The sequence below is a fragment of the Sphingomonas sp. TX0543 genome (assembly GCF_048565505.1).
Lineage (GTDB): Bacteria > Pseudomonadota > Alphaproteobacteria > Sphingomonadales > Sphingomonadaceae > Sphingomonas.
The window spans coordinates 3,248,176-3,305,846 of sequence record NZ_JBLZUS010000002.1; the positions used below are offsets into that span (position 1 = coordinate 3,248,176).

Here is a 57,671-nt window from a genome sequence, read left to right on the forward strand (position 1 = left end):
TGGCAGTCGCATCGCGTCGGTCGTTCACCTCGCCGCCTATTACGACGTCACCGGCGAACCGAACCCTCGTTACAACGAGATCACGGTCGAGGGCACCCTCCGGCTGATCGGCGCACTACAGGAATTCGAGGTCGGGCAATTCATCTTTGCCAGCACGATGCTCGTCCACCGAGCGACCGACAGTCCTGACGAGCGCATCACTGAAGAGTCGCCGATCGACCCGAGCTGGCCCTACCCCGAATCCAAGGTGCGTACCGAAGCGATACTTCGCGAGCGTCATGGGAACATCCCGGTCGTCTTTCTGAGGATTGCCGGTGTCTATGAGGACGAAGGCCATCAACCCTTCATTGCGCAGCAGATCGCCCGGATCTATGAGCACCGGCTGACCGCGCACCTTTATCCGGGCATGCTCTGCGCTGGTCAGTCCTTCGTCCATCTCGACGATCTGACCGACGCGATAGCGCGGCTGGTCGACCGGAGGGGTGGGCTGCCGCCCGCGTTGCCGCTCCTCATCGGCGAGCCGGAAGCGCTTGGCTATGCAGAAGTCCAGGACATCATCGGCCGTGCGCTGCACGGGGAGCGCTGGGAGACGCTTCGGATTCCACAGCCGGTCGCCAAGGCAGGCGCCTGGGTGCAGGACAAGCTTCTGGGCGAAGACAGCGAGATCAAGCCGTGGATGGTCGAGGCGAGCAACGACCATTATGTCCTCGATATCAGCCGCGCGCGACAGCTTCTCGATTGGCAGCCAGCGCATCAACTCGGCACGGCGCTCCCGAAGATGGTGGCGGCGCTTAAGCGGGATCCCGCGGCCTGGTATGCCGCCAACAAGCTCAATCCTTCGCTGGTCGCGTGGTATGGCCAGCGGCCGGGGCCTCTGGGGGGGCATGACCATCGAGCGAAACGTGGAGGCGATGCCGCCAGCGAAGATCGGAACCCGGACAAAGCGGGTAGCCCTGATCGTCACGACCACAACATGGCTGCGGCACTCGGCGATCTTTCGATGGACGGCGACCACATGGCGGCGATGGACGCGGATGGTCGCAAGACGCGCTGGGCCCATTACGCCAATATCGGGCTGGGCGCGTGGCTGGCGGCGAGTCCGCTCGTCTATGACGCCGCAACGAGCAACACGGTCGCGGCCTCGGTGCGCGCGGTGACGCTCGACCGTGGCCTGGCGCCAATCGAATGGCGAGCCGATCTGCTCATGGCGAGCGACATCGCAAGCGGGACGCTGTTGGTCCTGTTCGGCCTGCTTTCGCTGTCCAAGCGGACCGCCTGGTTCGGGCAATGGGCGGCGTGCTTTGTCGGAATATGGCTGCTTTTCGCGCCGTTGCTTTTCTGGAGCCCGAGCGCGGCGCAATATCAAAACGACCTGCTCGTCGGCACACTCGCTATCGCTTTCTCCGTCCTCGTGCCGATGATGCCGGGGATGAGCATGGCGGGGATGATGGACCCCAAATCGATCCCGCCGGGATGGACTTACGGTCCGTCCACGGGTGCGCAGCGGCTTCCGATCGCGATCCTGGGACTGATCGGACTGCTGATTTCGCGCATGCTGACCGCCTATCAGCTCGGCCATGTTGATGGCGTCTGGGAGCCCTTCTTTTCAGGTTCACTCACCGATCCCCGCAACGGCACCGAGGAAATCATTACCTCGGATGTCTCCAAGGCCTGGCCGATCCCCGATGCCGGACTTGGCGCGGTCAGCTACACGTTTGAAATTCTGATGGCGGTCATGGGAACGCGCGACCGCTGGCGCACGATGCCGTGGATGGTCGCGTTCTTCGGCATCCTCGTGATCCCGTTAGGGGTCGTTTCGATCTACTTTATTATCATTCAACCGATCGTGATCGGAACATGGAGCACGCCAGCGCTGATCGCCGGTCTCGCTATGCTGGTGATGATCCCCTTTGCGCTGGATGAGGTGATCGCCATGGGGCAGTTCCTGCAATGGGCGCGCTGCCAGGGCAAACCGCTCATCGCCACCTTCTTTCATGGCGATGCCGTCGAAAAGGGCGAGGTGGACTCCTCCGACGCACTCGCCAGTCCTGCCGCTTTCTGGAACGATGCGACCCGCGGCATCACGCTGCCGTGGCAATTGGCGGCGAGCATGGCTCTGGGCGCGTCGCTGATGCTGACGCGCCTCACCTTCGGCACGATCGGGGCGATGGCCAACAGCGATCACGTCGCTGGCGCGTTGGTCATTACGATATCGATCATTGCGACCGCGGAGGTGGCGCGCGCACTCCGCTTTCTCAACATTGTCGTCGGCGTCTGGATCGTTTCCGCGCCGCTGTTTCTGACCGGGGCAAGCTTTGCGGCGACGCTGAGCGGCATAGCGATCGGGTTCGTGATCATCGCGCTGAACCTTCAGCGCGGCAAACGCAGCAGCGAGCATTACGCCGGCTGGGACAGGTACATTGTTTGACCCGGTTCGCATCACGGTCCGGATGATTGTCGCCGCCCATGTGAGGCGGTTTTGATGAGGAACCGGCCCTCGCTGCCCGAATGGGTGTGGGCCGCGGTGAACGTCGTGTTTGTGATCATCGCCGGCCTCTTGTTCTTCTCGATCGACGACCCCGTACTGGGTACGCTCGCGTTAGCTGCTACGCTGATCGCCGGCGAATTGACCGCCCGTCTTGCATCACATTGGGTCAGGCAGCGCACTGAGGATGATCGCTGACGTGCATGGGGACAGCCGGCGTGGGTTAACGGCGAGAATAGCGGAGCCTATTCGGCCGGCGAGAAATTTGACGGGCGCACGCCCTTGCGCCGATTGCTGGCGAAACCGGCGATGATCGCGATCAGCATCAGCAGCTGCGCCGCCACCGACTGCCTGGTCGGAAAGAGGCCCAGCATGGAGAACCGAGGCACATTCGCAAGCGGCGAGATGTCGAAGATGCCTGCCTCCTGGAGTGCTGCAACGCCCTTGCCCGCGAGAATGACCGTCAGTGCTGCCATCAGCCATGCACTGTAGCGAAAGAACTGTGCGATCGGCAGCGTTCTGCTGTAGCGAAGCATGGCCCAGGCGATCACCGCGAGCAGCAGCACGGCCGACCCTGCGCCAGCGAGCAGCACGGGCCCGTTGCCCTGCGTCCAGAGTGCGGCGTAGAACAATATCGTCTCGAAAACCTCGCGATAGACAACCACGAAGGCTAGTCCGAACAGGAACCAACCGGATCCACCTGTGAGCGCCCGCGCCATCTTCTCCCGGATATAGCGTTGCCACTGATCGGCTTGCGCCTTGCCGTGCATCCATATCCCGACGGACAGCAGAACGATCGCCGCGAGCAGTGATCCGAACCCTTCCGTCAGCTCGCGGCTCGCGCTGTCAGTGGGCGTGTAATTCTCCGCGGATGTGGGCTTTGAAAATTCCCTGATTGTTGGGCCTGGTTGCCCAATGAGCCGGGGTTAACCCCGGCTCATTGGGCAACGCCAAAATCGGCGCGATGACCTCCTGCGGGAGGCGGCGCTGATGATCCGACTTGGAGAAGCCATGATGATACTGGAGTTGCACCGGCAGGGGCTGTCGGTGACGGCGATCGCCCGCCGGACGGGCCGTGATCCCAAGACCGTTCGCAAATACATCGAGCGCGGCGTCGAGGTGCCGGTTTACGGCCCCCGCAAGGCCGGGCGGCCGAGCAAGATCGCGCCCTACATGGAGTTCCTGCGCGAGCGCGTGACGGCGTTCCCCGAGCTGACGGCCTCGCGCCTCACGCGCGAGATCAGGGAGATGGGCTATGCCGGCGCGTACACCGCGGTGAAGCGCTACCTGGCAGCAATCCGGCCCGACCATGATCCCAAGCCTTACGAGGTTCGCTTCGAGACCAAGGCCGGCGTGCAGGCCCAGGTCGACTTCGCCCGGTTCGTCGTCGAGTTCACCGACGAGCCGGGCGTGGTGCGCATCGTCTGGCTGTTCAGCCTGGTGCTGGGCTACTCGCGCCTCGTGTTCGCCCGCTATGTGCTGCATCAGGACCTGCAGACGCTGCTGCGCTGTCACATGCAGGCGTTCGAGGCGATCGATGGCGTGCCGATCGAGATCCTCTATGACCGGATGAAGACCGCGGTCACCGGCGAGGACGACCAGGGCCACATCGTCTACAACACCTCGCTGCTGGCGCTGGCGAAGCACTACCGGTTCCAGCCCCGGGCGTGCCGGCCCTATCGCGCCAAGACGAAGGGGAAAGTTGAGCGGCCGTTCCGCTACATCCGCGAGGACTTCTTCCTGGGCCGATCCTTCCGCAACATGGAGGACCTCAACGCCCAGCTCGTCGAGTGGCTCGACACGGTGGCCAATGTCCGGGTGCACGGCACGACGCAGCGCGTGGTGGCCGAGGCCTTCGCCGAGGAGCAGGGAGAACTGCAGCGGCTGCCCGAACACCGCTTCAACGCCGTGCTGAAGCTCGAGCGGCGGGTTACCCATGACGGCTTTGTGGCGGTCGGCGGCAACTTCTACAGCGTGCCTGACCGCACGCGCCGCATCGTCGAGGTCGAGCAGCTACCGGACGTAGTCCGGGTAATCGATCGCGGCGTTGTGGTTGCTGAGCACCCTGTGCTCGAAGGACGCCTCCAGTATCGCATCGACCGGCGTCATCGCACCGGAAGGCCTCAATCACGGCCACAGGAACGGCGCACGACGATGATCGGCCGGCTCGGTGACCATGTGCCGCTGCGCTCGCTGGCGGTTTATGAAGCCATTGGCGCGAGCCTGGCGATGGAAGGACGGCCATGAACGGCGCGGCACCATCCTCGCGCGTCGACTCGATCCGCCGCAGCCTGGTCAGCCTCAAGATGCCGCGGGCGCTTGAGATCCTCGACGCGACCTTGCGACGCATCGAGCAGGGCCAGATCGACGGCATCGAGGCGCTCGACGATCTGCTCGGCGAGGAGCTGTCTCTGCGCGAGAACCGCCGAATCAAGGCGGCCCTGCGCATGGCGCGGCTGCCCGTCGTCAAGACGCTCGCCGGCTACGACTTCTCGTTCCAGCCCTCGCTCGACCGCAACCGCATCCTGGCGCTCGCCGGCCTCGACTTCATCGAGCGCGCCGAGGTCGTCCATCTGCTGGGCCCGCCCGGCACCGGGAAAAGCCACATCGCGACCGCGCTGGCGGTCGAGGCCGTGCGCGCCGGCAAGGCGGTCTACTTCATCCCGCTGGCTGATCTGATCGCCCAGCTCGCCAAGGCCGAGCGCGAGGGCACGCTTCGCGAGAAGATCCGCTTCCTCACCAGAGCGTCGCTGCTCGTCGTCGACGAGATCGGTTACCTGCCGGTCACACCCGGCGGCGCGAACCTGTTCTTCCAGCTGGTCAACGCCCGCTACGAAAAGGGCGCCATGATCCTCACCTCTAACCGCGGCTTCGCCGAATGGGGCGAGGTCTTCGGCGATGCCGTCGTGGCGACGGCGCTGCTCGACAGGCTGCTGCACCACGCCGTCGTCATCCAGATCGAGGGCTCCAGCTACAGGATGCGCGAGCACGCCGCGCTGGTGCCCGAAAACGTCCGCGCCGGCGTCACGTTCAATCCACCGCCAAAGCGTCGCGGCCGCCCGCCAACGAAAGGAAAACCCGATCCCGAATACGGCTGATCACCGCATAGCTCAAACCGCCAGCATAGGGAATTTTAAGCGCCCACATCTGCGGAAAGTTCGGGGCCCTTTGACAAGCGCCGCTGATCCCGATAGCATAGGTGGCGACCGCCCAGGTAATCCCGCCCGCGAGGAGTGCGCCGATCCACCCGCCATGAACATAGCGTAGCGCATCACCACGCTCGGCCTTGCGAAGGAAGGCGATCATGGCGACGACGATGAGCAGCGCTTCCAGCCCTTCGCGTAGCAGGATCGTAAAAGCACCCACGAAAGTGGAGGCCCTTGTTGCCGTATCGGGCGCGAGCGCGGCTTCCGCTTCGTCGAAAAGCCCGTCGAGCACCGTTACCTTTTCGGCGAGATCATCGGGCGCGGCGCCGCGATCAATCGCAGCGCGATACTCGCCCATCTTGCTTTCGATACGACCCATGACCGTCGCGTCGCGGGCGGTGAGTGTCGGTTCGATCGGCTCGAACCCGTCAAGATAGGCGGACAGTGCCAGCTTTTTCGCCGTACGCCAGTCGCCACGCCGGGCAGCGGCGACGCTTTCGCCTAGCTTGGTCCGCGCTACCGCCAGCGAGCCAGGAGCCTGTTGCATGACCTGGTCGGGCTGACGGCGCAGAAACGCGAGCACCGCATCTGCCTTGGCCTCGCCAATAGCCGCTCCAAGGGCGGCTGGGGTGATCGTGGCTAAAGTTTTAAGATCCGGAATGCGCTGGCGAAGCGCCGCGTCCGCCCTCCACAGCCGTTCCCCTTTACGCGCCTGTGCGTCGCTGAACGCAAAGCTTCCGGCGCGGAACGCGACCGCCCAACGCTCATCAGTTGGCAGATCGGCGAAGCTCTGCATCGCGGTTCCATCGATCCCCTGTGTGACCGCTTGGTAGAGCGCGAACACGCTGCGCTGGCGCGCGCGTGCCGCATCAGTAAACGCGATTGGAGGGGTTGAGAGCTTGGCCGCGTCAGGGCCATGCCCGTTGCCTGTCATCCCGTGGCAGGCCGAGCAGGTTTGTTTGAACAAGGCTGCTCCCCCGGCGATGTTCGGGATCTTGTCGGGCGCAAGCGGCACCGGATAGGCGACAAGCAGATCGGCCGCAAGACGGTGAGCGAGCGTTGTAACGCCTCCCGGCGCGCTCTTTCGGGCAATCATAGCTTGGAGGTTGGCGGCCCCTTCGATGAGCGCCTTGCGCTCTGCCATAGCCGGCAGATTGCGGAGACGACCCGAAACCGAGGCTGCGAACTCGGTCATCTCGGCATATTCGGACGCATTCTTAATGCGGCCGTGCTCGACCGCGCCGCTGTAGTCGACCGCCACATAGTCAAGCAGCCGCCATGCGGTTTGCACCTCATCGTGGTCGGCTGTATGGGCCGCGTGAAGAGCTTCAGGTATCGCGACGAGGAAGAGCAATGCGATTAGTGTCTGACGCAGGGACCGCAGTAAGAAACCGGACGTCCCGATCGCGCCGGAAGGCGCGAAATAGGCAGCCGCACTGTGTGCGCCGATAGTCAGTTCGGTCATCTCGCCTCGTACATTTGCCGCATTAACAAAAAATATTGATTGCGATCAACTCGCATTAGCGCGAATCGGCACGATTACCAGCAAGTGTTGTCGCGGAGCGCAGACCAACGCGCAGGCGGAGCGGCGATTTCGTATGCCACCGCCGAAGAAACGCCTCCTGTCTCTGGCCTCCCCGCGCCGTGGACAGCCACAGCAACCGCAACACTATCTCGTACGGCGCACTCAAAATAGGAAAGACAAAGCTGCGGCAATCAGCCCCGACGCCAACAAAAATGAACATACCAATCTATGTTCGCGACGTTTATTGGCGACATTCTGGATTCGTATGACGGTATCACCCGCGGAGCGCTCTTCGTTGTACCGTGATTTTCCGAAAATTCGGTCGGCGTCTTTTGAACTCAGCCCGAAAAACGCCATTGCGTCTGTCAGATGTGGATCCCGCAATCCATTCAAACGAAGAATAGGATCAAGATAAGCTATTTCTATGGCAGTTCCGCTCGTCAATAGCGTCTTTTGCTCCGCGAGCGTGAGGCACCACGTCGGCGGCAGCAAACGTAGCATCTCGGTCGGACGGCGATTGAGCAATTCGATCCAGCGAGCGAGTCGCTGCTGCTTGCTTAGTGTTCGCGACAGCGCTGACCAATTCCGTTTGACGCGGCGAATCGGAAATAACTGAGTCAACTGCATTACGCAGCCGCCCTGCGAACGCTTTGCCATTAGAACCCGCCACCAAAGATCGCCTTCAACATTTCGCGGTCCTGCCTTATAGCGCGATCTTCGAAACGGCAGGCGTCTTCAGGTTCAAATGCGCGCGCATAGCCGGTCCCAGGTCAGCGACGGATTGTCCCCGTACACCCCGACTGCAGGCTGACTGGATGATTAAAACGGTGTCATCAGCAGCAGCAGCCTTTTTCGGTTGGTCAAGCTATTGGATTGGAGGCTTCAGAGGCGGAATCCAGTTCCGCAGCCGAAGATCGCGGATGTTCTATCGCCGTCGGAAGGGAAACACTCATCTTTCGCCTCTCACTTCGCGGGAATGTCGAGCCTTCCACGTCGTCAAAATATTGAAGGCCTCGATGAAGATGGTGCGGGCGATTAGCGATTGGCTTCGCCGCGGGCCGGCTCTCTCGAGCGATTGGGTTGCAGCCGCGCAAGTTTGCCACGCGAGGTCTTGACGCAGGTGAACGATCCCCGCCAAGCTGCACCAATCATTGAAACTGCTCTTTTGAAGGTAAGATCATGCGCGCTACGTTCTTTCGTGCCCAGACACGCCCAGACACATCAGCGTGGTGTCGGCGTGCATTGCGGAGCGGTCTACCGCGCTTCCTCGCTATCGCGACATTACTGACCACTCCTGCCTTCGCCCAATCAGGTTCACCGGAGACCGTAGCGGTTCGGGCGGTTCTCGAACAATATAAGGAGGCGATCGAGCGCCTTGATGCTACCGGCACAGAGCAATTGTTCTCTTCCGACTCCGAGATTTTCGAAAGCGGAGGCAGCGAAGGGACTTATCCGCAGTATCTCGCGCATCACCTCGGACCAGAGCTTAAGCAATTCTCTTCGTTCCGTTTCAGCAACTACCGCGCGTCGGTCAGAATGGAGGATGGCCTTGCGTTAGCGGACGAGGCTTACGACTACACGATCACAACCAGGAATGGCGAGAAGGTTCAGCGGCGCGGCGTTGCCACCAGCGTGCTCAAGAAAGTTTCTGGAAGTTGGAGGATTATGGTCCTACATACGTCGAGCCGCAAGCCTCCGGTTGACAAGTAAACGGGAAACTCCGGGGTTCGATTGGCTGCTACGCTGACGAGACCACCTTGAGGCAGGCGCGGCTTGCGTGGGGATTTTGATGATACTTTGCTTGCGGCCGGGCCGACACAAAATTGTCGGCCCGCGCCCGCTAACACCGCATTGTCTGTTCTGCGTTTGCATATAGTATTGACGCGTATATCGCGAGCTTTCTCGCGCAGACGCGAGCGGGGCCTGGATCCATCAAAGAGTAATCGCGCAGGCCATAGGTTCCCAGGTGAGGATGGCCTGCCCGCCGCGTGAACCCAGATGGAGGGCTGCGGAGCGGCCAAATCTGGCTCCAAGCCTGGCTTGGGCGTACCATTGACCACGATAGCAGTCTTCCAGGCGGTTTGGCCGCCTCAAAACTGAAAATTGTTGTTGCTTTCGCCAACGGCGCGCCGCGACAATGCGAGGTTTCACGGGGAAATCTTCTCGGATCCTGCCTCGGCGTCGGCAGCGTTGCAGCGGCTGACGAAGCGAGAGAGCGGCGCGACGGCTCGTGGCGCCGATCGCGACAATGCCGCAACACAGCCGAAGTCAGCTTGTCCAAGGCTGTGCCTTACGGCAGCTTCGGCCGCCAATCATTCTCCTTCAGGATCGGTGCGCGATGCGGCTTGTCGAAAATGGCTCGTACAGGCATGCACAAGCCATCGTATTTGACGTAATGTGAGGGTTGTCCGCACGCCGCTACGCATGACCGCGCAGTAAACTCGGCAGCGAATTCCGCCTGATCAGATACAAACGCTCGACGATTCCAAGAGGCCATTCTAACCTGCACGTCTCCAGGGGGAATTCCGGACCTATGACGACTACCAGCTGCCAGCCCATTCAAAGTGAGACGCACGACGGCCTTGTTCGCCGGTTGGTCATGCGCTGGCGCGACGACCCTGGCGCGACCTACCGGAACTGGTTTCTGTGGGACGAACGGCTCAAGAACTTCCGCTCGATCCGGCGCGGCATCGCCCAGGTTGTCGACGAGATCGAGGTGGGTACGTTCGGCGTCGCCTATCGTGGATCTTCACTTGAAACCGTCGTCCACTCCGTCGCGGAACAGCGCCAAATCTTTAGAGGCGCCGACCATGCATTTCTCTGGAAACCGAAACTGCGCATCCCCGACATCTACGAAAGCGCCGACAACCAACGCGCGTTCGGTCGTCTGCTCGACTCTTGTTCCTGCTGCGACACGGCTGAGGAGATCATCGGCCATATTCACGCGATCGACCGCTTGAAGATCAAGGGGCTCGGGCCGGCTGTCGCCAACCTGCTCTATTTTCTTCACCCAACGCTGATGCCGCCCTTCAACACCGCTATCGTCAGGGGCTATAACGCGCTGACCGGCGCAAACGTGAAGCTCGGGAGCTGGGAGCATTTTCTGGCAATGCGGACCGGCATTCTCGATTTGAACGAACGCCACCGCGACCTCCTGTCGAACGACCTTGGCGCGATCGGCGGCTTGCTGTTCGACATCGGCTCCGATCGCTACCCTGCTCCTCCCCTCGATGGAACTGGAGCAGCGCTGACGACCTGGAGTCAGCAACTTGAGGCAGCGCGCGAGGAAGCGCGCACGCTCAGCAAGGCCGCGCAGCGTGAAGGTGAGAACGAGCGCACGCATACCGAGATACAGGCGTGGCTTCGCGATCTAGGGCTGGCGATCGGCTATGACGTGTGGATCGCCGCAAACGATCGCAGCCGGTCCTTCAACGGATCGCCCCTTGGAGCCGGTTGCCTTGAGCGCCTGCCCGACACGATCGCGACGTCGAAGGGCGCGGACTCCATCCGCCTGATCGATGTTCTGTGGCTTGAGAAGGCCGGCGATCACGTGGCCGCCGCGTTCGAGGTGGAGCATTCGACCTCGATCTATTCGGGCATCGTCAGAATGCTCGACTTGGCGCTGAGCGGCAGCGATCTTCACGCGACCGCCGGGCTGTTCCTTGTCGCGCCAGACGCGCGCGAGGCGGACGTTCGCGCGCAATTGCAGCGACCGGCATTCAGCCGCGTCGCCGACCTCGACATATCCTACTTGCCCTATGGCGAGCTGGAGAAGAATAGGGATGCCATCGCGCGGTTCGGATCGGGGTTGAAGGCCATCAAGGCCGTGTCCAGCAAGCTCGCCTGAGACGCCGGCGAATAAGGGTTTGCGTTCGGAGCCGCGTATCCTCTAGCAGAGGAGCAAAGCTGCCGTGACGATGTCTTCCCAAGTTCCCTGGCTCGATTCCGTGCTGGTCGCGTGGTTCGTGCTGACCGCACTTTCCGTCGCCTACGTCGCGTGGGATGCCTTCACTCGCAACCCCGAGCTGAAAGTGATGAAATGGGGGTGGCTGCTGGTCACGCTCTACGGCGGTCCGATCATGGCCGCGGCCTATGTCCTGTCCTGCCAGGAACCCGCGAACGAGCGGCATGAGGATTTTGTTCGGCCGCTATGGAAGCAGGCATTCGGCTCGGCCATCCATTGCATGGCGGGCGACGCGACTGGCGTCATCGCCGCGGCCGCGATCACCACGGCGCTTGGCTTGCCGATGTGGCAGGACGTGGTCGCGGAATATGCATTCGGCTTCGCGTTCGGGCTGCTGATTTTCCAGGCGCTGTTCATGCGCGACATGGCGGGCGGTTCCTATAGGGGGGCGCTGCGCATGTCGTTCATCCCCGAATGGCTTTCGATGAATGCCGTCATGGCCGGCATGATCCCGACGATGGTGGTGTTGATGAGCCGCGACATGGCCGCGATGCACGCCAGCTCGCTGCGCTTTTGGGGCGTCATGTCGCTGGCGACACTCGTTGGTTTCGCCGTCGCCTATCCGATCAACCTTTGGCTTGTCGGCGTGCGCTTGAAGCACGGCATGGGCACGGTGCGGGTGCTCGGGCATGGCGGCCACGAGGTCGCGGCGGACCGGCGATCGGTGACGGAGATGCCCGGCATGGAGCATGACGCGATGCAGGGGATGAGCGGCATGGCGTCCGGCTCGCGCGCGACTCCGCCGCAGATCGCCGCGATGGCGATGCTAACCCTTGTCATGCTTGGTGCAGGCGTCGTCGTTGCAACGCTGTTCGGGCGCTGGGCAATGTAGCGTTGCCCTGCGGAACGATATCGGCAAGGGGTGAGCGCGCACAGCGCGTAGTTATGATCGATGGAGTCCGAACGGAGATAAACCGATGCATCAGATCGACCCCAACATGAGGGCGTGCATGGACGCCTGTCACGAATGCAACGTGACCTGCCTCCATATGGCGATGAACCATTGCCTTGAGACGGGCGGTCAGCACACCCAGCCGGCGCACGTGAAGATCATGTTCGACTGCGCGCAGATTTGCGCTGCCGCGATCGACTTCATGGCGTGCAACTCCGCTCACCGTCAGCATATCTGCCGCGATTGCGCTGAGATTTGTCGGGCGTGCGCCGCGAGTTGCGAGGGGTTGGACGGAATGGAAGACTGCGCCGCCGCGTGTCGCAAATGCGCCGACGCTTGCGATCGGATGGCAGCCTGAACGGCACTGGCGCAGGCACTCGAACCGGCTACGCACGAGAACACCGCGCGCTCCGATCAACCCACCCTTGACGGCCAACGGGATTCAGCCTCGCGGAACGAACAAGCAGCAGCACAACGTCAAGGATAGAGATGGAGTTAGGCGCCAGACTGCGATCGTCCTCTTCAACATATATATTACAAAGTTCCAACATAAACAGTTATGATCATATCAAGTTAAACCTTGGCTTACTGGAATGTTCATGAGAAATTCATGGGCCTCGCATTACTTCTAGCATTGTTCTCCGTGTGAGCAGACGCGCGAAGGAGAGTAGTAATGTTACGCAAGATGTTTGCCGCCGCGGTGGCCGCCACTTCTGTTACGGCGATGATGCCGAGCGCGGCAACCGCCCAAGAGTGGGGCCATAGCGGCAGCCATGCGCCGCGCGCCTACGAGGGAGGACATAATGAGCATTGGGCGGAACGAAGCAGGCACGACAGCCATGGGTATGGTAGTCGACCTGGCCACAGCCAGCGCTGGGGACATGCGAGCGGAAATGCCCACTACGCGGGCGACGATTATTACCATTCTCGACCGACCGTCCGCTGGGGTGGCCATAATCGAGGCCATGGCAACACCTATTACGGCCATTGAATCGCGCCCTGCCCTGTCGCGAGTTAACATGAACCGAAGAACCGGGCACACCGCCCGGTTCTTTTGCATTCAGGCGCGCGCAGACGTGAGACGCCGGCCGGAAACAACTCATGAGGGGACTTTAGTACAGGATCTGCGGCAGCATGCCGTACCGAGTGTCGATGAATTCCGGCGGCGGCAACTTGGCTGTCATCGATTTCATCAGGGCGACAAGGACTTGACAGATGATTAAACAATACTCGTCTCCACCGCCGGAATTCCCCGGAATGGAGATTTGCCATGCGTCGCCTTTTCCTCCTGCTGCCCGCAGCCGCACTCATTGCCCTGCCCCAGATCGCCGCCGCCTCACCCCACCACAAGGGCGCCAAGGCGGCCCATTCGCATTCACAGGCCGCCAAACATGTTCACAAAGCACCTATGAAGATGAAGGCCGCGCACGCGAAAGCCAAGTAATCGCATTCAGCAAAGGCATAGAACACGAGTCACTCCTCCGGGAGGGACTCGTGTTGAATATCGGCATCTACTGACGATTGCCGTTCGGCGACATTTTAGAGTTGGTATTGCGTTCGCGGCAACGGCACGGCGATCTAACCTCATTCCCAAGCAATAGACTCTTGAGGCTATAGAATTTTCTGCACAGGTCGGGCGTGGACGCTCAGCCGCCAACCTACCTTGCGCTTTACCAGACGATCGGTCCGATTTTTCACGTTGCGGGCCAGCCTCACATCGGGGGCAACGCCATCGCCGTCGAAGCCGGCGCCGCCAGCATCCAAAGCGCCATCGCCATCATCATCACGTTCTCGGTGAGCGAAATGAAGCCGAGCGGCACGTTGATGTCCCCGCCCACGCAAACGCACTTCAGCTCTCGTTTGTCGATATAGACGGCCTTGAACACCGAAACGGCGCCGATCATCCCGATGATGAGCGCCACCGGCACCGACAGCCAAGTCAGCGCGCCCGCCGCCATTAGCCCCCCTGCCCCAGCTTCCGCGAATGGGTAAATGTAGGAATAGGGCACCCAGCGCTTCGCCGTAACCGAAGGGGTGAGGCCGCCTGCCGGGAGGTGAGATGAGCGGGTAAGAGACGTCCATAAGGACGTCGATATGGACGTCCTGAGCGAGAGCGAGGGGTGGCGGTGGAGGTATTGGGCCGGGAACGGCGACGTCATTGGGCGGACGCGGAGAAGCTGGAGATCCTCGCCGCGGTGGGGCTGAACGGCGAGACGTTGGCGCGCGTTGCGCGGTGCTACGATGTGTCACGAAGCCAGATTTATAATTGGCGCGGTCAGTTCAAAAAGCGAGGATTGCTGCCGGCGCCGGTTGGGCCGACCTTTGTGCCGGTCGACATCGGCGCTCCCATGCTGAACGCTGAGCCCGCGTAAGCATTCGCCGGAGACCGCAGGGTAGTTTGGATCAGGCGGCGATTGCGATCTGAGTGTTGCGCCAATTCCACGGCAGCAGTTCGTCGAGGCGGTTGGCGGGATGGTCGGCGATGCGGGCAAGGACGTCGGCGAGCCAGGCGTGTGGATCGACGTTGTTGAGGCGAGCGGTCTGGATGAGAGAATAAGCGACCGCCGCCCGCTGACCGCCGCGGTCGGAGCCACAGAACAACCACGACTTGCGCCCGAGAGGTACACAGCGCAGCGACCGCTCGGCGGCGTTGTTCGACAAGCAGATCCTGCCATCGGTGAGGAAGCGGGTGAACGCGTCCCAACGGCGCAGCATATAGTTGATGGCCTTGGCGAGATCGTGGTTGCGTGAGATCCGGGCGAGTTGTGCATTCAACCAATCGTGGAGCTCGCTCATCAGTGGCGCGCTGAGTTCATGCCGGACCGCGCTGCGCTCGGCCGGGCTCTTTCCGTTGATATCGCGTTCGATCGCGAACAGGGTGTCGAGCTTCTGCACGGCCTCGAGCGCGATCGGGTAGACGATCGGTGCCTTCTTGCCACGGCTCTTCTTGCGTGCCGCGCCCTCGACGTCAGCGAGCTCGAAAAACTTTCTGCGCGCATGAGCGAAGCATCCCGCCTCCAGGATCGGCCCCGGCTGCCGGTTGGGCACATAGAGCTCATTGTAGCCGGTATAGGCGTCGGCCTGCAGAATCCCTGACCAGCCCGCGAGGTGGTGCCGTGGATGGTCACCGCACCGATCGCGGGAATAGTAGAAGACGACCGACGGCGGGTCGTTGCCCCCGAAGGGGCGATCGTCACGCACGTAATCCCATAATCGACCGGTGACAGTCTTGCCCTTGGCCATGACCGGCACGGTGGTATCGTCGCCATGCAGGCGCTCGGCAGCGAATGTGTGCCCCTCGATCAGGTGGAAGACCGGCATGAGCGCGTGGCAGGCCGCACCGATCTGGTCGGCGAGGGTCGACACGCTGAGCGGCACACCTTCGCTGGCGAAGCGCTCGGCCTGGCGGTGGAGCGGCTGATGCTGGCCGTATTTGTCGAACAGCAGCATGGCGAGGAAGCCGGGGCCGGCCCATCCGCGCGGCGTGACGTGGAACGGCGCAGGCGGTTGGGTGATCTTCTCGCAATCGCGGCAGGCGAACTTCTCGCGCACTGTCTGGATGACCTTCCACGCGCGCGGGATCACCTCGAGCGTCTCGGTCACGTCCTCGCCGAGCTTGGACAGGTGCTCGCCGCCACAAGCCGGGCACGAGCACGGCGCGGGCACGATGACGCGTTCGCGTGGCAGATGTTCGGGGAACGGCTTTCTGACCGGCTTCCTGCGCTGGAATGCGGAAACGGTCGCCGTCTTCGCCGCGGTGGCTTCGGCGGCGAGTTCGTCCTCGGCCGCGTCGGCTTCCAGATCCTCAAGCTTGAGCTCCATTTGTTCGAGCAGGCGGCGGGTGCGTTCGGCGCTGGGACCATATTGCTCGCGCTTCAGCTTCGCGATCTGGAGCTTGAGGTGCGCGATCATCGCCTCGGTGGTGCTCGCGAGGGCACGGGCGTTGGCCAGTTCGGCCTCGACATCTGCGGCGCGTTGCTCGGCCTCGTCAGCTCTCAGAAGCGCCGTCGCGAGGAGCGCCTTGAGCGCATCGGCGTCGTCCGGAAAGGGCGAAACGGCAGCTTCCACAAGCGAAGTGAATCATCGCCAGCCGCCGGGCCTGTCGGAAATTTTGTGCGCGGAGCCATAAGATGGAAGAGAAAGGACCATCGGCATGGCGATCGAGAAGGACGTATTGGATCAGTTGCTGGCAGGGCGGGATCCGAATGAGCTGTTTGCCAAGGACGGCTTGATAGACGAACTGAAGAAGGCGCTGTCGGAGCGGATGCTGTCAGCGGAGTTGGATGATCATCTGGAAAGCGAGGAAGCCGCGGGCGCTGCCAATCGGCGTAACGGTTCGTCGAAGAAGACGGTGTTGACGGGTGCGTCGAAGATGACGCTGGACATACCGCGTGACCGGGCCGGGACGTTCGACCCGAAGCTGATCGCCAAATACCAGCGGCGCTTTCCCGATTTCGACGCGAAGATCATCTCGATGTACGCGCGGGGCATGACGGTGCGCGAGATCCGCGGGCACCTCGAGGAGCTGTACGGCATCGACGTCTCGCCGGACCTGGTTTCGACGATCACGGACGCGGTGCTGGAAACGGTCGCGGAATGGCAGGGCCGCCCGCTCGATATTTGCTATCCGCTTGTTTTCTTTGACGCGATCCGGGTGAAGATCCGCGACGAAGGGTTCGTCCGCAACAAGGCGGTCTACATCGCGCTGGGCATCTTGCCGGACGGCACGAAGGAGATCCTCGGCATCTGGATCGAGCAGACCGAGGGTGCCAAATTCTGGCTGCGCGTGATGAACGAGCTCAAGAACCGTGGCGTGGCCGATATCCTGATCGCGGTCGTCGATGGCCTGAAGGGCTTCCCGGAGGCGATCAACGCCGTATTCCCGGAAACCGTCGTTCAAACGTGCGTGGTGCACCTGATCCGCAACTCGATGAGCTTTGCTTCCTGGAAAGATCGCAAGGCCATCGCCAGTGCTCTGCGCAGCGTCTATCGCGCGGAAAATGCCGATGCCGGCCGCGCCGCGCTGGACGCCTTCGAGGAAGGCCATTGGGGCCGAAAATATCCTGCAATCGCACAAAGCTGGCGCCGCCATTGGGAGCAGGTCATCCCGTTTTTTGCATTCAGCGCGCCGATCCGCCGGATCATTTACACCACGAACGCGATCGAGGCGCTCAACTCAAAGCTACGCCGCGCTGTTCGTACCCGCGGCCACTTCCCGGGTGACGAGGCCGCGATGAAGCTGTTATACCTTGTTCTCAATCAGGCGGCCGACGAGTGGAAACGGGCCCCGCGCGAGTGGTTCGAGGCTAAAACCCAATTCGCCGTTATCTTCGGTGAACGGTTCATCGCCTGATGAACGAAACCGGCTCCGCGCACAAAATTTCCGACAGGCCCCAGCCGCCCGGTGCAACCTGAAAATGCGGTGGCCTGCGAAGGAAACCGACGCTCAGCCAGCGCTCTGCGGACGCCAGGAATACTGCGGGTTGCGCCAGTCGATCCCGTCGAGCAGGCAGGAAAGTTGCGAACTCGTCAGCGACACGACGCCGTCCTTCGCCGAGGGCCAGATGAATTTACCTCGCTCGAGCCGCCGCGTGTAGAGCGACATAGCAATCCCGTCGTGCCAGATAATCTTGATCAGCGTGCCGCTGCGGCCCCGAAAGACCCACAGATCGCCGGCGAACGGGTCCCTGGTGAAGTGCTGCTGGACCATCGCCGCCAGACTCTGCATCCCACGTCGCATATCGGTGTGGCCCATCGCGATCCACACTCGCGCGCCCGATGGAATCACCGCACCGCCCTCAGTGCGGCCGCCGCCAGCGCGGGTGGCGCCGACGCCGAAATCCGCATGCGGCGCCCATCGGCCATCTCCAGCACGATCGCCGCTTCCGGCTCGGGCGGCGGCGACGGAGCCAGGGTCGGATCGGGCGCATCGTCGACCACCGCCGGAACGAAGGCAGCCCGTGCGCGGCGCAAAGCAGCCCTCCGCCACTCATAGATCAGACTGCGAGAAATGTCGTAACGCCGGGCAACGTGCTGGACCTTCGCGCCCGGCGCGAACGCCTCCCGCAAAATCTCCAGCCGCTCCTCATCCGACCAATCCCGGCGGCGGTTCGCCCCCGTCAACACCGTTACCTGTGTCATCGCCGTCCTAACGTGCGTCCTTATGTGCGAACTTAAGGACGTCCTGAGGACACCGCCGCCCATCAACAAGCGGCTCCCGCCGGATGGCTACGAGCCCGCGCGCGGGGAGCGGATAGTTTCACCCTCCGTCGTCGAGCTGTGTCTGGCGCAAGGGCGGCGTCTTCGCTTCGATAGCGGCATCGAAGGCGCGACCCTGACCCGGCTTATCCGGTCGGTGGAAGCTGCATGATCGGAGGGAACCGGCGTAAGGGTACCCCCGGCTCCAGGCACGCCTCAACCAACGGGCCTTCCCCGCCACATAGTAATAGCGCCGGCCGTTACTCGTCACCCGCACGACCTGGAGACCACACCGGCCCATCGGCAGCATCTGCATGTGTCCACCTCATCCTTGGTGGACACTTCCTTCACACCGCATCACTCAACCGAACAGGTGCGCTGAATTTCGCGCTTACGATATGCCGACACGCAGCAGGAGACCGAACGACTTTGCATTAGCGATGAAGACGATCATCGCCAGCGCCAGATAGGCCCAGGCAAGCCCGGTCAACGTGGCGATCGCGGCGGTCTCGCCGCCGAGGAAGCGTAGCGCCAGTCCAACCTGCACCAGGAACAGGATGGCGAGGGCGAGCGCTCCCCAGAGGCTGAGCCGAAGCCTCAAGAGCAACGCGATCCCGAAAATCGATTGGGCAGCGGTAAGGAAAAATTCCTCATGTTGCCGCGCATCGAGCGGCAGTGCGGAAAAACTGCCCGCGCCGAGGCTCATCGCCAGCGGCAGCATGCCGACGAGCAACGTCCACTGATTGATCTTGTCAGAGATCATCGTCGCGAGCCCGTTGGCGGCGCGGCCCGACAGGACGAACAGGATCGCAATCGTGGCCGCGGGCGCTTCGCTCGCGAGCGGCGCGAGCCACTGGATGAGCAGGAATTCGTCGAATCCCAGCACGCGGCCCGAGCCCACCATCGCTTCGGCAAAGGGCTCCGCCGACACCAGGATCACCGCGGCTGCAACGATCGTGAGGGCACCCATGACGAGCCATTGCCGACCAGAGGACAGTGTCGCCAGCGCCGCCGCCGGGCCGGGTTCGTCGTCTTCGCCCTCTTCCGCCTTCGGAAGGCGGCTGACGCGCCAGACATAAACGCCGAAGACGGCGACAAGCACCACCGTATCGAGTAGGCCGATCTCATTGCGCAGCAGGATTGTAAACGACCAGATGGAGCCGATAAGCAGGAACGTGACTTCCGCGGCGTTGACCGGGGCAAGGTCGATTTGGCGCTCCCGCGTACGAAACCAGTGAATGAGCACGAGCGTAGGCCACGCCAAGCCCACGAGAAGACGGTTCGCACCCGTCATGTTGGCGGCCGCATAATGGACATAGTTCGAGTCCGGGTTCTGACCCGCGACATAGGCATAATAGAAATCGACTGCGTATTCGGGCAGCACCGTGATTAAAGCGATAGCCGCAACAATGAGGCCCTGGCTGATCCGCTTCTCGGCCGCCTCGGCACCCCAGGAGAGCATGAACCCGGCCGCTAAAATCGCGCCACCGAACAGCAGCGCATCAAGCAACGGGTCCGGTCGCCATCCCCCCAGCCGCAGCGCTAATGCCGGCACCGTAATCGCGACCGCTATGCCAAGATAGACAGCGAACCTTCCGAGCGAGGCTCGGGTGTGGACGGGACTTGTCATGCTAGCCTCGTCAGCCGGTGGGCAGCTGTGGGTGTTCTTCGGATGACGATGCCTCAAACAATATCTCGACGGCCTCGAGTGTTATCAACCCGATCCCCGGGATGTCCGCGAGCGAGGCTGCGAAGGCACGCAGGTGCGCCTCCTCATCGATGATCTCGATGATGAGCGGTTGGTCCTCGTCGAGCAAATGATGCCGGTGCTGGTGCGCGCTATGGCCGAATCCGAAAAGTGCCCGCACCACCGTCACGCCGGCCAGCTTTGCCTTGCGCGCGCGTTCCGCCACCACCTCGGACACTTTTTCGTCGCCGAAATGCGCTGCCTCGTCGGTATAGATCCGGAGCAACTTTATGCTTGCCATGGCTTCTCTCCAATGAAAGAACTCAAGAGTTGGATACGAGCGGAATGCCGCATTTTCTCGTGGGTTCTGATTTGCTCTGTGTCCGTCGGCGCCGGTCCGGACGAGTTTAGGGTTTCGAGGACAGACGCCCTGTCCTCGTTCTTCACGGCAGTGAGCCATTCTCCAATCCGTGACCTCACCCGATGGGCTTGATCACATTCCGGTGTTCGGCTCTCGACTTCCCATTTTCCTTGAGAGTGCGGCCCCGCGATGCGGAACCCACTAAGGCATGATCAGGACAGCCGGGAAAGATTAGACCGTCGCTCCAGCGCGTCGCGGCACTCATAGTCGCGCTGGTCGCGCAGCACCTGGTAGGCGATCGTCAATAGCTTGCGCGCGATCACGACCTTGGCGCGATTGGTACCTTTGGTCACTTTCAAGTGCTCATAATCGAACTTGAGAGCGGGCTCAGCGCGCATGGCGGGAACTGCCGCTTCCACAAAGGCCCAGCGCAGCCACTTGTTGCCGGTCTTGATGAGCCGCCCGTTCCAGCATTTACCGCCGCTGGCATAGGTCGACGGTACGAGACCGGCATAGGCGGCGAGCTTCTTCGCCGAGCGGAAGCGTGTGACATCGTCGATCTCGGCGGCAATCAGGCGCGCGAAGAACTCACCCACGCCAGGGATCGTCTTCAGGCGTTTGACGTCCGCATTGTCAGCGCTGAAGCGTCGGATCGTCTTTTCCGACGCGTGGATCCGCTGGTTGATGTCATCGATGAAGGCGATGGCACGGTCGATATGCTCGCGATCGATCGTCGACACCGAAAGCAGCTCGAGCTGGCCACGCCCGATCTTGCCGAACAGGTCGGTCATCTCCCGCAGTGCTCGGGTCTGCTCCGGATAGCGGTCGAAGATCGTCACCACCCGGTTCTTCACCATCGTGCGCAGCCGCACGAAGAAGATCCGCTCTCGCAGCGCCTGACGTAGCGCTCGGGCGGCCTCGCGCGGCACGTAGGATTCCGGGATCAGGTCCGCCCGCAGCAGATGCGCCAGGATCGTCGCGTCGATCTTGTCGGTCTTGATCTTGGCGTCGGCGATCGCCTTCACCTTCAACGGGGGCGCGAGCACGACATCGTCGCACAGCTCGTCGAGCCAGTCGTACATCACCGTCCAGTTGCGGCTCGCTTCCATCACCGCATGGCTGTTCTCCAGATAGGGCGTCAAAAACCCGGCAAGCGAGCCCGGGTCGTTCTTCACCTTGCCCGAGCGCAGGACCTGCCCGCCCCTGTCCTGGACCAACAGGTACGTGTAGGCTTTGTGGTAATCCACGCCGATGTGATAATCGTAAGACATGGGTGCATCTCCATTCTCGTTGGGGATCAGCAATCCGCTCAACGATCGTGATGCCACGAGGGGGTGCACCCTGGCCTCCACGGCGATCATCTCACCGCTCCATTCCTTCACCGAAGCAACACGCTTTCATACCGGCTCCTTCAGGCTCGGGACACGGGATTACCCGCCGACTCTGGCGCTTGACCGTCTTCGCGTCGGCCCCAGCGTTCCCCGTACCCAAGTACAACTTTGGAGATCGCCGGGAGGACGAGCAGCGTCAGTATGGTTGCCGCAACCAGTCCGCCGATCACGACAGTAGCAAGCGGCTTCTGCACCTCGGCGCCGGTGCCGTGTGCAAGCGCCATTGGCACGAAGCCGATGGCCGGCACGAAGCCGGTCATCACCACCGCTCGCATCTTCTCGGTCATGCCCTCCTTGATTGCATCGACCAGTAGCATCCCGGCTTCAATGCGCTCGCGGATCGCGGTCATCACCACCAAACCGTTAAGTACGGCGACACCGGCGAGGCAGATGAACCCGACGGCGGCCGAGACCGAGAAAGCAATTCCGGTCATGGCGAGCGTGAACACACCCCCTGCGAGCCCGAGCGGCACGGCTAGAAACACGGCCGCAGCACGTCCGAGCCCTCCAAGCGCCAAATAGAGCAGACCGAAGATGGCAAGGAAACACAACGGCACCACGATCGCGAGCCTGCGGGTCGCATCCTGGAGACTCTGGAATTGGCCACCCCATTCGAGATAGTAACCCGCTGGTAGCTTGACTTGGGCGATTTTTGATTGTGCTTCGGCGACGAATGACCCGGCATCTCGGCCCAAAAGGTTAATCTGAATAGCGAGGCGACGCTTGCCGTTCTCACGCCTGATCTCATTCAGCCCTTGGGTAACGCCAATTTGCGCAACCTGCGCGAGCGGCACCTGTTGGCGAGACTGGCCGACTTTGTCCGGAAGCAGCACCGGCAGCGCTTGGATTTCATCCAGACTTATCCGCGTGGCTTCAGGGACGCGAACCGTGATGTCGAACCGCCGATCTCCCTCGTAGAGCAGTCCGGACTCGCGACCCCCGAGTGCTGCGGAGACTGTATCGGCTACCTCCCGAACGGTGAGACCGTAGCGCGCTATGGCGGCTCGGTCGAGCTTGACGTCAAGCGTGGGCGCACCGCCAACCTGGTCAGCCTTGACGCTGCCCGCGCCTGGGATCGACTGCAGAATACGGACCATCTCGTTAGCCGTTTGGGTCATCTTGTCGAGGTCGTCACCGTAGAGCTTGATCGCCACGTCCCCGCGCACACCCGCGATGAGCTCATTGAAGCGCAGTTGGATCGGTTGGCTCATCTCATAGAGCTGACCTAGTTGACCGCCAGAAGCCTTCTCGATGCGCTCAATGACTTCCGCCTTGGTGTGGACGCCCGCGGGCCACTGATCCTGTGGCTTGAGAATGACATAACCGTCCGACATGTTCTGCGGCATCGGATCGGTCGCAACCTCCGCCGTGCCTGTCTTAGAGAACATCAGCTCCACTTCGGGCAGTTTCGTCACAGCCGCTTCCACCTGGCGTTGCATCGCGAGCGATTGTTCCAGGTTGACGGAAGGCACGCGCGTAGATGCGAGTGCGATGTTTTTCTCGTCGAGCTGGGGAATGAATTCGGAGCCAAGCAACCCGAAAGCCGGCACTGCGGCTAGGAAGAAGGCGAAGCCGCCCACGATGAACGGCCACGGTCGCGCCACCGCCTTGTCGAGCAGGGGTAGGTAGCGCGCCTTGGCCTTGGCGATCAACCACACCTCCTTCTCAGCGACGCGGCCCCGGATCAACAGCGCCACCATCGCCGGCACGAACGTCAGCGCCAGAATGAACGCCGCGACGAGCGCGAGCATGATCGTGATCGCCATCGGCGAAAACGTTTTGCCCTCGACACCGGTGAACATCAGCAGCGGCGCGAAGGCGAGCAGGATGATCGCCTGTCCGAACACGGTGGGCTTGATCATCTCCTGGGAGGCCCGCATGGTTTCCTCAAGCCGCTCGCGAAGGGTGAGAAGTCGCCCCTCATGCTCCTGTCGGTGCGCGAGCCGCGCCAGACAGTTTTCGATGATGATGACCGCCCCGTCGACGATCAGCCCGAAGTCGAGCGCCCCGAGGCTCATCAGATTGCCCGGAACCCGGAACGCGTTCATTCCTATAGCCATCATCAAGAACGAGAAGGGGATCACGAGCACCGAAATAACTGCCGCGCGCCAGTTGCCGAGCAAGAGGAAGAGGGATGCTGCGACGAGGATGGCGCCCTCGGTCAGATTGCGCTCGACCGTAGCGACCGTCGAGCTGACAAGTTTAGCGCGATTAAGCACGATCTCGACTTCGACACCCGGCGGCAATGTATTAGAGATTTGATCCAGCTTTGTGCCCACATCTTGCGCGACGATCCGACTATTTTGTCCGATCAGCATGAGAACGGTACCGATCACCGCTTCCTTGCCATTCACACTGCCCGCGCCCGTGCGGAGATCGCCGCCGCTCTCGACGTTGGCGATTTGTCCCACCGTTATCGGCACACCGCCCCGCGTAGCGGCGACCGCGTTCTTGATTTCGTCGACCGAGCGCACCCGCGCGTCGAGCCGAACCAGGTAGCCTTCGCCACCGCGGTTGTAGTAGTTGGCCCCAACCGCGAGATTGGCGTTTTCCAATGCCTCACCAAGCTCGCTGTAGGAGATGCCGTAGGTCGCCAGCTTTGTCGGATCAGGCTCCACGACAAAGGTTTTGGCATAGCCGCCAATCGAGTCGACGCCGGCGACGCCGGAAACCGCCCGCAACTGCGGGCGGACGATCCAGTCTTGTACAGTGCGGAGGAATCCGGCCTGCTCCACCTCGTTCGTCAACCGATCGCCCTCGGGCGTCAGATAGCTGCCGTCCGACTGCCATCCGGGTTGACCATTCTCGACCTTGCCACCCTTCCCACCGGGGTTGCGGTATCGCACGGTGTACATCACGACCTCACCCAGGCCAGTTGTAACCGGACCGATCTGTGGCTGGATTCCGTCAGGCAAAGTGTCGCGCGCCTGGGTCAGCCGCTCGCCGACCTGCTGACGCGCGAAATAAAGATCGGTGCCCTCGGAGAAAATCGCGGAAACCTGGCTGAACCCGTTACGCGAGATCGACCTGGTCGTCTCCAATCCAGGAATGCCGGCGAGCGCGGTCTCAATCGGATAGGTGACGAGCTTTTCCATTTCGACCGGGGAGAGGCGCCTGTCGACAGTGTTGATCTGGACTTGTTTGTTGGTGATGTCGGGAACCGCGTCGATCGGCAGCTTGGTGAGCTGCCACAGGCCGACGCCCGCGATCGCGAGGAAGATGAACAGCACCGCCCATCGTGCGCGGACGGACAGCGCCATGAGACTTGCGATCATGGCTTATTCCTCCTCGCCCGCGCCCTTGCCGAGTTCGGCCTTGAGCAGGAAAGCGTTGCGGGTGGCGATGATGTCGCCGGACTTGAGCCCGGAAACGATTTCAACTCTGCCAGCGCTGCGCTGGCCTAGCGTCACGAAGCGCGCCCGGAACCCTTGGGGCGTGCGGACGAACACGGCATCGCGGCCGTCAACGCTCTGCACGGCATTTTCGGGGACCACAATCGCATTGGTCGCTGTGCCCTGGCTCGGCATCAGGCGCACCCGCACGCCAAGACCAGGTTGAAGGACACCGCCCGGCACTTCGATGAGCGCCGTGGCCGAGCGGGTCTCGCCGCTCAGCGTTGGGGTGACGGCCCGAACACGGCCTTCGACCGTGCATCCATCGTTCAATTCGACGATCGCCCGATCTCCCGCCGCAAGACGCGCTATGTCGCTTGGGTTGATCGCGGCTTCGACCTGGATCTTGCTCGGATCGGCGACACGAAAGAGCTCGGCCTCCGGCTGGACAAAGGCACCCAGACTCACCGACGCGGAGGTGACGCGCCCGGCGATCGGGCTTGCCACGATGACACCGCGGCCGTCGCCGGTGACGTTAGCCGCACCCGCCGCGACCTGTGCGCGGCGCGCTTCGGCCGCTGTCGCGGCGGCTTCCGCTTGCGCCTGTTCGAGATCGACGCGCGCCGACACCTTCTGGTCGTAAAGATATCGCTCGCGCGCGAGCGATTTGCGCGCCAGCTCGGCGCGCGCAGCGGCGGCGGTCCGGTCGGCTGCGATCTGCGCGGCATCCCGGCTCTCGACTACCGCGAGCGCTTCACCGGCCCGGACGGGATCACCGAGCCGCTTGAAAACGCGCGTAACCGCGCCGCCCGCACGGGCCGTCACCAACGCTTGACCCGTCGGGGAGGGGGTGACGACCGCCTGCGAAACGATCTCCGACCCGAGGCCTCCTGCACGCACCGCCTCCACCGCGATGCCGGCTTCACGGATTGCCTGCGCAGTCATGACGAGGCTATCCGGCGGCCTCTCACTTTGGTCTTTCTTTTTTTCTGCCGATTGGTTGCCGGGGGCTGAATCGGCTGTGCAGCGCGCGACGCTGAAGCCGCCAATGGCAGCGAGTAACACGGCACCCGCCACGCCGCCCAGAAGGCGCTTGTCTTGGATCATAGGATATCTCCGGAATTCGGCTGGCCTGGGCCCGACGGCCCGGCAATCGACGGCGCATACGCCGCCGCCACGATGGCAGGGCGCGTGATAGACCGCACCGATGGGAAGCATTGTTGCAACGCTCAGCGGTCCCCCAATTCGGGTGCGGAGGCAGTCAATCGCTCAAGGCGTGCCTCGGCATCATGATAGGCCGCTAGGGCATCGGTGAACGCAGCCCGGGTCTCGGCGAGGGTTCTTTCTGCCTCCAGCAAATCGAGCTGGCTGAACTTGCCCTGAGAATAGCCAATCCGAGCGATGCGGGCGGCCTCGGAGGCCGCGGCAAGACCCGGTCCTCCTGCCGACCGAGCCGTTGCGGCAGCATTGGCCAACTCAGCCTGGGCGCTCGCAATAGCCTGCTCCGCCTCGATCACGGCAACCCGGCGGTTGGCATCGGCCCGCGTCTGCTCGGCGCGAGCCTGACTTACGGCGGCCGCGCCGTTGTTGAAAAGCGGGAACGGGACAGCGATTCCGATCACCGCCGCGTTGTCGTTGGTTTCCGATAAGCGCCGCGCGCCGACGCTGATCGTGATGTCCGGGATACGCTGGGATCTGGCGAGCCGCACCTGGGCATTCGCAGTGTTGAGATCGGCCTGCGCGGCAGCCAGCGCCAATGTACCGCTCGGATCGACCGGCATCGTCGGGCCGTAACCGCCGATGCGACCGAACCAGCCAAGATCAAGTGAGCCATCGATAGGCTGACCGATAAGCCGTTCGAGGTTCCCCCGGGCTACGGCTGCCTCGCGCATCGCGCGTTCGAGACCCACCTCGGCATTCACCCGCAAGACCTCGGCTCGCTGCTGATCAATAGGCGCACCGGCGCCTGCTATCACCCGCGTCCGCGCTGCCTTGAAAGCATTTCCTGCGATCTCTGCCTGCTGGCGAGCGACGTCCACGCGTCGTTCGGCGGCGGTCGCCGAGATATAGGTTTGCGTGATCCGCAGGTTGAGATCTGCGAGCGCGATGGCCGCATCGATTTGCGCGCGCGCGCTCCGGGAATCGGCGACGGCAATTCGTGCGGAACGCTTGCCGCCAAGCTCTATCGGGAGTGCAAGCGTCGCTGTCGTTTCCGCGCTTTGCGTGCCGCGATAGATGCCAGAGCCGGCAACATTCTCGGTCTGAACCTGAATTTCAGGATTGGGCCTGAGGCCCGCGATCGTACGTCCAGCAGCCGCCGAGCGAATCCCCGCCGCCGCCGACTCGATACTAGGGGAACTGCCCCCGGCAATGGTTCGGGCACGATCGAGTGTGAAGATCGATTGACTGGTGGAGGGGGGTGAGGCCGCCGACTGCGCCTGGGCAATTGATGCGCAGGACGTGACGGTCAATATGGCCGCAATAACTCGATGCATGAAAAGTAGCTCCTGACTATCCAGACGAAGCTTTGCGGCCAGCTGCCGCGAAGAGTCGGATGGTCAGGCCTCGGGTGGCCTGAGCGCAGGGCCACTGCACGCTTTTGCGTGCATGGAGGTTCGCATCCCAACTCGGGCAACAGCATTGCTCGTAGACGATATGTCCGAGGGCTGTGGGACGATCGCTGCTATATAATGCGCGTGGCACGCGCAGTTACGATAGGGACAACCTTTGCCACTATCCGTTGGCACGGCGTGAGCGTCGGTGCTCCGGAGGGCGGCCTGTCCGTCGATACTGCCGTCAACGGCAAAGGAGACTGAGGGCTCCCGCGCGAACGCTGCCGGCGCTGCACCCAAGGAGAGGACCAGCACCACAAAACCAAGCAGGACGAGCATACGCGGAAAGCCAAGAACGAGCATCAGCGGCCCCCCAGCCAGGCCGCGGTGGAGGTGGTGCTGAACGTCTTAATCCTCCGGAAACCCTTGGTACGAACCCGAGCCAGTCCCGCGCGCACGGTCGAGAAATGCCTCCCCGCGATCCCCCACGAGGCCATGCTGCTTCCGCGCGGTGCCGCAGCGCCTCCGACAAAAATAGTCATGCCGAGCCCACGACTGTCTCGGCCGCGAGCTCAATCCAGAGCAAGCGCAGCCAGCATTGACCGTTGAACGTGTCCGGCTTTGCTGATGCGCAGCTGCTGCAGGTCATTACGTTATCCCCGAACGAATCGACGCCTGCCTTATGCAGTCTATAGCTACTAGAGGGTCAAGCAGGAATTGCCTCAGCCAGTGCAACCGGGGCGCGATCTCGAACTACCGGATCACCGACACGCTGGTACTGCCGGGCGAAGCCGGGGTTGACCCTATAGCAACTAGAGGGTGCGGAATACTTCCGCGACTCGCTACGGAGGTAATGATGAGCGATTGCGGATGTGAGGCCAGCACATTACGGGCAGACAGCGATCCCGCTTATTGGCACACGACGCGCGTTGGCGAAACATGCGAAGCAGGTGTCGGCAGGAACGGTGCCTACACGCCTCCGCTCGAGAAGGGCGACACCGCTGATTACAATCAGGCGATCCGACGTTGGACCCTCGATCTGCACTCGTGCCGCGCCATGATCGAGCTTTTGGCACCGCGTCCCGGCGAAGCAATTATTGATGTTGGATGCGGCACCGGCAGCTTCGCCATCATGCTCAAGGCAGCCGAGCCAGGCGTGGATTTCATCGGCACCGATCCGGACGAGGAAGCGCTGGCGATTGCCCGCGCAAAAGCTGACGCCGCCGGCGCGGACATCCGCTGGGAACGCGGCGTCGCGCGGAACTTCGACACTTCCCGCCGACGTTGTTGTCACGAGCCTGATGTTCCACCAGGTGCCCATGGCCGAGAAACAGGCGGGCCGGGCCGCGATGTATGCCGCGCTGCGTCCCGGCGGGAGGCTTGTAATCGCTGATTACGGTCGGCAGCGAGGCCTGATGCGGCTGCTGTTCCGGCTTACCATCCAGCGGCTCGACGGCGTCGCCGACACCCAACCCAATGCGGACGGGGCTCTTCCTCGACTCGTAAGGGCGGCCGGATTCGGCAACGTGCGGGAAGCAAAACGAATTTACACCGCAACCGGAACGATCGTCCTGATCACGGCGGAGCGGCCCGGCTTATATGGAAGTAACGATGAACCTGGAAACAGAGCAACGGCAAATCAGGAAACAGTCCATACAGGCCATTCTCCTGTGCGCGGCGGTTTCAGTTGGATGCGCCGTCTTCCTGCCCAAGTTCGTCACCTTCCCAACGGAGGTCGGCGCACGGCTGGCGTTCGCGATCCAGACGAGCGCCGTCCATTTTGCCGTTGTCGTGGTTGCAGTCCGGCTGGTGTCGAGCGCGCGCTATCGGTCGGCCGCCGACATCGGAGGAGCTGCCAAGGGACCGCCGAGCCCTGAACTCGCGGTCAAGGTTGCCTTCCTGCAGAATACGCTGGAGCAGGCATTCCTGGGTGTCGGCGCGCATCTGCTACTGGCCTCGGTCGCGGGCGGCCGCTGGCTGGCACTGCTGATCGCGTCCGACGTGCTGTTCGCGATTGGTCGGCTCAGCTTCTACCGTTGCTATAGCGACGGTGCCGGTGCCCGGGCGTTCGGAATGGCGACGACAGCGCTCGCGGCGCTCACCTGCTATCTGGCCGCCAGCGCGCTGCTCATCGGCCGGCTATTCGGCGGGTGATGCCAGCAGGCGGTGCGGTCGCATAACCTGAAGCCAGCCTTTGGGATGATGGCGGTGATCTCGGCGACCTGAGCGTCCGTGGGCGCGGAAAGCCTGGCCTAAAAGTAATCGACAAGACGGAGTTCGCGCATGCGTCCGGCCTGGTCTTGCAATATCACGAGAGTTCCGGGGGGCATGAAGCGCCACCGCCAATGTTGGCCTCGGATATAGGATGCATCGATACGATGGCCATTGATGGCCAGAATGCGATCCCTTGCCCGCCAGCCATCGCTTGCGGCAGGGCTGTTGGCCGCGACATGGACGATGGAAAGTTCATTGCCACCCGGTGCCAGCCCGAAGCCGCTGTGGTCCTCGAGCATCGGCAACCCGCGCCGCGCCGGTCGCAACCATATCTTCCCCCCAGAAACATCGAGCACGACATCGAATTGAGAGATCAGAGGAAACCCGATACTTCCAAGGGCACTTTTGGAGGCCCAGCTTGATGGAGCGAGGGTTGGCACCGAACGGACGGGGAATCCGCCCAGTTTGACTTCGTTCGCAATGAAGGCAGCGGCCAGCCTAGTACCATCCACCCCTCCGATCGCCGCCGTCGATTGTCTGACCCCGTCCAGAAGTCGGTGTTCCTCAACATATGCGCGATCCAGCATCAGCGCGGTCGAGCTGCCCAAGTCGAAGAGCATGGGCGTATCGGGAAGCCCGGCTACGGAAGCGACCACGAGCAACTCGCGATTCGAACCATGCGCAACAGAAATGCTCTGCCAACCCCGACCACCGGAAAAGGTGCCGCTATCACCAATTGAAATTCGGCTGCTCGCGAATTCCAGGGCAATGCAGCGCTCGACAAGCATATCCTCCCCGAGCACCACATCGACCGGCCGGCCGATTGCGGATGAGACAGCTTCCAGGTCGGCTATGACGACAAAGGGAAGACGGCGCGGCTGTCCAGCAAGCGTGAGCTCGACGTTGCGCGCGAGCTGTACGCTTGCCCGACCACCAATACCGCGAATCATCACCTGTTCGGTCGAAGCGAGGTTAAGTCTCGCGGCCAACGAGGTGCTGACAATCGAAGCTGCGCTACCGCTGTCGAGAATGGCATCGACGGAGATGCCCGCCACGTAGCTCGGGAGGACAATTGTGTCGCCTGTGATCAGGTTGAAGGATTGCCAACGAGGCGGCTTGGCAAACCCGTTCCAATCAGAAACCAGGGCCGCTGCTGTCGCGAAGACAGGCTTGAGCGGCAACACAGCCATGGCACAGGTGCAACCAAGAACCGCGCCGGTGATCTCGCGCCGGGTAACCAACTCGCTTGCGACCATCTCGTCAGCCTTTCAATCCAGGCCGGGTCCTGCCGTCACAGGGGGGAGCAGAGACACCCTTCAGATTACGGAGGATCAAGCCTCGGACCCTACGACGCGCGCCAACGTCATGCTAGATATCGATGCACCTAGACTATGAGATGCGGCAAAGTGATCGTCTCACATCGGCCTGCGCGACGAGCGACCGAGATCAGACGGAGCATGAAGATCTACTCGCCTGCGAAGAAGCATACTCCCATACGACACGAGCTGGCCGCGCGTGTTCGTCGGACCTCGGTTGGTCTCGGTGGTGGCTATGGTCTGGTCGCACCGCCATCAGCTCGTGGTCACGGCCGCGCGACGATGATTGACCATGAAACCCGCTACCAGCGCGGCGAGCGTCAGAAGTTGGGCTCCGATCGATTGCACGGTCGGAAAAATACCCAGCATAGAGACGCGGATTCCACCCGCGAGCGGCGCGATGTCGATGATGCCCGCTTCTTGCAACGCGGCGACGCCCTTGCCGGCGAGCACGATGGTGAGGATTGCCATCAGCCACGCGCTATAGGCGAAGAACTTCGCGATCGGCAGATCACGGCTGTAGCGCAACATAGCCCAGGCGACGAGCCCAAGCAGCATTACTGCCGAGCCGGCACCCGCCAGCATCATGCCGCCATTTCCCTGGGTCCAGAGCGCGGCGTAGAACAGCATCGTCTCGAACACCTCGCGATAGACGACGATGAAGGCCAGGCCGAACAGGAACCAGGCCGATTGCCGCGACAGCGCGTGCGACATCTTTTCGCGGATGTAGCGTTGCCATTGATCCGCTTGCGCCTTTCCGTGCATCCAGATCCCTACGGAGAGTAGGACGACAGCCGCGAACAGCGATCCGAACCCTTCAGTAAGCTCCCGGCTCGCGCCGCTGATCCCGATGGCATAGGTCGCGATCGCCCAGGTGACGCCGCCGGCCGCCAGCGCCCCGATCCAGCCGCCATGGACATAGGGCAGCACTTCAGGTCGCTCCGCCTTGCGCAGGAAGGCGATCATCGCGACGACGATTAGCAGGGCTTCGAGCCCCTCGCGCAGCAGGATGGTGAAGGCCCCCAAGAAGGTCGATGCGCTACTGGCCGCGTCCGGGGACAAGGCGGCGTCGGCGTCGTCAAACAAGCCGCCCAGCACCTGGACGCGCGTGGCAATTTCGTCGGCGGGGCGGCCTTGCTGGAGCGAGGCCCGGAACTCACCCATGGCGCTTTCGATGTGACCCATGAGCGTTGCGTCACGCGCAGTCAGCATCGGCTCGAGCGGCTCAAATCCGTCGAGATAGGCCGACAGCGCCAGCTCCTGGGCAGCGTGGCGATCGCCCGCCCGATAGGCGGCGAGGCTCTGTGCAAGCTTCGCGCGCGCCACATCGAGTGAGCCGGGAGCCTGCTGGACGACCGCTTCCGGGTGGCGGCGCAGGTAAGCAATAACTGCATCGGCCTGCCCGCTCCCAATGCTCTTGGCGAGCGTTTCCGGAGTCAGCCCCGCCAACGCCGTCAGGTCGGGAATCCGTTGTCGGAGGCCGGGATCGGCTTTCCACAGTCGTTCGCCTTCCGTCGCGGCGGCATCGGAAAAGGCGAAGCGACCGGCATAGAAGGCCAGCGCCCAGCGATCGTCGCCTGGCAGGCTCGCAAAACTTTGCATCGCTGTGCCGTCGATGCCTTGGTCGATGACTTGATAGAGCGCGAAGGGACTGCGCTGCCGCGCGCGTGCTAATTCGCTGAAAGCGATCGGCGGGGTCGTTAGCTTCGCGGCATCGGGCCCGCGACCATCCCCGGTCATACCGTGGCAACTCGCACAATTCTGCGCGAACAAGGTGGCGCCGCGGGCAAGCTCGGGCACCTTGCTCGGCGCGAGCGGCACCGGATAGGCCTTGAGCAGATCCGCAGCGAGGCCATGCGCGACGCGGGCAACCTCTTCGGGTGCGCCCTTCGCGGCGATAACGGCCTGGAGCCGGGTAGCCCCTTCAATGAGCTTGGCTCGCTCAGGTGTTTGCGGCAACGTCGCGAGACGCGCCGAAACCGACGCCGCGAATTCGGTCATTTCGTTATATTCGGACGCGCTCCTGATTTTGCCACCAGAGACCGCCCCCCCATAATCGACTGCCATATAGTCGAGGAGCCGCCATGCAGTCTGGACATTCGCCGTATCAGCATGGGCGATCGCGCTCGTGCCCAGCGCAAAGGTCGCCGCACCAAGGACGGCCAAGATGCGGAGTGTCACGCGGTGGAACGAGAACGCTCCAACGCGAATCGACAAGGTGCGGGGGTTGTTCGCGGACGTAAACATCCGCTTCCTTTAGACCCTCTAGCCGCTAGAGGGTCAAGCTGTTTTGCGAGTTATTTGCATTAGCGTGACTGATCGTGGAGCCGGCTCGAGGCCGTCAACCTATCTAGCCGCCCGCCACGGAAACCGGCGCCAATGTTTCGATGATGCGGCATTCGGAAATGGTGCCGTGCCCGCACTGGACGATCACGCTGCTCAATTCGGACCTGAGTGTATTCAGATCCCGAAGCTTTCGGTCAATCTCGGCAAGATGTTCGCGCGCGATCGTGTCCACGGCTTTGCACGAGATGTCTTTCTGGTCGGCGAGCTTGAGAAGCTCCTGCACCTGGTCGATCGAGAAACCGAGCGCGCGAGCCCGGCGGATGAAACTGAGCCGCGCGAGATGCTGTGGAGCGTAAGCCCGATAATTGCCCTTCGTCCGAGCCGGCGGCGCAAGCAATCCGACGCTTTCATAATAGCGAATTGTCTCGACCTTCGTTCCGGTCGCTTTCGCGAGCTTTCCGATGCTGAGCGGCTCGACGGACATATTGGTTGACCCTCTAGTGACTTCAGACTTTATAGAGGATGTCATGTCGAAAAGTCGAGGTGACGTTATGATCGAGCCGACCGAGGCGAGCGCTATCGCTACGAAGCGCCAATTGCGATTCAAGATCCGCGGACTCGATTGCCAGAATGAGGTGCGCCTGCTCAAGGAGGCCCTCCTCCCCCTTGGCTTCGACGAGCGGCATTTGTCGTTCCAGCCGAAGCGCGGACTCCTCGACATCGAAGTCGAGGCGGTCCTCGAGGTGGAGGCAGTGATCGCGGCGGTGTCGACCACCGGGATGACAGCCGAATGGCAAGCGCCTGGCGCCACCAAAAAGGATGAAACGACTGCTGATGAGTGCAGCGGCTGTTCCGGCGACCGGCCACCCGTCGAACAGGCGCGTCCGGATCCTCCGGATAGCGTCATCTTCAAGATCCACGGCATGGACTGTGGTGACGAAGTCGCGGTTCTCAAGCGCGAAGTCGGGCCGGTCGTCGGGTTGGAGAACCTCTCGTTCGATCTCATCAATGGCCGCATGTCGGTCGCAGGTGCGTCCGATGCCGTGCATCACGCCGGAATATTGAAGGCGGTCGAACGCACCGGCATGCGCGCCGAACCTTGGAAAGAAGGTGGAAACACCGCCGGTGCGCAAGGCGAGCAACGTCGGCGCCGCGTTCAGGCGGTGCTGACGATCGCCAGTGGCGTGTTGGTCGTGGTGGGTTTCACGATCCATGCCGGTGCGAGCGGCCTCGCTGCGGTGCTGCACGAGAGCCTCGCGCGCGAGGCCCACCCTCCCCTCCTGGCCATGCTCGCCTACTCGCTGGCGATCCTCTCGGCGGTCCGATACGTCGCTCCCAAGGCCGCCCTCGCCGCGCGACGGCTCAGGCCCGACATGAACCTGCTCATGATCGTCGCGGTGGCAGGCGCCCTCGGCATTGGGCAATGGTTCGAAGCCGCGACGGTCGCCTTTTTCTTCGCTCTCGCGCTTGCTCTCGAGGCATGGAGCCTCGGACGTGCTCGCCGTGCCGTCGCGGCACTCATGGACATCGCGCCCAACTCCGCCCGAATACGGGATGCCGCAGGCGTCGAGCAGGATGTGCCGGTCGCGGACGTCGCTGTCGGAACGCAGGTGATAGTTCCGCCTGGCGGCAAGATTCCGCTCGATGGGCGCGTGGTTGCGGGGACGAGCGCGGTCGATCAGGCGCCGATTACCGGCGAGAGCGTCCCCGTCACCGTCGCACAAGGCGCAACGGTCTTTGCGGGAACCATCAACGGCATGGGAGCGATCGAGATCGTAACGACCCGGCCGGCCTCCGACACGACGCTCGCCCGTATCGTGCGCATGGTTGGCGAAGCGCAGAGTAAACGGGCGCCGACCGAGCAGTGGGTGGAACATTTCGCGCGGATCTATACGCCCGTCGTGATGGCGCTGGCGCTGGCGGTATTCCTCGTGCCGCCGCTTCTACTCGGGGGCAGTTGGGCCGCCTGGTTTTATCAGGCGCTGGTGTTGCTTGTCATCGCCTGCCCTTGCGCCCTGGTCATCTCGACCCCGGTCAGCATCGTCGCGGGGCTGACCGGCGCAGCCCGACAGGGCGTGCTGGTCAAGGGTGGCGTCCATCTCGAGACGCCGGCCCGCATCACCGCGATCGCCATCGACAAGACGGGCACGCTCACGCTTGGGCGTCCCAAGGTGGTCGAGCTGGTCCCGTTTGACGGCCGAGACGAGCTTGAATTACTGGCGATCGCGGCTGCGATCGAAGCGCGAAGCGAGCACCCGATTGCGCGTGCGATCCTCGATGCCGCGGCGGAACGCGGCGTTGACGTGGTCCCCGCAAAGTCCGTGACAGCATTGCCCGGCAAAGGCGTGGTTGGTGCGATCGACGGTCGCGAGGCCTGGGTCGGATCGCCGGGCTATCTTGTAGAGCGACTTGAGGACGCTGGCGATTATGCGCTCACCGCCCATTTGCATCGGATAGCCGCAGCTGGTCTGACCGGGATCATCGTCGGTAAAGCGGAGGCAGTCATCGGACTTATTGCGGTCGGTGACGCGGTGCGTCCCGAGGCCAGACAGATCGTCGCGCAACTGCATGAACTTGGCATCGCCCGGGTCGTGATGTTGACTGGCGATGGCCACGCGCCTGCCCAATCCATCGCGCGCAATACCGGTATCGATGAGGTCCACGCCGAGTTGCTTCCCGAACAGAAGGTCGAAGCGATAGAAAGCCTGGTAGCGCAACACGGCCATGTCGGGATGGTCGGGGACGGCGTCAATGACGCGCCGGCCATGGCGCGCGCCGGTCTTGGCATCGCGATGGGCGCGATTGGCAGCGATGCGGCGATCGAGACAGCGGACATCGCACTGATGCAGGACGACCTCTCCCGTCTGCCGTGGCTCATTCGGCATTCGAGGGCGACGCTCGCCATCGTCCGGCAGAACATTGGCTTCTCGCTGGCGGTGAAGCTCGTGTTCGCAGGCCTGACGCTGATTGGCATGGCGTCCCTCTGGGGCGCGATCGCGGCGGATGTCGGAGCGTCGCTCCTGGTCGTTCTCAATGGCATGCGTCTTGTCGGTCGAGATCAGCGAGTGCGATAATCCGATTATCCAGGACAGCAAAGCGACGATCTACGGGCATCCAACACCCAGGAGGAATGCACTGATATGACCGGACAATGTGCCGCAGGGGTCGACACGGGTTTCGTGACACTGGGCTATGCCAAGGTCGCACTATTGGGAGTGGTGCAAGGTATCACCGAACTTCTGCCGATTTCCTCGACGGCCCATATGCGCATCGTGCCCGCCCTGTTGGGATGGCGAGATCCCGGCTCCGCTTTTTCGGCCGCGATGCAGCTCGCCGCGCTCGCTGCCGTCATCAGCTATTTCTGGCAGGACGTTCGCCGCCTGGTGGTCGGTTCTATATCGGCAATCAGCCGTCGGCAGTTCGCCGATCCCAATTTCCGTCTGGCGATCTGGATCGCTCTTGCGACAGTCCCGATCGTGCTGGCGGGTGCCCTCCTGTCCAACAGCCTCAACACATGCAACTCGCCCCTTCGCAGTCTTACGGTGATTGGCTGGGCCTGTCTCTGCATGGCACTCCTGATGGCGATGACCGAGATCACGGCCCGTCATCGCCGGACCGTCGAGAGTTCCTCGCTTGTCGATGCGCTTCTGATCGGGCTCGCTCAGGTTGGTGCCTTGATTCCTGGCGTCTCGCGATCGGGTTCGACCCTAACTGCGGCTTTGGCCCTTGGCTTCAAGCGCGAGGAGGCGGCACGCTTCTCCTTCCTGCTGGGTATCCCGGCGATCGCTGTCGCCGGATCGAAGGAGTTAACGGAGCTGAACAAAGCTCATCTCGACACACAGGGCTGGTCCGTTTTGGCCCTCGGACTGGTTGTCGCGTCCGTTTCTGCATTCGCAGCCATTTGGGCGCTGATGCGGGTCCTTGAGCGATTCTCCGCTTGGCCATTCGTCATCTATCGCGGAGCGCTTGGCGTTCTTCTGCTCATTGCGACCACTAATGCCTGGTTGGTCTAACAGGGCGCGAAAAAAGCCTTCCCCGATGAGGTTTAGGGTGATTCAGTATCGTCGGGGTGATGAGAGGGCGATGCGATGCGCGGCGGCGACAGGTAAACGGCGGGTTTGTTTTCCTATATGAGTTGCGAGGCTCGGGTTCCGGCTGATCATCCTTTGCGGCCGATCCGCGCGATCGTGGACGAGGCAATGAAAATTTTGCCGCCCGATTTTGAGGCGATGTGTTCGCCGATCGGGGGCTAAAATCCCGCGCCGGTTGAGAGTGTTTCTCCACGCGCGGTTAACAGCAGCTATCGGTAGGCGATACAGACCAATTTGGGGAGCCGGTTGCTCATTACGTATTCCCTTTGTTCCGATAGGCGAGCAACCGGAGCGCGTTGCAGACGACCAGCAAGGTCAACCCTTCGTGCATCATGACCGCAGGGCCGATACCGAGCCCGAGGATCGTCGCGGGCACGAGGAATGCGACAACGCCGAGGCTCACGAACACGTTCTGGCGGATGACCCAGCGCGTGCTGCGACTAAGTCCGACCGCGAATGGCAAATGTGCCAAATCGTCTGCCATCAGAGCCACGTCGGCCGTCTCCAAGGCCACGTCCGACCCGGCGGCGCCCATGGCGATCCCTACCGTCGCCGTCGCCATGGCTGGGGCGTCGTTAACGCCGTCACCAACCATGGCGACCTTGGTTTCGGCGCGGAGCTTCTTGACCGCCTCAACCTTGTCTTCCGGCATAAGGTCACCCCATGCCTCATCGATGCCGACTTCCATGGCGATCGCATCGGCTGCTCGCTGATGATCGCCCGAAATCATAACCATCCGTTTGATGCCGATCGCGCGCAGATTTCTGAGCGTAGCCTTCGCCGCCTCCCGCGGCGTATCGAGCAGGCCGATCGCGCCAAGGTCTTTATCGTAGCGGCGCGCGATTATGCTAGTCTGCCCGCTAGCGCGCAGCTTCTCGATAGCGGCCGTCATCTCGGCCGACAGCGGGGCAATGCCGGCAGTGCCGAACATCTCGGCTTTGCCGATGAGCACTTCATCTTCAACGACAACCGCCGAAACGCCGCGACCCGTCAGACTCTTGAGATTGTCGGCCTGAGGGGGCGCCAAGCGATTTGAGCTAATCCAGCAGAGCAACGTGTGTGAAAGGCAAGAGCGTTGAGACCACTAATCGGGACCTGAATCGGCCTCGCTGTCCGAGACAGCGGCGTCAGTCATAGTAATTAGGGGTACTACTGCCTTTGCGGCCAAATCATCGAGACCCTCAGTAATCCATCTTGAATAATGGCGTTCGATCATTGCGACAGAGGTATCGTGCAATGCCGCCACGAGCCGAATGGGAAGACCCACTCTGATACCCCTGACGATCGAGCTGTGTCGAAGCGCATAGGGCACGAGATTCGGCAGATTTTCCTGATCCGCCACTTTCTTCCAGAATCGCGTCAGTTCCGACGCCGTTTGCCATGCTCCACGATCCGCGCGCACCCAGGTTGCCGGTGCCGTCTGCTTATGTCGCCAGCGCTCCAAAAGCGTGGCGGAAGCGGGGCGCGAAACGAGGATAGGCTCCAGGGCAGCAAGGACATCGGCCCCCACTTGGACGCGGATACGGGAAACCGTTTTTCCCTTTCCTTTCCGCGATGGCGGGACCATCAACCTCGATTGGTCGCATTGTACGTCCCGGACTTGCATCCGACGGAGTTGCGAAAAGCGCGCGCCCGTCGCCGCCAGCAATATGATCACCCGAGCCGCATCCCCATCCGGGTCGAGCGACATCGACGTCGCAATCAGCCTAGCGACTTGCTGGTCCGTCAAAATCTGATTTTCGCGCACGCCAGAATCGGCCTCACCTTCCGGAACGGACTGCGCGACAAGCCCGTGCCTGATGATGATCGCAAAATCCGGCGGCAGAACCTTTCGATGCCGGCGATACGTGTCGTTGAGTGCAGCCTTGAAATCATTCACCAGCCGTTTGCGTGTGCTGGCCTTCATATCGGCCAGCCCATCGGTCCATGCGCGGAGGTTGTCCTCCGAAAGAGAATCGAGTGGCAAATGGCCTAATTCACTGCCCTCCAGCACGTGCAGCTTCAATCGATGGGCATCCGATTTTACAGCGCGCCCAATCCTCGCCTTGTCGCGCGCGTCGCGCATGGTGACGTAGGCATCCACTGCCTCCTTCACAGTCAACTCGTTTAGAGCGGTCGCCGCTTCCTCCAGCTTGATGGTTTGCGGGCCGATGCGGGTTTTTGAACCCGCGCGCAATTGTGACGCAAACCAATGTTCAGCCTTCTGCTTTGCCTGGCTCCAATTGAGGATTCGATCGCCGTCGGCCTCCTCGGAATCGTCACACAACGCGAGGCGATAGGTCAAATAGACAAGCTCGTCGCCGGACGGAACACGCATCCGCGCGACCCATCTGCTGCGCTTCAGACCCTTAAAGTATCCCAGGTGACGCCCCTCTTCGAGCGCGCGCCAATACGGCTCCGCCCTCGCCCTGAGCCTTTGTCGAGCCGCTCGAACTTGGAGATTCGCTTCCTGGACCTGCCTACTCATCGAGCACCTACGTAATGCTAGCATCCGGATACCGCTTGACGCGGGAAGTTACGGCCGCGCGCGCCGGAACCTGGTCGTTGTAGCAGGAAAAAAAATCGTGTAAAATCGTGTAATATACCCCCTCGGACGAAATCGGACGGTCATGGATATTTTCCATTTATTATAATTAGTTAAAATAGACATGAACGTGTCCGAGCGCATCCAGAATGCTTTAAAATCAGTACTCTCACGGCGAAAACACGGGTTCGAGTCCCGTAGGGGTCACCATTTCCGGCCAAGCACCGGAAATCGCGTGATTTACGTTGTTTGCACCATCCATGAGTACAAAGGATGGGTACAAAACACGTGAAGAAATGCGTTATGGCAACCCCATTTAAAGATCCCCGCACCGGGGTGTTGTACTTCCGCCGCGGGGTGCCCGAGCCCCTGCGGCCGGCCTTCGACGGCAAGGCTTTGGTGAAGGTGTCGCTGCGCACCAAGGATCCGGCGATCGCTAAAATCGGCTTCGCGCGCGAGAATGCCGCGTTCGAGGAGCGGCTTGCCGAAGCACGCCGGTTGATGGCAGAAGGAATGTTGGTGCCGACGCCAGGCGCCCTGGTCCGACGCTGGTTCGAGACACCGGCCACGAAGCCTGGTCTATCCGGTGGCGAACGCCTGATCGCGACGTTGATGGAGTTGGATGCCACGGTCGGCGGCAGCGTCAGCGCCGGGGTCGGCGACATCTTCCCGCCCGCGACGTATGGGCCCGCGGCCAACACCGACTGGTCGGCGGTTCACGCCAGCCGCGATCGCTACGACGCGATGCTCGACGAGAGCTACGAAGGAAATCCAGAAAAGGTCGGCAATAACTGGATCAGAGCACGGTGGCACGAGGACGAACCTCTTTGGCGCCCTGCCCTCGCAGGACCGATTACGCGGTTGCGCGCCGCCGATCCCGGCGCCGACCGCTTCTCTGACGACGAACTGGGCAAGGCGTTTCTTGCGCAGCTCGACGACAAGCGGACTGGCGACGAGGAGCTCAACCGGGCTCGCCTCGCGGATCGCCGCCCACGCGTGCCGCAGCCGCGGCTGCGCCCGACGATGCGACTCAAGACACTGTTTAACGAATGGAAGGCCGGTAATCAGCCGCGCCTGCAGAGCGCGCAGGAATATGAGGCATCGGTCGATGACTTCATCGATTTCGCGGGCGACATAGCGGTTTCGACGATCGATGCCGACCTGCTGTTCGACTATCGCGACGCGGCCAAGGATCTACCCTCGTCGATGCCGCGGGCCGATCGCCAGCTGCCGTTCCGCGAACGGTTGAAGAAGCATGCATCATCATTGCCCAAATGCTCGCCGCAGACGCTCAAGAAGCGGATCGGGGCGCTGCAAGCGTTGCTAACCTATGCTTTCCAGCAGCGCTGGATCGCGACCAACACCGGGGTCGGCATCACCATCATCGGCTACAGCAAGACCAAGAAGAAGCGGCGCAGTTCCCAGGACGGCGAGTTGACGCAGCTGTGCGCCGCCCCGTTGTTCACCAACCCGTCGAGCTGGGCATCGGCGTCGCGCATCAGTGATGCCACATTGTTCTGGATCTTCCTGATCGCGATCACGACCGGCGCCAGACTCGAGGAAGTCGGCCAACTCGCGCTCGCCGACGTCAAGCGGGACGGTGACATGATCTATCTCGACATCGACGAATATGCGTTCGATGACGATGGCGAGAACAAGTCGGTCAAGACCGAAGGCTCGATCCGGCTGATTCCCGTCCACCGCAAGCTGATCGACCTTGGATTTCTCGACTATTGCGAAACGCTACGCCGGCTGGGTCAGACGCAGCTGTTCCCCGACCTGAAGGAAAACAAGGTCGGCAAGCGCACCAAGGAGGCCAGCCAGCGTGCCAACCGGGTCATCGACCGCTACGTGTCCGAGGACAAACGGCTGGTGTTCTATTCGACCCGCCATGCGTTCAAGGCCAAGGGCAACGATGCGGGGATCACCGACAAGACGCTTGACCAGATCTGCGGCCATGCGCCGGTCAGCACCGGCGGTCGGTACGGATCGGAGCCGCGGATTCATACGCTGCATGAAGCGCTCCATCGGATCGATTTCTCGTGCATAGCATGGGACGCGATCTTAGCCGCAATGAGCGAAATCGACTGGGCAGCGCGGATCAAGCTCACTTAGTCTACCCTGTTGATTTCCGCTGAGAGCTGACCCGGGAAGGTCCAAAGTTTCCACTGAGAAGTGACCCATGTTCTGAGCTTCCCCCTGGCATTTGCGTCGGGGGATCAAGGAGTGATCGACATGGCGTTATTGAGCGTAATCCGGCGCTGGCATTTCCGCGAAGGGATGCCGATCCGGGAGATTGAGCGACGCACCGGATTGTCGCGCAACACGATCCGCAAGTACCTGCGCGCCGGCACGGTAGAGCCGAAGTTCAAGGTTCCCGAGCGGCCAAGCAAGCTGGACCCGTTCGCCGAGAAGCTGTCGGCATGGCTACGGATCGAGGCGGGCCGGTCGCGTAAGCAGCGGCGCACCGCCAGGCAGATGCACGCCGATCTGGTCGTGCTGGGCTATGACGGATCCTACAACCGCGTCGCGGCCTTCGTTCGCACCTGGAAGGCCGAGCGGCAGCGTGATGCCCAGACCAGCGGCCGCGGTACTTTCGTCCCGCTGGCGTTCGCGCCGGGCGAGGCGTTCCAGTTCGACTGGAGCGAGGACTGGGCGATCATTGCCGGCGAGCGGACCAAGCTGCAGGTGGCGCACAGCAAGCTGTCGCACAGCCGGGCGTTCATCGTCAGAGCCTATCTGCTCCAGACCCACGAGATGCTGTTCGATGCGCTGACCCAGGCGTTCCGGGTTCTCGGCGGCGTCCCCCGGCGCGGGATCTTCGACAACATGAAGACCGCGGTCGACCGGATCGGTGCCGGCAAGGTCCGGCAGGTTAATGCCCGGTTCGCGGCGATGGCCAGCCACTACCTGTTCGAGCCGGATTTCTGCAACCCGGCCGCCGGTTGGGAGAAGGGACAGGTTGAGAAGAATGTCCAGGATGCCCGGCGCCGACTGTGGCAGCCGCTGCCCAGCTTCCCCGATCTGGCGGCACTCAACGCCTGGCTCGAACAGCGCTGCATCGAGCAATGGGGCCAGATCCAGCATGGCGTCCTGCCCGGCACGATCGGCGATGCCTGGGCCGACGAGGTAGTCAGCCTGATGCCGTTGGGGCGGACCTTCGACGGCTTCGTCGAGCACGCCAAGCGGGTCTCGCCGACCTGCCTCGTGCACTTCGAGCGCAACCGCTACAGCGTGCCGGCATCCTTCGCCAACCGGCCGGTCAGCCTACGCGTCTACCCTGACCGAATCGTCATCGCCGCCGAAGGCCAGATCCTGTGCGAGCATGACCGGATCATTGAACGCTCGCACCACCTGCCGGGGCGGACGGTCTATGACTGGCGGCACTATCTGGCGGTGATCCAGCGCAAGCCTGGCGCCCTGCGCAATGGCGCGCCCTTCGCCGAGCTGCCTGATGCGTTCCGGCGGCTGCAGGGCCATCTTCTCAAGCGCCCCGGCGGCGACCGGGAGATGGTCGAGATCCTCGCCCTCGTCCTGCAGCACGACGAGCAGGCGGTGCTTTGCGCCGTCGAGCTGGCGCTCGAAGCCGGCGTTCCGGCCAAGACCCACATCCTCAACATCCTGCACCGGCTGACCGACGGCAAAGCTGGCACCCCGCCGAGAATCGACGCCCCACAGGCGCTGAGCCTGGTCCGCGAGCCCAGGGCTAACGTCGAGCGCTACGACGCGCTCCGCAACAAGGAGACCGCCCGTGCGTCATGATCCTGCCAGCGCCGCCGTCGTGGTCATGCTTCGCGGTCTGAAGATGTACGGCATGGCCCAAGCCGTCAGCGAACTCGTCGAACAGGGGGCGCCGGCCTTCGATACCGCGGTGCCGATCCTGTCACAGCTGCTCAAGGCCGAGGTCGCCGAGCGCGAGGTCCGCTCGATCGCCTACCAGATCAAGGCCGCCCGCTTCCCGGCCTACAAGGACCTCGCCGGCTTCGACTTCGCTTCCAGCGAGATCAATGAAGCCATGGTTCGCCAGCTGCACCGCGGCGAGTTCATCGACGGCGCCCACAACGTCGTGCTGATCGGCGGGCCGGGCACCGGCAAGACCCACATCGCCACCGCGCTCGGCATCCAGGCGGTCGAGCATCATCGCAAGAAGGTCCGCTTCTTCGCCACCGTTGACCTGGTCAACGCGCTCGAGCAGGAAAAGGCCATGAACAGGGCCGGCCAGCTGGCCGATCGGCTGCTGCGTCTCGACCTCGTGATCCTCGATGAGCTCGGCTACCTGCCGTTCAGCTCGTCAGGCGGGGCATTGCTGTTCCACCTGCTCAGCAAACTCTACGAGCGCACCAGCGTCGTCATCACCACCAACCTCAGCTTCAGCGAGTGGGCCGGCGTGTTCGGCGATGCCAAGATGACGACCGCGCTGCTCGATCGGCTCACGCACCACTGCCACATCCTGGAGACCGGAAACGACAGCTTCCGCTTCAGAGCCAGCACCGCCGCCGCGGCGCCCAAACCACGAAAGGAAAAATCGCCAGCTTGACCCATCACCCGCATCGCGGGACATATCTTCAACCCGGGTCACTTCTCGATGAAAATCCCGGGTCAACTCTCAGCGGAAATCAACAGCTATCCAGACGTTCGGCCCCGACGCGACGTACGTGGCCGTCAGAAGCTCGGTCGGGGTCGAGGAAGCCGACTATCGGCTGTGGGACACCCACGGGTTCTCCGATCGCTATGGGCGCAATGTCGGTGGCCGCACGCGCAAGCTGTTCGAGGAGGCCGGCGGCCGGCTGATCGTTGCACCCGCGCTCGCGGCGGGCGCCAACGCGGTCGCCGAGGCGATGAGCCTCACCTATGGTGACGCCGTCACCTACCGGCAGGCACCGTGGAAAATCTATGACGCCGCAAACGTCCGCAACTGGCTCAACAGCTGGATGGATCAGTTGCGCTCCATCGCCGACACGCTCGGCATGGAAGACGTCGAGTGCAAGGCATATTGATGACCACCGAAGACAACGGGGGGGCAATGCCGCCCGTCTCCGCCCGCAAGCTCCTCGAGCGCTTCTATTACGGTCACAGCGACGAGGTCGAGGCGATCCTGCGCTTCGCGCACGAGCGTCGGCTCGCCGACGATGATGCGGTGTTCCTGTTGACCGCGATCCTCAAGGGCAACGAAAATCTCGTGGGCTATATCCTGCAGGCCATCGCCGCGTCCGACGAGGTGGTGGATAATTCGCGCGAGGCCGGCAAGGAACTCCGCGCGCTCGCGCTACGGCTTGCCACTTACATGGAGCAGGCCGCCACTCGCAGCATTGCGAAGCTCAACATCGCTGCGGATCGGATGAGCGCGGTGGCGCTTCAAACCGAAAATCTTTGCGCCGCGATCCTCGCCGCCAGCCAGGATCTGGTTCGCGTTGAAGGCGTACTCGGTCGTGCGGTGGAGCTGCAGGACGGCAAATCCGGACTGGATCGGCTCATCGACCATATCCGGCGCCAGGCGCTCGCCGATATTCGTGACCATCATGCCGATCTCATCGAGGAACTGTCGCAAAGTGTGTCGCGCGAGGCTTGGGCTATCCACGCCTATGGGGTCACGACCCTGCTTATGATTCTGGGGTTCGTCGTGCTCACTTTCTTCTTGCGCTAAAGTCGCGGCAGGAAAGGCCACAATCCAGCAAGTCGCCCTTGGCGTGAGGCGCCAGAAGCGAAACGCTGTCACCCATCAGTCGGCCCGCCAGCAAAAATATCAGCGCAATCCCTAACCGCGCAGCCGCTTACGCACTCTTGGAGCGATCACCAGCACATGCTCCGCTGAACCCTCCACGCGGCGCCGTGTAAACTCAGCAAAGGGCCACAGCGAAGGCCCCCTTTTGTTGGCCATACTCTATCCGCTTTACTTTCTCCGAAATTTACACAGACCGTGCAAAACCCACCAAACTGCGCCGCTCCGAGGATGATGGCCACTGTGACAGGTGCGCGTGACGGACTGGCTGGCTGTGCGCGCAGTCGGCGCCGAACCACGCTCTGGTCGCTTGCCCCTTTTTTGCAGGGGAATAAGAAGGTGGAATCACAAATAGAGGTCGAATAGTGGCCCACCACGATCTCGAGCCCCGCGGATTTGCGCGGTTTTGCCGGTGCGCGCCCTATCCGGCTCTCACGCCAGTACGAATCCAAGACGATCCTGATCGAGGATCAGGCGTCAGGCACGCAATTCATCCAGGCCCTCCGTCACGAACAGCCGCAAGGTGTAGCCGTGGCTTTCGTCAGTCGATCAATGAACCTGGGTTTAGTCGATCATAAAGAAGATGCATCGACAAGCTAGGTGCTGCCGCGATCGAACCGACCTACTCCCTTAAGCGCGCACATTTGCGACCCAATCGCAATAATTTACCAAATCCTATTGAACGTCCTAAATTTTGGACGCGGCAAGCGCTCAAAAATGCTGCTTGGATCGCCGTATCCGAGCGTCAAGATGAAATTTGTCCTTATGTGCGGACTGCCTACGAAGAAAGCCTCATCGACCTTGGCATTGTCAAATCCGGACATCGGTCCCGTGTCTAAGCCGAGCGCACGAGCCGCAATGATCAAATACGCCCCCTGAAGCGTCCCGTTACGGAAGGCCGACGTTTCGCGCAAAGCAGCATCGTGTTCGAACCAACTCTTCGCAGTCTGATTATGCGGGAAAAGGCTTGGTAGATGGTTGTGAAAATGATTGTCCGTGGCTAGAATTACGGTCGCAGGTGCCGACAGTATTTTCGGCTCGTTTTGGGCGCTGACGCAGGCGGCGAGTTTGCGCTTCGCTGCATCTTGTTCCCCGTCAGCGCCAATGGCACAGATTTGAGGTTGTGAATTAAGGAGTGTTGGGGCTTCGTCGTAGTGACGAAGGAACGAAGATGAAGCCCCAACACTCCTTGAAAAAATCGCCTGCCAAGGCCCCTGCTGAGCGTGTGGTGAAGGACATCCGGCGGCAGACCCGGCGGCATTTTTCGGCCGAAGACAAGATCCGCATTGTGCTCGATGGGCTGCGTGGCGAAGACAGCATTGCCGAACTATGCCGCAAGGAAGGCATTGCCCAGAGCCTGTATTACACCTGGTCGAAGGAGTTCATGGAAGCGGGCAAGCGGCGCCTGGCGGGTGACACGGCTCGTGCCGCGACCAGCGGCGAGGTGCAGGACCTGCGCCGCGAAGCCCGTGCCCTGAAGGAATGCGTGGCCGACCTGACGCTCGAAAACCGTCTGCTCAAAAAAAGCATGATCGCGGATGGGGGCGACGACGAATGAGATATCCCGCATCCGAGAAGCTCGAGATCATCCGGATCGTCGAGCAGTCGCATCTGCCGGCGAAGCTCACCCTCGACAAGCTGGGGATCGCACGCCGGACGTTCTACCGCTGGTACGACCGGTTCCTCGAAGGCGGACCGGAGGCGTTGGAAGATCGGCCATCGGCACCGAGCCGCGTGTGGAACCGGATCCCGCCTGACATCCATGATCAGATCATCGAACTGGCACTGGAGCAGTCCGAGCTGAGCCCACGGGAGCTGGCGGTGCGCTTTACCGACGAAAGGCGTTACTTCGTGTCGGAAGCCACGGTTTACCGCCTTCTGAAGGCCCATGACCTGATCACCAGCCCGGCCTATGTGGTGATCAAGGCCGCCGATCAGTTCCACACCAAGACCACCCGGCCGAACGAGATGTGGCAGACCGACTTCACATACTTCAAGATTATCGGGTGGGGCTGGATGTACCTGTCGACCGTGCTCGACGACTTCTCACGCTACATCATCGCCTGGAAGCTGTGCACCAACATGCGCGCCGAGGACGTGACCGACACGCTGGACATGGCACTGGCCGCATCGGGCTGCGACAGCGCCACGGTGCTGCACAAGCCAAGGCTGCTGTCGGACAATGGCCCCAGCTACATCGCCGGCGAACTGGCGGAATACATCGAGGCCCAGAAGATGAGCCATGTGCGCGGTGCCCCGCTACACCCGCAGACCCAGGGCAAGATCGAGCGCTGGCATCAGACCCTGAAAAACCGCATCCTGCTGGAAAACTACTTCCTGCCCGGCGACCTCGAGGCCCGGATCGAGGCCTTCGTCGAGCACTACAACCACCAGCGTTACCACGAGAGCCTCAGCAACGTGACGCCCGCCGATGCCTACTTCGGCAGGGCACCGGCAATCATCAAACTGCGCGAAAGGATCAAGCGACAGACCATCGAACATCGGCGCTTGCAGCACCGCAAGTTCGCCGCCTAACATCAACCCCCTGACGAGGTCCGCACTCCGCTAATCTACGCCGCGAGTTGTGCCGAATGTTCTGACGACGGACATGTTCATCTATCTGATCGATTCTCGTCGATATGATGATGCCGAAGCTTTGGTGACGCCTGACATCACCTATGAAAATTCGCGGGGGAGCGTGTCCGGCTGGCCTGCCATCCGCCGGGGTATGGACGCGCTGAATTGTTTCAGCGCGACGCAGCACCTGATCGGCAATCATCTCGGGTGGTGGGACGGCGATCACTTCGCCGGCAAGACGTATTGCATCGCGTCCCACATGTATGAGCGCGACGGCGAAAGCCGGCGCTACGAAATGGGCATCTGCTACGATGAACATATCGTTCGGTTCGACGGGGCGCTGAAGATGAAGCACCGTCGATTGACCCTGCTCTGGCAGCACGATCTGCCGACCGTGGCAATGCCGCCGCAAATATTCCTCGATGCGATGGCGCGCCTCATGCCCGCAACCGAGAATGGCTGACCTGACACGTGGCGACACCGGTCGTGGCAAGGCCACCAGTCGATTTCCGAATAAGAGGGATCAATGACCATTGACGAACTCGCCGATCGCGAGGCCATCAAGGAATGCATGTATCGCTATTGTCGGGCTGTGGATCGTGCCGACGAACAGCTTCTGCGTTCGATCTACTGGCCTGACGCAACCGACCGGCACGGTGCCTATTCAGGCAGCGCGGATGGGTTCATCGAATTCGCGCTCAAGGCGTTTCGCGTGACCGAACCGGGCATCCACCAGGTGCACAATATCCTGATCGAATTCCGCGAAGGCGGCGCTTGGGTCGAGTCCTACTTTTCAGCGTGGAACGAAATTCCGACGGCCGACGGCATCGTCAACGCCCACCAAAAGGGGCGGTATCTGGATTGGTTCGAAAAGCGCGGCGCGGCCTGGAAGGTGAAGGACCGGACGGTCGTCTTCGACTATATGGAACGGCTCCCGATGCCGGAAGGCGAACGTGCTGCGCGCTTTGGCGGATCGGTTACGATCGGCGGCTCGCACCCTGACGACCCCGTTTACACTGCGCGCAGTTGAATTGCGCCTCGACGCCGACCGTTACCCTTTCAATTCCTGCCACAATATGTCATCCGTATCGCGCCGCGAGTGGATGATCGTCGGCGGCAATCCACCGCCCAACGGGGTTGGGTCCGCCTTCAGCACATCGAACGTGACTTGCCGATGCGCGATCAGCCAAGTCGCGTCCTCACGTACGAACCGATCGATATACCGTCCGACGGCGGTGATCTGCAGCGTCTGGTCATCGTCCAGCTCGACGGTGCCGAACGCATCCTCGACATGGTCCGCCGATTTCAACCGTTGGTAGCAAATGTAGTAGGTTTCGACGATCGCCACATCCTCGCCCTTCCAATCGAAGGCTGAATTGCAGATGGCGTGGAGGGATTGCTCGATATTCTCATGCCGTTTCACCAGATAAGCAATGAATTCGTCGATCGTGCCGTTGAAATCGCCATGGATGTCGATCGCATCCGCGCGATACGCAGAGCGGACGAGTTCCCAGTCCTTCCGATCGACGCCACGCGTGTATCGCAGCAACGCCTGCTCGATCTCGTACTTGGCTCCCAGAACGGCAAGCGTGCCCTCCCGAACGGTCAATTGACGACCTCCGCCATTGCAGCGGGCGCGGGCTGATCCAATGTGTCGTAGTCGGCCGGCAGGCAGACCTCGAACACGTTATACCCTTCCGAATATGAGCTAACATTGTGCGACATGCGCTTGCCGATGATCATCACGTCGCCGGGAACCATGTGATGCGTCCCATGCCCCTCGACCGACAGAGTCGCCGCCCCCTCCAGAACGAAGAACAACTGGCTCATCGAATGATTATGCCACCCCGTGCCGCCCGCCATCGGCTGCTTGGCGCCGTCACCATCGTGGATGTGGATTCGCCGTTCGGTCACGCCGGCCGTTCCCAGGTCGCGATACGTGAAGAACGCGCGGGGCCCATCGCCCCTAATGAACAGTTCCGCGCGATTGCGGACGATCTGTTCTTCCCAATTGCCGTTCTCTCCGGCCTCGGGAACCTGTAAGAGCGGCACCAAGTCGCTCGGTGACGCGGAGCCCGGCGAACGTACTTCAGCGGCGCGGAAGTCATCGGAATAATGCGTGCGCACAACATGACGGAGGAAGGGCAAATGCACCGCTTCGCGGCGCCCCATTGTGACGCGGTGGCCATCATCCATCTCGAAGCTGACCTCTCCTTCGATCACGTAGAAGAAGATGAACGTCGCGACATCGACATCGGGCCATCCCTCAAAGGACCCGCCGTCGTGCGCGCGCAATTCGATTGCCGCCATCTGACCCGAGCTGGCGGTTTCCAGTAACAAATCGCGCGATGCCAGCGCACCATGGCGGCCGTCCGTCCAGATCGCGTCGGCCGCGACGGCGATAGCAAACTTCATCGGCACAGCGTCGAACGAGCTTTGGACTGGGGAACGCGCCATTACGATTGCCTCTCCACTGTTGTTACGCTTGTTGCAGTCTGCCCCGATCAATCGATCGTACCGATTTCGCTGCTCCCGGCAGCATGTTATTTGTGCAACGAGGACTTGCACAAAAGACGCTATTGACGGGAATACTTGCGCTAATTCTGAGCCGTAGCCTGGCTCGACAAGCACTTTCGTACTGCCTCGACATTGTTCGGTCAGCGCGCCCAATAGCCGGCGGCGTCCGACGAAAAACCGACCGCACGATAAGCGGCGTCGACCAGACTTTGCCCCCGCTGGTTCATTGCGACCCCGCCGCCAAGTTGGTTCATCACATAGCCGAACGACAGGCGGGCATCGCCATCGGCGAATCCGATGCTACCCCCCATCCCGGGCGTGCCGAAAGCATCTTCGCCCAGGATCATGTAATTGCCATCGCCCATTCGCCGATCGCCCCAGGTCTTGGAGAATCCCAGAGTAAAGCTAGTGGGGATACGCAGCATTTGATCGACGTCGGCTGCCGATCGGACGCCGCGCATCCACGGCTGAGCGGCAGGACTGACAATGCGAATTCCGTCGAGCGATCCATCCATCGACAACGGCGCGTAAAGTCGGGCCAGACCGTGCGCGGACGCCACGCCGCCCGTCGCCGGCCCCTCGGCAACGCGGAAGGCGCGCGTGTTGATGACATCGGGGTCGAACAGGTTGCCGCAATTGCTGAGCATGCGATTGCCGAACCAATCGGGCTCGGCGACTGCCTTTGCGAACAATCGCGAATTCGGATCGAAGTCGGCGAGGACGACGGGCGTAACGCGCGGCTCCTCGCTGTCCGGCAATCCAATCCAGATATCGGCTTTGAGCGGACCGGCCACTTCATCGCGCAAAAATGTGCCAATCGTCTTGCCCGTAATGCGCCGAACGATCTCGCCCCAGATAAAGCCGCTGGTCATGCCATGATAACCGTGAGCGGTGCCCGGTTCCCAGATTGGCTTTTGCTTCGCAATCGCTGTCGTCGCGAACGACCAGTCGAGGAGCCCGTCCCGCGGAACAGATTCCTCCCAGAACGGCAAGCCAGCCTGATGCGCCAAGGCCATGCCGACCGTGATGCCGCCCTTCCCGTTCTCGGCGAATTCGGGCCAATATTCAGCAACCGGTGCGGCGAAATCGAGCAAGCCGCGATCGGCGAGAACATGAATGCAGGCCGCGGACATCCCCTTCGTCGCCGAAAAAACCTGAACAAGCGTGTCACGCGTCCAGGCGGAGCTCGAGTCCTTGGCCAGCACACCTCCAGACAGGTCGACGACGAGTTTCCCTTCGAGATAGATGGCAACCGACCCACCGATTTCGCCGCGTTCGGCAAAGTTGCGCTCGAATTCTTCCCGCACCGGCCAGAAGCGCGGATCACAACTACCGCTTATGGACGCCTCGGTCGTTGCCGCCACCCTCAACTCTCCTCTTTTCTTACATCTGCCAGCGAATTCGCTGTTCCTCACCCCGTGCACGAGGACGACTCCAGCCTAGTGCTGTCTCTTGGACGTGGACTAGGCGCGTTTTTGCGAATGGACATGGCAAGGATTCCAGCCGTCAGCCCACCTCGTTCAGCTGACGTATCGGCAAGAATTATATCTTACCGGCTAAATCCGTTCATCGATTTTCTAGCCATATAAGGCCGCTGCCCATTCAGCCATCGCCTGATACGGTGAGAGTGGAAATGCACGGCAGATTGTCTACGTTATGAGCCTAGCGGCCGCAGAAGCCGCGTTGCGGGAGGGAAAGTCGCGTGCAGTTCAACTGGAATGATCTCAGATTTTTTCTGGCGATGGCGCGCACCGGGAGCCCGACGACCGCAGCGATGCAGTTGAAGGTCGACCACACAACGGTCCGCCGCCGGATCGACGCGCTCGAAGACTCGCTCAACGTCAAACTGTTCGAGCCGCGCGATCGCGGCTTCCTACTGACCCATGCTGGCACTCGCTTGCTCGCGACCGCAGAATCTATTGAAGCCTTGGCGACGGGAGCCGAAGAAAGCGTATCCGACAAGGACCTCGCGCTATCCGGCACAGTCCGGATCGGCATACCCGATGGACTGGGTGGCCTGTTTCTGTCGGCCAAGCTGGCGGAGTTTGCCAAGGAGCATCCGGAGCTCCAGCTTGAGCTCGATGCGACGACCAGGCCGTTTAACCTGGCAAAGCGCGAAGCGGACATTGCCATTTCGGTTTCGGCACCGACGAAAGGCCGACAGGTCATCCGCAAGTTGGGAGAATGCAGTCTCTACCTGTATGCTGTCCGTCGTCAGAACATTCGGCACAACTCGCGGCGTAGATTAGCGGAGTGCGGACCTCGTCAGGGGGTTGATGTTAGGCGGCGAACTTGCGGTGCTGCAAGCGCCGATGTTCGATGGTCTGTCGCTTGATCCTTTCGCGCAGTTTGATGATTGCCGGTGCCCTGCCGAAGTAGGCATCGGCGGGCGTCACGTTGCTGAGGCTCTCGTGGTAACGCTGGTGGTTGTAGTGCTCGACGAAGGCCTCGATCCGGGCCTCGAGGTCGCCGGGCAGGAAGTAGTTTTCCAGCAGGATGCGGTTTTTCAGGGTCTGATGCCAGCGCTCGATCTTGCCCTGGGTCTGCGGGTGTAGCGGGGCACCGCGCACATGGCTCATCTTCTGGGCCTCGATGTATTCCGCCAGTTCGCCGGCGATGTAGCTGGGGCCATTGTCCGACAGCAGCCTTGGCTTGTGCAGCACCGTGGCGCTGTCGCAGCCCGATGCGGCCAGTGCCATGTCCAGCGTGTCGGTCACGTCCTCGGCGCGCATGTTGGTGCACAGCTTCCAGGCGATGATGTAGCGTGAGAAGTCGTCGAGCACGGTCGACAGGTACATCCAGCCCCACCCGATAATCTTGAAGTATGTGAAGTCGGTCTGCCACATCTCGTTCGGCCGGGTGGTCTTGGTGTGGAACTGATCGGCGGCCTTGATCACCACATAGGCCGGGCTGGTGATCAGGTCATGGGCCTTCAGAAGGCGGTAAACCGTGGCTTCCGACACGAAGTAACGCCTTTCGTCGGTAAAGCGCACCGCCAGCTCCCGTGGGCTCAGCTCGGACTGCTCCAGTGCCAGTTCGATGATCTGATCATGGATGTCAGGCGGGATCCGGTTCCACACGCGGCTCGGTGCCGATGGCCGATCTTCCAACGCCTCCGGTCCGCCTTCGAGGAACCGGTCGTACCAGCGGTAGAACGTCCGGCGTGCGATCCCCAGCTTGTCGAGGGTGAGCTTCGCCGGCAGATGCGACTGCTCGACGATCCGGATGATCTCGAGCTTCTCGGATGCGGGATATCTCATTCGTCGTCGCCCCCATCCGCGATCATGCTTTTTTTGAGCAGACGGTTTTCGAGCGTCAGGTCGGCCACGCATTCCTTCAGGGCACGGGCTTCGCGGCGCAGGTCCTGCACCTCGCCGCTGGTCGCGGCACGAGCCGTGTCACCCGCCAGGCGCCGCTTGCCCGCTTCCATGAACTCCTTCGACCAGGTGTAATACAGGCTCTGGGCAATGCCTTCCTTGCGGCATAGTTCGGCAATGCTGTCTTCGCCACGCAGCCCATCGAGCACAATGCGGATCTTGTCTTCGGCCGAAAAATGCCGCCGGGTCTGCCGCCGGATGTCCTTCACCACACGCTCAGCAGGGGCCTTGGCAGGCGATTTTTTCAAGGAGTGTTGGGGCTTCATCTTCGTTCCTTCGTCACTACGACGAAGCCCCAACACTCCTTAATTCACAACCTCAAATCTGTGCCATTGGCGCTGACGGGGAACACCTGTATGCCTCGCCCGACTATCTTGCGAGCGCCCCGCCGATCGCGACGATAGAGGACCTGAAGGACCATCGTTTCGTCGGCTATTTTGAGGACATGCAGTTCGCGCACGACCTCGACACACCGCCCTATCTTGCCGCCAGCCCCTACCGGTTCCTCAGCAGCAGCCTGGTCGCGTTGTACGAGGCCGTGCTGGCCGGTGTTGGCATCTGTTTGCTGCCCAGTTACCTGATCAAGCCTGGCACTACATTGCAGCGCGTATTGCCCAGTGAAGTGATGATGACGCGGCAGATCTGGATGACGGTACACTCTGACTTGAAGGACATTGCGCGATATCGGGCCGTGGCGGACTTCATCCGCCACACGTTCGCCTCGCATCGCAATCTCTTCATGCCGTGCGAAGGCAGCTGACCGCCCCACCCAACCACCGCCGTCAATGCGCGGGCCCATCTGCAAATGATGTTTATGCGATGCCTCATTGCACAAACACCTGTTCTTGCCCGTCGTCCCCAACCTCTAAAGTCCGTCCGACCGAATGCCGGAAAGCTCATGTCGGCACGGTGAAATGGGGAGGATGGAATGGGCGATGTCACTGTCGACGAGACGCCTGGCGGGCAAGCGCTCAAGGCGGAGGTCATCGCTAAACGAGGCTATTGGGGAGAGTGGCATCAGGGCCTGCTGGACCTCTCGCCCGCATATCTTGCCGCCTATCTAGACTTTCACGAACCGCCGTTTCACGCTGGCCGGCTCGACCGGAAGATGTGCGAGTTCATTTACATCGCCGTCGATGCCGCGGTCAGCCATCTGTTCGTGCCGGGCATGCAAATGCACTTCGACGTCGCACTGAGACTAGGCGCAACAGTGGCCGAGCTGACCGAGGTAGTGCAGCTGACCATGCTGGCAGCCTATTCGCCGCACACGGTGGGACTGCCCATCTTGGCCGAAGAGCTCGAACGGCTCCACCCCGGTACGAAGAGTGCGACGCGGTCGCTCACGACGGAAGAAGAGACAGAAAAAGAGAAATTCGTCGCCATAACGGGGTTCTGGCCCGAAGGTGGCGATCACCTGTTTCGCTGGGCACCGGCGTTCGTGAAGGGGTTCCTGGCTTATGGTGAGATCCCCTATCGGGAAGGCCCGTTGTCGCGGAAGGACAAGGAACTCATCCTGATCGCGGTCTTCGCCAGCCCGGTAGCGCCGCAGCCGGACGCCACCCGCCGGCACATTCGCCAAGCGCTCGCAAACGGTGCATCCGCCGAAGAAATCGCCGATGTGCTTCAACTGTCGAGCGCGATCGCCATCCACAGTTGCGTTGCGGCTGTGCCGGCGCTGGTGTCGGCAGCGGACAAACAGCAGGTCGCCGGCGATCGCTGAGACGCGCCGACCGTCGCCTGAGACGATTTGATAGGAGAATTGCGTGGTCGCGAAACCTCACAAGGTGATCATTTCCTGTGCGATCACTGGATCAATCCACACACCCAGCATGTCGCCCCACCTGCCGATCACACCGGATGAGATCGCGCGCGACGCGATCGCCGCGGCAAAAGCGGGCGCCGCAATTTTGCATTTGCACGCCCGCGAACCAGACGATGGCCGCCCCTCGCCGCGCGCCGACCTGTTCATGGAGTTTCTTCCTTGCATAAAGGAGGCGACAAATGCCATCGTGAACATCACGACCGGCGGCGGGCAAGGCATGACGCTCGACCAGCGGATCGAGGCGGCGGTCAGGGCCAAGCCAGAAATGTGTTCGCTCAACATGCGCACGTTCAACTTCGGCATTTTCCCTTTGGCCCACAAGCAAACCGCCTGGAAGCATTCCTGGGAAGAACCGTTCCTGGCATCCACCCGAGACGGGATCTTCAGGAACACCTTTCAGGACATCGAGTATGTCGTGAAAATGCTGGGAGAATCTGCCGGCGCTCGCTTCGAATTCGAATGTTATGACGTCGGCCATTTGTACAATCTGGCCTATTTCGTCCGCGAAGGGTTGGTAAAGCCACCCTTCTTCATCCAGACGATTTTCGGGATTCTCGGCGGGATCGCAGCCGACGTCGAACATTTACTGCACATGCGCAGAACCGCGGACGCCTTGTTCGGCGACGACTATCAATGGTCGGTCGTAGCTGCCGGTCGGCGGCAAATCCCGTTCGCGACGATGGTTGCGCTGATGGGTGGCAACGTTCGGGTCGGACTGGAAGACAGCTTGTATATCGGCAAGGGCAAGCTGGCCACGTCGAACGCCGAACAAGTCACCAAGATGCGCAAGGTGCTGGAGGCTTTGGACTTGGAAATTGCGACACCGGCCGAAGCACGCGAGATCCTGTCGTTGAAGGGCGCGAACGCAGTCGCTTTCTAGATCGATCCTCGGATACCGGATGAATGATCAAGCCACCGCACGAGCGGTCGCCGATCATCCACTCTGGTATCGCCTTTGCCGTCAGCCGAGCGGGATGAGCTTGCGTTCCCGCCGTATCTGGAGGGGTCGCATATATGATGCGTCGTCGCGCGATCGGGAGGAGCGCTTGTCCTCCATCTCGGCGCCATCGACCAACCTGCTGGCAAAGTTCACTTCCGCCAGTGAGCTACCCCACTCAATCAAGCAGAGCCGATCTGCGATTTTCCACTGGCCGTCGCGCCGTTCGAGCCGATCGACATAGCGCCCCCCCACGACCTCGGCGGGCTGTCCTTCCTGGGCCATGCAGCCAACGAAGTAGAAATACGTCTCCGTATGCGCTTCATCGCCAGTGATCTCGCACCGATGGTTGGTGAGGAAATGCTGGCTGTAACGGTGGCGGAGGCGATGATATTCCGCGCCGAATTCGGCATTCTCATACCCCGGCATAACAACCTGTCCGTGATCATCCCATGCGTCGGGATGGAATGCCGACTTGCAGCATTCGACGTCCATCCGGTCCATGCCGCGGGCATAGCTTGTCATGCAATCCCAAATCGCCTGCCGATCCAACAGCTGACGAACAGCTGCGACATCCAAACCGTCCATATCAACCTCCACCAATCTATCGCATTTTGAGAAAAACGAATCCGTCCCGGCCAGGCGCCTCAACCGCCGTGACCGCAGCCGCCCAATCGGCCAAGTCATAGACTCCGCCGGTCGGGAACAATTCTGGATGGGCGCGGCCCAGCGCCAAGGCGTCGGCGATATCGGCCTGC

General features: G+C 61.9%; 48 protein-coding genes and 5 pseudogenes (2 of these 53 only partly in view). 28 read left to right on the forward strand and 25 right to left on the reverse strand.

The window, feature by feature from the left end; all coding sequences use genetic code 11:
* Positions 1–2,428, forward strand: partial view of an NAD-dependent epimerase/dehydratase family protein gene (locus tag ACM61V_RS16195; protein ID WP_401531076.1) — the 3' portion only. 239 nt of this gene lie to the left of the window's left edge; 2,428 of the gene's 2,667 nt are visible here — the last part of the coding sequence; its start codon lies beyond the left edge, outside the window; the stop codon is at positions 2,426–2,428.
* Positions 2,429–2,482: 54 nt separating this feature from the next.
* Complete coding sequence (locus tag ACM61V_RS16200) at positions 2,483–2,683, forward strand: hypothetical protein (protein ID WP_286772147.1); 201 nt, start codon at positions 2,483–2,485, stop codon at positions 2,681–2,683.
* Between the two features lie 47 nt (positions 2,684–2,730).
* Here the strand turns inward: ACM61V_RS16200 and ACM61V_RS16205 are convergent.
* Positions 2,731–3,327, reverse strand: a pseudogene (locus tag ACM61V_RS16205) (FTR1 family iron permease); the annotation flags it as partial.
* Positions 3,328–3,475: 148 nt separating this feature from the next.
* Here ACM61V_RS16205 and istA (ACM61V_RS16210) point away from each other — a divergent pair.
* The gene (gene istA, locus ACM61V_RS16210) at positions 3,476–4,732 is read left to right on the forward strand and encodes an IS21 family transposase (RefSeq protein WP_419713831.1); all 1,257 of its coding nucleotides are present in this window, start codon (positions 3,476–3,478) and stop codon (positions 4,730–4,732) included.
* On the forward strand, positions 4,729–5,583 hold the full coding sequence (istB, locus tag ACM61V_RS16215; protein ID WP_419713830.1) for an IS21-like element helper ATPase IstB: 855 nt from the start codon (positions 4,729–4,731) through the stop codon (positions 5,581–5,583). The genes istA (ACM61V_RS16210) and istB (ACM61V_RS16215) overlap by 4 nt, the downstream gene beginning before the upstream one ends.
* Before the next feature lie 76 nt (positions 5,584–5,659).
* Here the strand turns inward: istB (ACM61V_RS16215) and ACM61V_RS16220 are convergent.
* Positions 5,660–7,015 (reverse strand): annotated as a pseudogene (locus tag ACM61V_RS16220) (c-type cytochrome); the annotation flags it as partial.
* Positions 7,016–7,318: 303 nt separating this feature from the next.
* Positions 7,319–7,813, reverse strand: coding sequence for a hypothetical protein (locus tag ACM61V_RS16225; RefSeq protein ID WP_286772149.1), 495 nt, complete (start codon positions 7,811–7,813; stop codon positions 7,319–7,321).
* Between the two features lie 522 nt (positions 7,814–8,335).
* Between ACM61V_RS16225 and ACM61V_RS16230 the strand changes: the two genes are divergently transcribed.
* The 5 genes from ACM61V_RS16230 (at position 8,336) to ACM61V_RS16250 (ending at position 13,456) form a co-directional block, all read left to right on the forward strand.
* A complete protein-coding gene (locus ACM61V_RS16230; RefSeq protein WP_286772150.1) occupies positions 8,336–8,866 on the forward strand; it encodes a YybH family protein in 531 nt (176 codons plus the stop codon).
* Positions 8,867–9,689: 823 nt separating this feature from the next.
* Positions 9,690–11,003: a type II restriction endonuclease gene (locus ACM61V_RS16235; protein WP_286772151.1), complete on the forward strand. Its 1,314-nt coding sequence runs from the start codon at positions 9,690–9,692 to the stop codon at positions 11,001–11,003.
* Between the two features lie 70 nt (positions 11,004–11,073).
* A complete protein-coding gene (locus ACM61V_RS16240; RefSeq protein WP_401531203.1) occupies positions 11,074–11,952 on the forward strand; it encodes a DUF4396 domain-containing protein in 879 nt (292 codons plus the stop codon).
* 733 nt (positions 11,953–12,685) lie between these two features.
* On the forward strand, positions 12,686–13,003 hold the full coding sequence (locus tag ACM61V_RS16245; protein WP_401531081.1) for a hypothetical protein: 318 nt from the start codon (positions 12,686–12,688) through the stop codon (positions 13,001–13,003).
* 279 nt (positions 13,004–13,282) lie between these two features.
* Positions 13,283–13,456 carry a hypothetical protein gene (locus ACM61V_RS16250; RefSeq protein WP_286772155.1) on the forward strand — a complete coding sequence of 58 codons (174 nt, stop codon included), beginning with the start codon at positions 13,283–13,285 and terminating at the stop codon, positions 13,454–13,456.
* A gap of 268 nt (positions 13,457–13,724) precedes the next feature.
* On the opposite strand, the pseudogene ACM61V_RS16255 reads toward ACM61V_RS16250, so the two are convergent.
* Positions 13,725–14,036: pseudogene (locus ACM61V_RS16255) on the reverse strand (MauE/DoxX family redox-associated membrane protein); the annotation flags it as partial.
* 102 nt (positions 14,037–14,138) lie between these two features.
* On the opposite strand from ACM61V_RS16255, the gene ACM61V_RS16260 reads away from it, so the two are divergent.
* The gene (locus ACM61V_RS16260; protein WP_419714150.1) at positions 14,139–14,384 is read left to right on the forward strand and encodes a transposase; all 246 of its coding nucleotides are present in this window, start codon (positions 14,139–14,141) and stop codon (positions 14,382–14,384) included.
* 31 nt (positions 14,385–14,415) lie between these two features.
* Here the strand turns inward: ACM61V_RS16260 and tnpC are convergent, their stop codons facing one another.
* Positions 14,416–16,080 (reverse strand): IS66 family transposase, encoded by a 1,665-nt coding sequence (gene tnpC / locus ACM61V_RS16265; RefSeq protein ID WP_419714151.1) that lies wholly within the window; start codon positions 16,078–16,080, stop codon positions 14,416–14,418.
* An 85-nt stretch (positions 16,081–16,165) separates the two neighbouring features.
* On the opposite strand from tnpC, the gene ACM61V_RS16270 reads away from it, so the two are divergent.
* Positions 16,166–17,365 (forward strand): IS256 family transposase, encoded by a 1,200-nt coding sequence (locus ACM61V_RS16270; protein WP_286772157.1) that lies wholly within the window; start codon positions 16,166–16,168, stop codon positions 17,363–17,365.
* Positions 17,366–17,458: 93 nt separating this feature from the next.
* Here ACM61V_RS16270 and tnpB read toward each other — a convergent pair whose 3' ends face one another.
* The 8 genes from tnpB to ACM61V_RS16310 form a co-directional block, all read right to left on the reverse strand.
* Positions 17,459–17,800, reverse strand: coding sequence for an IS66 family insertion sequence element accessory protein TnpB (tnpB, locus tag ACM61V_RS16275; RefSeq protein ID WP_353744683.1), 342 nt, complete (start codon positions 17,798–17,800; stop codon positions 17,459–17,461).
* On the reverse strand, positions 17,797–18,153 hold the full coding sequence (gene tnpA / locus ACM61V_RS16280; RefSeq protein ID WP_401531084.1) for an IS66-like element accessory protein TnpA: 357 nt from the start codon (positions 18,151–18,153) through the stop codon (positions 17,797–17,799). Before tnpA ends, tnpB begins: the two co-directional genes overlap by 4 nt.
* Before the next feature lie 448 nt (positions 18,154–18,601).
* Entirely contained in the window at positions 18,602–19,840 is a 1,239-nt protein-coding gene (locus ACM61V_RS16285; RefSeq protein WP_401531086.1) for a sodium:proton exchanger, read from the reverse strand.
* A 10-nt stretch (positions 19,841–19,850) separates the two neighbouring features.
* A complete protein-coding gene (locus ACM61V_RS16290; protein ID WP_286772161.1) occupies positions 19,851–20,198 on the reverse strand; it encodes a DUF190 domain-containing protein in 348 nt (115 codons plus the stop codon).
* 272 nt (positions 20,199–20,470) lie between these two features.
* Entirely contained in the window at positions 20,471–21,529 is a 1,059-nt protein-coding gene (locus tag ACM61V_RS16295) for an IS110 family transposase (protein ID WP_419714152.1), read from the reverse strand.
* Positions 21,530–21,669: 140 nt separating this feature from the next.
* Positions 21,670–24,924, reverse strand: a complete 3,255-nt coding sequence (locus ACM61V_RS16300) for an efflux RND transporter permease subunit (protein ID WP_401531089.1) — start codon at positions 24,922–24,924, stop codon at positions 21,670–21,672.
* Positions 24,925–24,927: 3 nt separating this feature from the next.
* Complete coding sequence (locus ACM61V_RS16305; protein ID WP_286772164.1) at positions 24,928–26,088, reverse strand: efflux RND transporter periplasmic adaptor subunit; 1,161 nt, start codon at positions 26,086–26,088, stop codon at positions 24,928–24,930.
* A 122-nt stretch (positions 26,089–26,210) separates the two neighbouring features.
* Positions 26,211–27,476: a TolC family protein gene (locus ACM61V_RS16310; RefSeq protein WP_286772165.1), complete on the reverse strand. Its 1,266-nt coding sequence runs from the start codon at positions 27,474–27,476 to the stop codon at positions 26,211–26,213.
* A 913-nt stretch (positions 27,477–28,389) separates the two neighbouring features.
* Here ACM61V_RS16310 and ACM61V_RS16315 point away from each other — a divergent pair.
* Positions 28,390–28,926, forward strand: a complete 537-nt coding sequence (locus ACM61V_RS16315) for a class I SAM-dependent methyltransferase (protein WP_419714153.1) — start codon at positions 28,390–28,392, stop codon at positions 28,924–28,926.
* A gap of 218 nt (positions 28,927–29,144) precedes the next feature.
* Entirely contained in the window at positions 29,145–29,687 is a 543-nt protein-coding gene (locus tag ACM61V_RS16320; protein WP_401531092.1) for an MAPEG family protein, read from the forward strand.
* Between the two features lie 98 nt (positions 29,688–29,785).
* Here ACM61V_RS16320 and ACM61V_RS16325 read toward each other — a convergent pair whose 3' ends face one another.
* From ACM61V_RS16325 to ACM61V_RS16335, 3 genes are all read right to left on the reverse strand, one after another.
* The gene (locus ACM61V_RS16325) at positions 29,786–31,003 is read right to left on the reverse strand and encodes an aspartyl protease family protein (RefSeq protein WP_419714154.1); all 1,218 of its coding nucleotides are present in this window, start codon (positions 31,001–31,003) and stop codon (positions 29,786–29,788) included.
* Positions 31,004–31,318: 315 nt separating this feature from the next.
* The gene (locus ACM61V_RS16330) at positions 31,319–33,310 is read right to left on the reverse strand and encodes a cytochrome c/FTR1 family iron permease (protein ID WP_286772169.1); all 1,992 of its coding nucleotides are present in this window, start codon (positions 33,308–33,310) and stop codon (positions 31,319–31,321) included.
* Positions 33,311–33,413: 103 nt separating this feature from the next.
* On the reverse strand, positions 33,414–33,833 hold the full coding sequence (locus ACM61V_RS16335) for a MerR family transcriptional regulator (protein ID WP_286772170.1): 420 nt from the start codon (positions 33,831–33,833) through the stop codon (positions 33,414–33,416).
* 43 nt (positions 33,834–33,876) lie between these two features.
* On the opposite strand from ACM61V_RS16335, the gene ACM61V_RS16340 reads away from it, so the two are divergent.
* The 3 genes and pseudogenes from ACM61V_RS16340 to ACM61V_RS16350 form a co-directional block, all read left to right on the forward strand.
* Positions 33,877–36,423 (forward strand): heavy metal translocating P-type ATPase, encoded by a 2,547-nt coding sequence (locus ACM61V_RS16340; RefSeq protein WP_419714155.1) that lies wholly within the window; start codon positions 33,877–33,879, stop codon positions 36,421–36,423.
* Positions 36,424–36,489: 66 nt separating this feature from the next.
* Positions 36,490–37,362, forward strand: a complete 873-nt coding sequence (locus tag ACM61V_RS16345) for an undecaprenyl-diphosphate phosphatase (protein ID WP_286772172.1) — start codon at positions 36,490–36,492, stop codon at positions 37,360–37,362.
* A gap of 117 nt (positions 37,363–37,479) precedes the next feature.
* Positions 37,480–37,596: pseudogene (locus ACM61V_RS16350) on the forward strand (IS5/IS1182 family transposase); the annotation flags it as partial.
* Positions 37,597–37,693: 97 nt separating this feature from the next.
* On the opposite strand, the pseudogene ACM61V_RS16355 reads toward ACM61V_RS16350, so the two are convergent.
* Both ACM61V_RS16355 and ACM61V_RS16360 read right to left on the reverse strand, forming a co-directional pair.
* Positions 37,694–38,458, reverse strand: a pseudogene (locus tag ACM61V_RS16355) (HAD-IC family P-type ATPase); the annotation flags it as partial.
* Between the two features lie 66 nt (positions 38,459–38,524).
* Positions 38,525–39,757, reverse strand: coding sequence for a tyrosine-type recombinase/integrase (locus ACM61V_RS16360; RefSeq protein WP_286772173.1), 1,233 nt, complete (start codon positions 39,755–39,757; stop codon positions 38,525–38,527).
* Positions 39,758–40,267: 510 nt separating this feature from the next.
* Here ACM61V_RS16360 and ACM61V_RS16365 point away from each other — a divergent pair.
* The 5 genes from ACM61V_RS16365 (at position 40,268) to ACM61V_RS16385 (ending at position 45,608) form a co-directional block, all read left to right on the forward strand.
* The gene (locus ACM61V_RS16365; protein ID WP_419714156.1) at positions 40,268–42,079 is read left to right on the forward strand and encodes a DUF6538 domain-containing protein; all 1,812 of its coding nucleotides are present in this window, start codon (positions 40,268–40,270) and stop codon (positions 42,077–42,079) included.
* 120 nt (positions 42,080–42,199) lie between these two features.
* Positions 42,200–43,726 (forward strand): IS21 family transposase, encoded by a 1,527-nt coding sequence (istA, locus tag ACM61V_RS16370; RefSeq protein ID WP_419713735.1) that lies wholly within the window; start codon positions 42,200–42,202, stop codon positions 43,724–43,726.
* Complete coding sequence (gene istB, locus ACM61V_RS16375) at positions 43,716–44,501, forward strand: IS21-like element helper ATPase IstB (RefSeq protein WP_419713736.1); 786 nt, start codon at positions 43,716–43,718, stop codon at positions 44,499–44,501. The genes istA (ACM61V_RS16370) and istB (ACM61V_RS16375) overlap by 11 nt, the downstream gene beginning before the upstream one ends.
* A 118-nt stretch (positions 44,502–44,619) precedes the next feature.
* Positions 44,620–44,961, forward strand: coding sequence for a hypothetical protein (locus tag ACM61V_RS16380; protein WP_419714157.1), 342 nt, complete (start codon positions 44,620–44,622; stop codon positions 44,959–44,961).
* On the forward strand, positions 44,961–45,608 hold the full coding sequence (locus tag ACM61V_RS16385) for a hypothetical protein (RefSeq protein ID WP_137787497.1): 648 nt from the start codon (positions 44,961–44,963) through the stop codon (positions 45,606–45,608). Before ACM61V_RS16380 ends, ACM61V_RS16385 begins: the two co-directional genes overlap by 1 nt.
* A gap of 740 nt (positions 45,609–46,348) precedes the next feature.
* Here ACM61V_RS16385 and ACM61V_RS16390 read toward each other — a convergent pair.
* Positions 46,349–46,882, reverse strand: coding sequence for a malonic semialdehyde reductase (locus ACM61V_RS16390; RefSeq protein ID WP_419714275.1), 534 nt, complete (start codon positions 46,880–46,882; stop codon positions 46,349–46,351).
* Here ACM61V_RS16390 and ACM61V_RS16395 point away from each other — a divergent pair.
* The 3 genes from ACM61V_RS16395 (at position 46,855) to ACM61V_RS16405 (ending at position 49,290) form a co-directional block, all read left to right on the forward strand.
* Positions 46,855–48,218 (forward strand): IS3 family transposase gene (locus ACM61V_RS16395; RefSeq protein WP_119592876.1). Its coding sequence is split into 2 segments (ribosomal slippage): positions 46,855–47,203 and positions 47,203–48,218, totalling 1,365 coding nucleotides; the frame shifts between segments, so codons are not numbered across the junction. The genes ACM61V_RS16390 and ACM61V_RS16395 overlap by 28 nt on opposite strands.
* 49 nt (positions 48,219–48,267) lie before the next feature.
* Positions 48,268–48,723: a nuclear transport factor 2 family protein gene (locus tag ACM61V_RS16400; protein ID WP_419714158.1), complete on the forward strand. Its 456-nt coding sequence runs from the start codon at positions 48,268–48,270 to the stop codon at positions 48,721–48,723.
* 63 nt (positions 48,724–48,786) lie between these two features.
* Entirely contained in the window at positions 48,787–49,290 is a 504-nt protein-coding gene (locus ACM61V_RS16405; RefSeq protein ID WP_419714159.1) for a nuclear transport factor 2 family protein, read from the forward strand.
* A 21-nt stretch (positions 49,291–49,311) separates the two neighbouring features.
* Here ACM61V_RS16405 and ACM61V_RS16410 read toward each other — a convergent pair whose 3' ends face one another.
* Genes ACM61V_RS16410 through ACM61V_RS16420 form a run of 3 tightly spaced genes read right to left on the reverse strand, consistent with a single transcriptional unit; the run spans position 49,312 to position 52,141 of the window.
* Positions 49,312–49,869: a nuclear transport factor 2 family protein gene (locus ACM61V_RS16410; protein ID WP_419714160.1), complete on the reverse strand. Its 558-nt coding sequence runs from the start codon at positions 49,867–49,869 to the stop codon at positions 49,312–49,314.
* On the reverse strand, positions 49,866–50,891 hold the full coding sequence (locus ACM61V_RS16415; protein WP_419714161.1) for a cupin domain-containing protein: 1,026 nt from the start codon (positions 50,889–50,891) through the stop codon (positions 49,866–49,868). The genes ACM61V_RS16410 and ACM61V_RS16415 overlap by 4 nt, the downstream gene beginning before the upstream one ends.
* Positions 50,892–50,917: 26 nt before the next feature.
* Complete coding sequence (locus ACM61V_RS16420; protein ID WP_419714162.1) at positions 50,918–52,141, reverse strand: serine hydrolase domain-containing protein; 1,224 nt, start codon at positions 52,139–52,141, stop codon at positions 50,918–50,920.
* A 338-nt stretch (positions 52,142–52,479) separates the two neighbouring features.
* Between ACM61V_RS16420 and ACM61V_RS16425 the strand changes: the two genes are divergently transcribed.
* On the forward strand, positions 52,480–53,112 hold the full coding sequence (locus ACM61V_RS16425) for a LysR family transcriptional regulator (protein WP_419714163.1): 633 nt from the start codon (positions 52,480–52,482) through the stop codon (positions 53,110–53,112).
* Here ACM61V_RS16425 and ACM61V_RS16430 read toward each other — a convergent pair.
* A protein-coding gene (locus tag ACM61V_RS16430) for an IS3 family transposase (RefSeq protein WP_119592876.1) occupies positions 53,057–54,420 on the reverse strand; the annotation gives its coding sequence in 2 pieces (ribosomal slippage) (positions 53,057–54,072 and positions 54,072–54,420; 1,365 coding nt in all). The two genes, ACM61V_RS16425 and ACM61V_RS16430, sit on opposite strands and share 56 nt — an antisense overlap.
* 86 nt (positions 54,421–54,506) lie before the next feature.
* Here ACM61V_RS16430 and ACM61V_RS16435 point away from each other — a divergent pair.
* The 3 genes from ACM61V_RS16435 (at position 54,507) to ACM61V_RS16445 (ending at position 56,856) form a co-directional block, all read left to right on the forward strand.
* On the forward strand, positions 54,507–54,914 hold the full coding sequence (locus ACM61V_RS16435; RefSeq protein ID WP_419714276.1) for a LysR substrate-binding domain-containing protein: 408 nt from the start codon (positions 54,507–54,509) through the stop codon (positions 54,912–54,914).
* Positions 54,915–55,082: 168 nt separating this feature from the next.
* Positions 55,083–55,874 (forward strand): carboxymuconolactone decarboxylase family protein, encoded by a 792-nt coding sequence (locus ACM61V_RS16440; RefSeq protein WP_419714164.1) that lies wholly within the window; start codon positions 55,083–55,085, stop codon positions 55,872–55,874.
* A 43-nt stretch (positions 55,875–55,917) separates the two neighbouring features.
* Positions 55,918–56,856, forward strand: a complete 939-nt coding sequence (locus tag ACM61V_RS16445; RefSeq protein WP_419714165.1) for a 3-keto-5-aminohexanoate cleavage protein — start codon at positions 55,918–55,920, stop codon at positions 56,854–56,856.
* Positions 56,857–56,937: 81 nt separating this feature from the next.
* Here ACM61V_RS16445 and ACM61V_RS16450 read toward each other — a convergent pair whose 3' ends face one another.
* Together ACM61V_RS16450 and ACM61V_RS16455 are read right to left on the reverse strand one after the other, a co-directional pair.
* Positions 56,938–57,600, reverse strand: a complete 663-nt coding sequence (locus ACM61V_RS16450; protein WP_419714166.1) for a nuclear transport factor 2 family protein — start codon at positions 57,598–57,600, stop codon at positions 56,938–56,940.
* Positions 57,518–57,671 carry the end of an alcohol dehydrogenase catalytic domain-containing protein gene (locus tag ACM61V_RS16455; RefSeq protein ID WP_419714167.1) on the reverse strand. It continues 857 nt past the right edge of the window, so only the last 154 of its 1,011 coding nucleotides appear in the window; the start codon falls outside the window, past its right edge — the gene reads right to left on this strand; the stop codon is at positions 57,518–57,520. Before ACM61V_RS16455 ends, ACM61V_RS16450 begins: the two co-directional genes overlap by 83 nt.

What these genes read in the sequence shown, in the direction of transcription:
- ACM61V_RS16325 (WP_419714154.1), bottom strand. Translation starts at nt 31,003, where the DNA reads ATGGTCGCAAGCGAGTTGGTTACCCGGCGCGAGATCACCGGCGCGGTT.
- ACM61V_RS16270 (WP_286772157.1), top strand. Translation starts at nt 16,166, where the DNA reads ATGGCGATCGAGAAGGACGTATTGGATCAGTTGCTGGCAGGGCGGGAT.
- tnpA (WP_401531084.1), bottom strand. Translation starts at nt 18,153, where the DNA reads ATGACACAGGTAACGGTGTTGACGGGGGCGAACCGCCGCCGGGATTGG.
- ACM61V_RS16365 (WP_419714156.1), top strand. Translation starts at nt 40,268, where the DNA reads ATGGCAACCCCATTTAAAGATCCCCGCACCGGGGTGTTGTACTTCCGC.
- istA (WP_419713831.1), top strand. Translation starts at nt 3,476, where the DNA reads ATGATCCGACTTGGAGAAGCCATGATGATACTGGAGTTGCACCGGCAG.
- ACM61V_RS16290 (WP_286772161.1), bottom strand. Translation starts at nt 20,198, where the DNA reads ATGGCAAGCATAAAGTTGCTCCGGATCTATACCGACGAGGCAGCGCAT.
- ACM61V_RS16405 (WP_419714159.1), top strand. Translation starts at nt 48,787, where the DNA reads ATGACCATTGACGAACTCGCCGATCGCGAGGCCATCAAGGAATGCATG.
- ACM61V_RS16240 (WP_401531203.1), top strand. Translation starts at nt 11,074, where the DNA reads ATGTCTTCCCAAGTTCCCTGGCTCGATTCCGTGCTGGTCGCGTGGTTC.
- ACM61V_RS16200 (WP_286772147.1), top strand. Translation starts at nt 2,483, where the DNA reads ATGAGGAACCGGCCCTCGCTGCCCGAATGGGTGTGGGCCGCGGTGAAC.
- ACM61V_RS16340 (WP_419714155.1), top strand. Translation starts at nt 33,877, where the DNA reads ATGTCGAAAAGTCGAGGTGACGTTATGATCGAGCCGACCGAGGCGAGC.
- ACM61V_RS16385 (WP_137787497.1), top strand. Translation starts at nt 44,961, where the DNA reads ATGACCACCGAAGACAACGGGGGGGCAATGCCGCCCGTCTCCGCCCGC.
- ACM61V_RS16225 (WP_286772149.1), bottom strand. Translation starts at nt 7,813, where the DNA reads ATGGCAAAGCGTTCGCAGGGCGGCTGCGTAATGCAGTTGACTCAGTTA.
- ACM61V_RS16285 (WP_401531086.1), bottom strand. Translation starts at nt 19,840, where the DNA reads ATGACAAGTCCCGTCCACACCCGAGCCTCGCTCGGAAGGTTCGCTGTC.
- ACM61V_RS16330 (WP_286772169.1), bottom strand. Translation starts at nt 33,310, where the DNA reads ATGTTTACGTCCGCGAACAACCCCCGCACCTTGTCGATTCGCGTTGGA.
- ACM61V_RS16295 (WP_419714152.1), bottom strand. Translation starts at nt 21,529, where the DNA reads ATGTCTTACGATTATCACATCGGCGTGGATTACCACAAAGCCTACACG.
- ACM61V_RS16450 (WP_419714166.1), bottom strand. Translation starts at nt 57,600, where the DNA reads ATGACTTGGCCGATTGGGCGGCTGCGGTCACGGCGGTTGAGGCGCCTG.
- ACM61V_RS16345 (WP_286772172.1), top strand. Translation starts at nt 36,490, where the DNA reads ATGACCGGACAATGTGCCGCAGGGGTCGACACGGGTTTCGTGACACTG.
- ACM61V_RS16310 (WP_286772165.1), bottom strand. Translation starts at nt 27,476, where the DNA reads ATGCATCGAGTTATTGCGGCCATATTGACCGTCACGTCCTGCGCATCA.
- ACM61V_RS16360 (WP_286772173.1), bottom strand. Translation starts at nt 39,757, where the DNA reads ATGCGTGTTCCGTCCGGCGACGAGCTTGTCTATTTGACCTATCGCCTC.
- ACM61V_RS16250 (WP_286772155.1), top strand. Translation starts at nt 13,283, where the DNA reads ATGCGTCGCCTTTTCCTCCTGCTGCCCGCAGCCGCACTCATTGCCCTG.
- ACM61V_RS16300 (WP_401531089.1), bottom strand. Translation starts at nt 24,924, where the DNA reads ATGATCGCAAGTCTCATGGCGCTGTCCGTCCGCGCACGATGGGCGGTG.
- ACM61V_RS16245 (WP_401531081.1), top strand. Translation starts at nt 12,686, where the DNA reads ATGTTACGCAAGATGTTTGCCGCCGCGGTGGCCGCCACTTCTGTTACG.
- istA (WP_419713735.1), top strand. Translation starts at nt 42,200, where the DNA reads ATGGCGTTATTGAGCGTAATCCGGCGCTGGCATTTCCGCGAAGGGATG.
- ACM61V_RS16315 (WP_419714153.1), top strand. Translation starts at nt 28,390, where the DNA reads ATGAGCGATTGCGGATGTGAGGCCAGCACATTACGGGCAGACAGCGAT.
- istB (WP_419713830.1), top strand. Translation starts at nt 4,729, where the DNA reads ATGAACGGCGCGGCACCATCCTCGCGCGTCGACTCGATCCGCCGCAGC.
- ACM61V_RS16335 (WP_286772170.1), bottom strand. Translation starts at nt 33,833, where the DNA reads ATGTCCGTCGAGCCGCTCAGCATCGGAAAGCTCGCGAAAGCGACCGGA.
- ACM61V_RS16305 (WP_286772164.1), bottom strand. Translation starts at nt 26,088, where the DNA reads ATGATCCAAGACAAGCGCCTTCTGGGCGGCGTGGCGGGTGCCGTGTTA.
- ACM61V_RS16440 (WP_419714164.1), top strand. Translation starts at nt 55,083, where the DNA reads ATGGGCGATGTCACTGTCGACGAGACGCCTGGCGGGCAAGCGCTCAAG.
- ACM61V_RS16320 (WP_401531092.1), top strand. Translation starts at nt 29,145, where the DNA reads ATGAACCTGGAAACAGAGCAACGGCAAATCAGGAAACAGTCCATACAG.
- ACM61V_RS16235 (WP_286772151.1), top strand. Translation starts at nt 9,690, where the DNA reads ATGACGACTACCAGCTGCCAGCCCATTCAAAGTGAGACGCACGACGGC.
- ACM61V_RS16230 (WP_286772150.1), top strand. Translation starts at nt 8,336, where the DNA reads ATGCGCGCTACGTTCTTTCGTGCCCAGACACGCCCAGACACATCAGCG.